Below are 55,564 nucleotides of genomic sequence, written 5' to 3'. Positions count from 1 at the left end.
TGTCCGCGTTGAAGATCGACTTCATGGCGAACCAGAAGATCAGGCCCACCACGAGGGAGGGCAGCAGTACGGCTACATACTCCATGGTCAGTGCCCCTCGGGCTTCAGGAGCGGGAACAGGATGGTCTCCCGAATCCCGGCGCCGGTGAAGAGCATCACGAGGCGGTCGATGCCCAAGCCGATGCCGCCCATGGGCGGCGCTCCGTACTCGAGGGCACGGAGGAAGTCCTCGTCCAGCTGCATGGCCTCGACATCACCGGCGGCGGCGTGGCGCGACTGCTCGGTGAGTCGTTCGCGCTGGATCACGGGGTCGATGAGCTCGGAGAAGGCGGTGCCGCGCTCCATGCCGCCGATGATGAGGTCCCAGGCCTCGATCAGGCGGCCGTCCTCGCGGTGGGGGCGGGCCAGCGGCTGCGCGGACGGCGGGTAGTCGTAGACGAAGGTCGGGTTCAGCAGCGTGGGCTCCACGATCTCGCCGAACAGTTCCACGGCGAGCTTCTCGGCGTCCCACTTGGGATCCACCTTGACCTCGTGCTTCGCCGCCACGGCGCGCAATTCTTCCAGCGGCGTTTCCGGGGTGATCTCCTGGCCCACGGCGTCGGAGAGCCCGGGGTACACGGCCAGCCAGGCCCAGTCGCCGTCGAGGTTGATCTCTCCGGCTTCGCTCTGCAGGGTGCGCCCGGCGCCCACGGCGTCCGCCGCGTCCAGGATCATCTCTTTGATCCGGTCCGCCATGACGAACTGGTCAGCCCAGGCCTCGTAGCATTCCAGCGTGGTGAATTCCGGGCTGTGGGTGGAGTCCACGCCCTCGTTGCGGAACACGCGGCCCATGTCGTAGACGCGGTCGATGCCGCCCACCACGGCGCGCTTGAGGTACAGCTCGGTGGCGATGCGGAGGGTCATCTTCTGGTCGAAGGCGTTCATGTGCGTCTCGAACGGGCGCGCCAGCGCGCCGCCGTGGACCAGCTGGAGGATGGGTGTTTCCACTTCCACGTAGCTGTGGCGGTGCAGGCTTTCGCGAATGGAGCGGGTGATCGCCGCGCGGGTGTAGACCATCTCGCGGGCTTCGTCACGCACCATGAGGTCCACGTAGCGCTGGCGGACGCGGGTTTCCTCGCTCAGCTCGGCGTGCAGCACCGGCAGCGGACGCAATGCCTTGGACGCCATGGACCAGGAGTCGGCCATGACGGACAGCTCGCCGCGGCGGGAGGAAATGACCTCGCCCTTGATGAAGACGTGGTCGCCAAGGTCCACCAGGGCCTTCCAGTCCGCGAGCGCCTCTTCGCCCACGTTGGCCAGGCTGAGCATGGCCTGCAGCCGGGTGCCCTTGCCGTCCACGCCGCCTTCCTGCAGCGTGGCGAAGCACAGCTTGCCGGTGTTCCGGACAAACACGATCCTGCCGGTCACGCCGACGACGTCCCCGGTGGTCTCGTCGGCTTCCAGGTGCGCGTACTTTTCACGGATTTCGGTGAGCGAATGCGTCCGCTCAACACCCACCGGATACGCCTCGGTACCGCGTTCGATCAGCTTGGCGCGCTTTTCCATGCGGATGCGCATCTGCTCGCTGGCGTCGAGCGGCTCTGGGGCATTCTTGGGGGCGGGGGTGTTTTGGGAAGTCACAAGCATCAAGTTTACCGGGACTTCGCCTGCGCGGCTTTCGGGCTCCACGGGCGCCCGCCCCACCCCTTCAAGAGCCCGCCAGGGGTGGGGCATAGACTCGGGCTGTGGAGACCTGGACTGTTCAGACGGACGACGACGGCGGCCAGCTTGAGGTGCATTCCTTCCGGCCCGCATTGCCCGCCACCGCCGGCGGGACCCCCGCCCCGGTGACCACCGCGGGTGGCGCCCGACCTGTGGCGGAGGCGCCCGGCGTCGTCGTTATCCACGGCACGCTGGTGACGGACGCACTGTACCGGCCGTTCGCCCGCAAACTCAGCCTCCTGCTCAGCCGGCCGGTGCACTGCTACAACCGCCGTGGGCGCGCGGGGTCCGCACCGCAGCCGGACGGGTATTCTGCGGCCACCGAGATCAGTGACCTGGCCGCCGTGATGCGCGCCACCGGATCCGAGGATGTGGTGGCCCACAGTTACGGCGGCTTCGTGGCCTTGCAGGCGGCCCGCAGCATTCCGGTCAGGCGGCTCATAACCTATGACGCAGCAGTCTCGCTCTCCGGCAATCTGAACCACCGCTGGCGTCCGGAGCTGGAAGTGGCCGTGACGGAAGGGCAGCTCAACCACGCATGGGCACATCTGGTCCAGGGGCTGGCGACGGCGGGGCCGGTGTCCTACCTGCCGCTGGGGGCGCTCCGGATGCTGAGCATCATGTCCGCCCGGACCCACGTCGGCGCCGAAATGAGGCAGCTCCTGCCCACCGCCGTCAAGGAAATGCGGGCCGTGCTCGACGCCGACGCCGAATTGGGCGATTTCACCGGTCTCACCACCCCCACGCTCATGCTCAGCGGCGGCTGGAGCCCGGGGTATTTCGCGGACACCGGCCGCCAGCTGGCCGCGGCCGTTCCGGCGATCGAGTTTGCGCTGGTCCCTGGTCAGCTCCACGAAGGCCCGATCCGCCCCGGAAAGCGCCTGGCCGTCCGTATGGCGCGCTTTCTCAACGGCACCGACGGCGGCGTCCACTCGCTGAGCCGGCGGCGACGGCGCGGGTCGCTGCCGCCCGGACTGGTGACCGACATCTCGGACTCCTTCCGAGCGTGACCCGGCTGTCAGCCGGGCCCCGCCTCCGATAGGCTCGGAGCATGACGAGCGAGATCATCAGCACACCTGACGGCGGCAAACTTGAGCTGTTCAGCACCGGCGCGGAGCTCGCGTCGGCCGGCTCCGGCGTCGTGGTCGTAACGGCCTCCATGGTGACTGCCGCCGACTACACCCGCTTCGCCCAAAAGCTGAGTGCGGCCCTCGGCCGTCCGGTCCACACCTTTAACCGCCGCGGCCGGGGGGGGTCGTCGGAGCAGCCGGGCGACTACACCCTGGACGTCGACATCCACGACCTCGATGCCGTCATGAAGCACACGTCCAGCACGGACGTTTTCGGCCACAGCTTCGGTGGCGCTGTGGCTCTCCACGCGGCCAGGCACCTCCCGGTGGAACGGCTCGCGGTCTACGACCCCGCAGTCTCGGTAAACCACAGCGTTAAGGCCGACTGGACCACCGAGTATGAGCGCGCGACTGCGGCGGGGGATGACGACCGCGCCCTCGCGGTCCTGCTGCGCGGGCTGGAGACCGGCGGCGCTTTCTCATCCCGGATGCCGCTGTCCATGCTGACCCTGGCCAACAAGTTCACGGCGGCCACCACCGTGGGCAAGCAGCAGCGCGAGATGATGCGCACCGGCGTCCGCGAGATCAAGGCGATCATCGCGGCCGACATGCCGGCCGAACCGTTCCTTGAACTGCCGCTGGAGACGCTCATCATCGTGGGCGAGAAGAGCCCGGCCTACTTCGGCGTGGCCTGCGGCCAGATCCACGACGTCCTGTCCGGCTCCAGCTACACCATCCTGCCGGGCTTCGGGCACGACGGCGTCAACCGCGCCCCGGACAAGCTCATCACGGAACTGAGTGACTTCTTCGCAGGCTGAGCCCGCCCGCCAGGTCCCCCTGAGGGGCTGAAGTGTCTGTCCGCGCTTAGTGAGGGGCGGCTGGTGCGCCTTCGGGTCCGGCCGTCTTGCGCATCATGGCGGAGAGGACGACGGCGGCTACGGCTATCACCGTGGCCGTCAGGAAGGCGGCGCTCATTCCGGCGACAAGGCCCGAGCCCGCCGAGACGACGGCGAAGATCGACACGAGCAGCGCGGTACCGGCGGCGCCGGCCACCTGCTGCAGGGTGCTCATGATGGCCGAACCATGCGAGTACAGGTGCGGCGGCAGAGGGTTAAGCCCGGTGGTGAAAGCCGGGGTGAACAGCAGCGCGAGACCAAGACTCAACCCGACGTGAAGGGTGACGATCCACAACACGGGAGTGCCGGCGTCGAGCATGGAAAACTGCCACAGCGCCAGCACCATGAGGGACGACCCTGTCACTGTCAGCGGCAGGGGGCCCACTTTGTCGAACAGGCGTCCGATGACCGGGCCGAGCAGGCCCATCGCCAGCCCGCCGGGCAGCAGCGCCAGGCCCGTCTCGAGGGACTTCAGGCCCCGGATCTCCTGCAGGTACAGCGGCAGCAGGATCACTGCACCGAACAGTGCCACCATGGCCACCACCATCAGCAGCACGGATACCGTGAACATGCGGAAGTTGAAGGCCCTCAGGTCAAGCAGGGGCGCCTTGGACTTCTGCAGCCGCAGCTGGCGCAGCACGAAGGCCACCAGCCCTGTGACGCCGACAACCAGTGCCGCCACGGCAAGCGTGCCCGGACCGTCGTCGCCGCCGTGGCCGCCGCCGATCTGGCTGAGACCGTAGACCAGCCCGCCGAAAGCCGGGATGGTCAGCACTACCGACAGGAAGTCGAGCCGGGATTTCTCCGTTTCGCCGACATTGGTCAGGAACTTGGCGCCGATCGCCAGCGCCGCCAGGGCAATGGGCAGCACGAAGACGAACATGAAGCGCCAGGAGAAGTGTTGCAGGATCAGGCCGGACACCGTGGGGCCCATGGCCGGGGCCACGGAGATGGCGATGCTGACATTGCCCATGACGGCACCGCGCTTGGCCAGCGGAACAAGGGTGAGGATGGTGGTCATGAGAAGGGGCAGCATGATGGCAGTGCCGCCGGCCTGGACGATCCTTGCCAGCAGCAGGACCCCGAAACCGGGTGCCAGAGCCGCCAGCGCGGTTCCGCCGGAGAAGAGTCCCATGGCCAGCAAAAAGACGGCCCGGGTGGACAGCCGCTGCAGGATGAACCCGGTAGTTGGAATGACGACGGCCATGGTCAGCATGAAGCCCGTTGACAGCCACTGCACCGTGGGCGCATCCACCTGAAGGTCCACCATGAGCCGCTGCAGGGCAACGTTCATGATGGTCTCGTTGAGGATCACCACGAAGGTGGCCACGAGCAGCGTGGCGATGACCGTCACCGACTCGCGGGACATCTTGTCGGCGGCTGGCTGCTGCTGCGGGGACCGGAGCCCGGCGGACTTCACGTTTCCGGACTTCTCCGGCCCCGGTTCACCGTGGGAATTTGACGTTACTTCAGTAGACATGGCGAGGCCTCAGTGAGTTCGGAAGGATGGCTGGCGATCGGCGCCGCTGCAGACTGCAACAGTCTAGTGACCCGAGGCATTCCCGTACATGGGCAGCGGTCCGACGCGGACGGCTGCGGGGCAGCCCGGGCAACCGCGGGCTGCCGGCCCGGGCCCCCAGCCCGGGGCGCCGGCCTACGAATTCAGCGGAAGGTTGTCGATCAGCCGGATGGCACCGACTTTCGCGGCAACGATGGCCAGGCCCTCGCCGCGGAACGGGGTCTCGCGGCAGTTCTCGGCGAGTGGCTCCAGCGTCCGGGGGTCCACCACTTCAAGGTAGTCCAGTTCCACCAACGGCTGGGACTCGATCAGGGCCTGCGCCGACTCCACTTCGAGGGGCTTGCGGGCGTCGGCCCGTTCCTCGATGAGCCGCAGCGCCCGCGACAAAACCAGGGCGGCATCGCGTTCTTCCGCCGAGAGGAACCGGTTGCGGCTGGACAGCGCCAGCCCGTCCGCGGAACGGATGGTGGGCACGGGAACGATCTCCACCGGGAAGTTCAGGTCCGCGACCATCTGCTTGACCAGGGCGAGCTGCTGGGCGTCCTTTTGGCCGAAGTAGGCGCGGTAGGCGGGGAGCCCTCCCCCGGCGCCGGTGACGAACGCACCTTCCCCGGGCAGCCCTGTGGCGGGGATTCCAAGGTGGAGGAGTTTGGCCACCACGGTGAGGGCGCCGTCGAAATGCCCCGGCCGTGACGCCCCCTCCCATTTCTCGCCGAGCGGGCCGGACGTGATCCGGATCATGGGCTGCCCGTCCGGGTACATCTCCTCCACCGAGGGGGCGAACACCAGGTCCACCCCCTGCGCCTCGAGCAGCGCCAGGTCCGCCTCGAGGGTCCGCGGATACCTTTCCAGGTCCACGGCCTCGCCGAACTGCAGCGGATTCACGAAAATGGAGGCCACCACCACGTCGTTCTGTTCGACGGCGGTGCGCGCCAGCCGGGCGTGGCCCTCGTGCAGGGCACCCATTGTGGGCACCAGCCCCTGGGAGGAGCCCTGTTTTTGGGTCAGGAGGTGACGGCTCTGGGCGCGGAGGGAGGCCGCCGTGGTAACGAGTCGGATTGCCATGTCAGTGTCCTCCCTTGGCCCCGGGGCCGTCTTCCTCTGTATTTTTCAGGGCGTCGTGGATGCCCTGCAGCTGGTCCTGCTTCAAGAGCCCCCTGCCTTCGGCCCGCCGCGCCGTTGCCCGCGCCATCGCGAGATACGTCGCGAGGATGTCGCCGCCGGCACCGCCGTCGTGCTCCCGGAGCGCCCGTGCGTGCGCCGCGACGGTCCCCGCGTCACCGCGGGCCACCGGCCCCGTCAACGCGGACTCGCCGGAGGCGAGGGCATTCTCAAGCGTAGCCCTCAGCAGCGGCCCGAGCATCCGTTCGGGAGCATCAACGCCCACTTCGCTGAGCAACTGGGACGCCTGCGCCACGAGGGTGACCAGGTGGTTCGAGCCGTGCGCCAGGGCAGCGTGGTAGATGACGCGGTCAGCCTCGGCGATCACCACCGGTTCCGCCCCCATTTCCACCACGAGGGCCTGGGCGATGGGCAGCATCACGGCGTCCGCCGTGACGCCGAACGTGCAGTCCAGAAGCCGGGTCAGGTCGAGGCTCATGCCGGTGAAGGTCATGGCAGGGTGCAGGGCCAGCGGCACGGCCCCGGCGGCGCGGACGGGGTGCAGGATCCCGACGCCGAAGCGGCCGGAGGTGTGGGCCACGAGCTGGCCGGGCTGCCAGGCGCCAAGCTTCGCCAGCCCCTCGACCAAGCCGCCGAGGGCGTCGTCCGGCACTGCGAGGAGCACCAGCTCAGAGCGTTCCACGATGTCCTGCACGTCCAGGACAGGAACGCCGGGAAGCAGCGTTTCCGCCCGTTCCCGGCTTGCGTCCGACACAGCGGAAACCCCGACGACGGCGTGCTCGGCCGCGCGCAGCGCCGCCCCGAGGACCGCGCCTACCTTGCCGGCGCCGATGATTCCAACGCCGAGGCGTCCGGGCTTAGCCACGTTGCGGGCCTTCCTGTTGCGGTGAGTGGGGGCGGGGCTGATCGAGCGGACTCCGCTGATCGAGATCCTGGGTTCCGTCGGGCGCAGCCAGCGTTGCAATGGGAGCCACCTGCGCGAGCCAGTGTTCGCTGGTCTGGCGCTTCCGCGCAGCCCGGGCGCGGGCGGCCTGGTGGTCGAAGAGTGCCTGGGCCTCGTCCACGCCCGCCTGGATCACGCGCGGGGTAACGGGACCGGCGGTGGTGTGCAGCACGAGGTCCGCCAGGCCGTAACGGCGGGCCAGCGGGCCCTGGTGCAGCGCCATCGACTGCGTGCGCTGGTGCGGCACCAGCACAAGCGTGCGCCACCAGCGCCCCGATCGCATCAGCAGTGCGGTGTCGGTGGCGGCGAAGCCGTTCCGTCGCCAGCCCAGCGGGGCGAGGAAGCGGCCGCGGCGCGGCGTGGTGACAAAACCGCCGTCGGAATCCAGGCCGGACAGCCCGGCCCGGAAAACGCGGAGGGGGTCGTCAGTTCCGGGGTCCGGCAGGACCAGGGCAAGCATGTTGAAGACGTCGCCGATCTTTCCCACGGGCAGCAGCGTGGTGCGGGACGCCGCCTCGCCATTGTTCCCGGCGGCCCCGTAGCCGGCAACGTTGACCTGCATCCGGTACCAGCCAAAGATGCGCCACAGCGGCGGCTGCGACACCTTCAGCGCCTGGATCCGCCCCGGCGGAAGAGTCTGCGCCTGCGTGTCCAGCAGTCCGTAGCGGAGCCGGATGCCGTCCGGGGAGATGGCAGCGGTGAAGTTGTAGCCTTTGTGGAACGCGCCCCAGTACGCGGCAAACAGGCCCAGGGCCGCGGGGATCAGATACAGGAAGAAAGCCCGGTTTTCCGTCAACGCGGACAGCAGCACGGATGCCGCGCCGCCCAGCACGATAACGACGCTCTGCTCGCTGAGGAGCAGGGATCCGATGAGGCGCGACGGCGGGACCTGCAGCACCCGGCGCTCCGGCGCCTCCGGCGCGGGCGCTTCGGGATGGTCGGGGTCCAGCCCCGCCCCCGAGGCACGGGCCAGGATGGTGGCGCGCAGCTGCCGGGCATCGTCAATGCGGAGGTAGGCAAGCCGCACCGCGGACTCACCGGCGTCAGCCACTTCGAACTTCAGCTCCGCGAGCCCGAAAATCCTCGCGAGCAGCGGCTGGACGATGTCGATCGCCTGGACCCGGTCCAGGCGCGCCTGCCGCTGCTGCCGGAACAGGAAGCCCGTGTTGACGCGGACGTAGCCTTCCGCCACCTGGTACCGGGTGAAGTACCAGGACATGATGAACCCCAGGACCGCCAGCAGCAGCACCAAAGCGCCGCCGCCGACGAGCCACGGGGCACGTCCGGCAATCTGGTCATCCACGAGGGGCTCGCCCCGGAGCATTCTCTCGAATGTGTCACGCCCGAAGAAGTAGCCGATGGCCGCCAGTGCAACCCAGCCCCGCACAAAGGGCGACGCCGGATGCACCCTCAGCCACTCGCCGTCGGGCGTTCCGGAAGAAAGCCCGTCCCCGCTCACAGTCCGGCCAGCCTGGCTTCACCGCGCGCCGAGAGCTGTTCGCGCAGGCGGGCCCCTTCTTCGGCGGGCAGCCCCGGAATCGATGCGTTGGTTCCGGCGGACGCTGTGTGAAGCTTGAGCGTGCACAGCCCCAGTCCGCGCTCCACCGGCCCCACGCTGATGTCCACATACTGCATCCGCCCGTACGGCACCACCATGACGCGCTGGAAGAAGATGCCACCGCGGATCAGAAGATCGTCGTCGCGCTCGGCGTAGCCGATGGCGCGGACCTGCCGCGGAATCAGGGTCAGACGCCACAGTGCCAGCACGAGCAGGAACGCCGGGACCGTAACGGCCAGCCACAACGGCGGCCACTTCCACCAGCCGAGCAGCACAAAGACCAGGGACAAGCTCAGCAGCCCGACGGCAATCAAGTTGCCCACGGCCCACTCCACCAGGCGGACAGTGACGTATTTGGGGGAAACCCGAAGCCAGGTGATCCCGGGCGGATCAATCGCCGCGGTAGGCATATTCGCCTTCCCCTTTGGCCTTGCCGGGACGTGGGTGGCCCGGCAGCCCTTTCGCAGCATCTTCGCCGTCTTCGGGCGGGATCCTGCAGAAACGCTCGACGACGAGCCCCACCACGATCATGACCAGTCCGCCGCCCCCCATGCCCAAGGCGAGCCCGGTGAGTTCCTGGCTGCTGCGCAGGCTCCAGATCCGCAGCTGCTCCACGAAGATCCCCGCGTGCCAGCCGAGCAGCACCGTGCCCGTGTAGGCGCAGGCCTGGGCCAGGACGAGCGTCCAGGCGGCCAGGATCGGGTTGAGCATTTTCTTCTTCTTGCCGTTCCGCCAGCGGAGCACGCGGATGCCCAGCACCAGCGTGAGGACCACGATCACGCCCATGGTCACCAGCCCCGTGGGCGGCAGCACCGGTGTGGCCATGCCGTACCGGCCGCTCAGGACGGCAGCGGACCAGCCGGCAATGGCCACGGCCAGGCCGACCACCGCGAGCAGCAGCGGATTCATGGGCTTCACTGTTATTCCACCGCCCCCGCCGTGGGCACTCCGTTGAAGTCGCCGAAACCGTCGAACGGTGTGAGGTCCGGGAAGTCGGCGGCCCTGGCTGCGAGCTCACCGATCCGCGTCCCGTTCAGGGTTGCCGCAGGGTCGATCAGGGACCATGGGTAGAGCACGAAGGCCCGCTCCGCCGCCCGGGGATGCGGCAGGGTCAGCTGCGGATCGGAGCTTTCCAGGTCGCCGTAAGCGATGATGTCGACGTCGAGCGTCCGCGGCCCCCAGCGCACCTCGCGGATCCGGTGGTGCTTGTTCTCGACCGACTGGCAGTGCCTGAGGAGCTCAAGGGGTTCGAGGGTGGTCTCCACGGTCATCACCATGTTGAGGAAATCCGGCTGGCCTTCAGGGCCGCCTACGGCTTTGGTCTGAACCACCGGCGAGACGGCGAGGAGCCGCACTTCCGGCCCGTCGACGAGGTCAGCGACGGCTTCAGACAGCGTGTCGTTGCGTTCGCCCAGGTTGCTGCCCAAGGCAAGCACCACCCTCGTGTACCGGGCGTTCATGTGCGCTCCCGGTAGACGGTTACGGCCACATCCCCGAACGGGACCTCGATGGGCGCCTTCGGCTTATGCACTGTGATCTCCACGGCCTCGATTTTGAATTCCTTCAGCAGGCCTTCTGCCATCCTGACGGCCAGGGCCTCGATGAGGTTCAGGGGTTCACCTGTGATCCAGTCCGTGATCCGCCCGGCCACTTCGCCATAATGGGCGGTGTCCCTGACGTCGTCTGATGCCGCAGCCCGGCTGAAGTCCAGGTGCAGCACGGCATCAACCACAAACGGCTGGCCCTCGCGGCGCTCAAAATCGAACACTCCGTGGTAGCCGGTGGCGGTGACGCCGCTCAGTGAGATCCTGTCCATCGTGGTCCTGCTCAGCCCTTCCTGGTCAGCGGCCGGGACTGGGTGTGGCCAGGCGGGACGCAACCTTGACAGCGTCCAGGCTTGGGCCGACGTCGTGCACCCGCACAGCCCAGGCTCCGCGGGCAGCGGTGACGGCCGTGATGGCGGCGGTAGCGGCGTCGCGCTCCTCCGGGAGCGCCGCCTTGCCGGCAACGGTCAGGAGGGTGCCCAGGAATCGCTTGCGCGAGACTCCCACGAGGATCTTGTGGCCCAGGGCTTCAAGCCGGTCGAGGTTCCTGAGCAGCTCCCAGTTCTGCTCGTCCGTCTTGGAGAAGCCGATGCCCGGGTCAATGATGATCTGCTCCGCAAGCACGCCGGCGGCATACAGCTTGTCCCGGACGCCGCTCAGCTCTGCGACGACGTCGTCCGCCACGTTTCCGTACTCCGTCAGGGAGGTCATGGTCTTGGCGTCGCCGCGGCGGTGGGTCAGGACGTACGGCGCCTTGCTCTTGGCCACCAGTTCGGCCATTCCCGGCTCGATCGTGAGGCCCGAGACATCATTGATGACCGCGGCTCCGGCCGCCAGGGCAGCTTCAGCCGTGGAGGTATGGGTGGTGTCGATGCTGACGAGCGCGCCGGCCTTGACCAGCGCCTCAATGACGGGCAGGACCCGCCGCTGCTCCTCTTCGGGGCTGACGTCCTCCGCGCCCGGACGCGTGGACTCGCCTCCGACGTCGATGATGTCGGCTCCCGCGTAAAACATCCGGAGGCCGGCGGCGATGGCGGCGTCCGCCGTCAGGTGCTTGCCGCCGTCGCTGAACGAATCCGGCGTGACATTGAGGATGCCCATCACGAGGGCGCGTCCGGTGGGCAGGTCTTCAAATTTAGCAGCCGGCCGCGGTTTGCGCAGGATGGGCAGCGGGGATGTTGCGGGTCCGGTTCCAGGTGCTGCAGCTAGGGAATCCATAGTCTGTTTATTACCTTCCGAGTATGAGGCTCATGGCTTCGGCACGGGTGGCCGGGTCATGAAGCTGCCCGCGGACCGCGCTTGTGACGGTTTTGGCCCCGGGCTTGCGGATGCCGCGCATGGACATGCACATGTGTTCGCATTCCACCACCACGATGGCTCCGCGCGGCTTGAGATATGTGACGAGCGCCTCGACGATCTGCGTGGTGAGCCGTTCCTGGACCTGCGGACGGCGGGCGAAAATGTCTACCAGCCGCGCCAGCTTGCTCAGGCCCGTCACCTTGCCGTCGTGCGACGGGATGTAGCCCACATGGGCCACACCGTGGAACGGCACGAGGTGGTGCTCGCAGGTTGAGTAGAACGGAATGTCCTTCACCAGCACCAGTTCCTCGTGGTCGAGGTCGAAGGTAGTGGACAGTACGGTTGCCGGATCCTGGTGCAGGCCTGCAAAGACCTCGGCGTAGGCCTTGGCAACCCGCTTGGGCGTATCCTGCAGCCCGCCGCGGTCCGGATCCTCGCCGATGGCCAGGAGAATTTCGCGCACCGCCGCTTCAATCCGGGGCCGGTCCACCCTGTAGTGGTGGCCGGATCCCCCCACCGCCGAGTGATCGGCGGAGGCGGCAAGGTCGTCGTCGTCGAAGTGAGTCACAGCAAGAGCTTAGCCGCGGTAGCCGTCCGAGCCGGCTTCCGTTACCCCGCCCTGGAAGGAGGCGTCTTCAGAAACACCCTGGGGATGAGGCGGCAGCGCGTCCAGCGGTTCTTCCAGCCGGGCTTCCTTGGCTTCTTCCTGGGCCTCGCGTTCAGCCTTCTCCAGCCGGGACTCCACCGGGCCGGCAGCCTGCACGGGCCGGGTTTCCTTTGACAGCCACACTTCGCGGAAATCGCGCTTGCGGATGTCGCGGAAGACGTGGGCGATCTCGGCCTGGTTCAGGGTTTCGCGTTCCAGCAGTTCCAGGGCCAGCCGGTCCAGGACGTCGCGGTTTTCGGTGAGGATGGCGTAGGCCTCGTCGTGGGCCTGGTCGATCAGGCGGCGGACTTCCTCATCCACGATGTAGGCGATCTGGTCCGAGTAGTTGCGCTCATGGCTGGCGTCGCGGCCCAGGAACGGCTCGCCGCCGCCCTGGCCCAGGCGGACAGCACCGACGCGTTCGCTCATGCCGTACTGCGTGACCATCTGGCGGGCCGTGCCGGTGGCCTTTTCGATGTCGTTCGAGGCGCCGGTGGAGGGATCGTGGAAGACGATCTCCTCGGCTACCCGGCCGCCCATGGCGTAGGCCATCTGGTCCAGCAGCTCGTTGCGGGTGATGGAATACTTGTCGTTCTCCGGGACCACCATGGTGTAGCCCAGTGCGCGGCCGCGGGGCAGGATGGTGATCTTGGTGACCGGTGCCGAGTTGCGCAATGCCGCGGCCACCAGGGCGTGGCCGCCTTCGTGGTAGGCCGTGATCTTGCGCTCGTGTTCCTTCATGACGCGGCTGCGCTTCTGCGGGCCGGCCATGACACGGTCGATCGCTTCGTCCAGGGCGCGGTCATCGATCAGGTTGGCGTTGGAGCGGGCGGTCAGCAGGGCCGCCTCGTTCAGCACGTTGGCGAGGTCCGCGCCGGTGTAGCCCGGGGTCTTCTTGGCCACGGCCTTGAGGTCAACGCCCTGTGCGATCGGCTTGCCCTTGGCGTGCACCTGGAGGATCTGGTCGCGGCCCACGAGGTCCGGGGCTTCAACTGAGATCTGCCGGTCGAAGCGGCCCGGGCGGAGCAGCGCCGGGTCCAGGACGTCCGGCCTGTTGGTGGCAGCGATTAGGATGACATTCGTCTTGACGTCGAAGCCGTCCATTTCAACCAGCAGCTGGTTGAGGGTCTGCTCGCGTTCGTCGTTGCCGCCGCCGATGCCGGCACCGCGGTGGCGCCCGACGGCGTCGATCTCGTCGACGAAGATGATGGCCGGCGAGTTGGCCTTGGCCTGCTCGAAGAGGTCACGGACGCGGGAAGCACCAACACCGACGAACATTTCAACGAAGTCCGAACCGGAGATGGAGAAGAACGGCACGCCGGCCTCACCCGCGACGGCGCGGGCCAGGAGGGTCTTGCCGGTGCCCGGAGGACCGTACAGCAGCACGCCCTTGGGGATCTTGGCGCCCACGGCCTGGAACTTGGCGGGTTCGGCAAGGAATTCTTTGATTTCCTGGAGCTCTTCAACGGCTTCATCGGCACCCGCGACGTCCGCGAAGGTCACCTGCGGCATGTCCTTGTTGACCATCTTGGCCTTGGACTTGCCGAACTGCATGACCTTGGAGCCGCCGCCCTGCATCCGGGACAGGAGGAACCAGAAAAGGACGCCGAGCAGCAGGACCGGGATCAGCAGCGAGAACAGTCCGGACAGCCAGTTGCTCTCTACCGGCTGGTCTGTGTAGCCCTTGGAGGGGTTGGAGTCGGTGACGGCCTTGACCACATCCGGGCCGCGGTCGTTGACAAAGAAGAACTGGACGTTCTTGCCCTTGTCCTGCCCGTCGATGACCAGGTTGTCCTTCAGGACCAGGTCCACGCGGTTTTCGCCGTCGAAGATCTTTGCCTGTTCGACCTTGCCGCTCTGCGCAAGCAGCTCGAGGCCGGGCTGGGTGTCGATCCGTGTGGCACCGCCCGGAGCCAACGTTGCAAAGGCCAGCAGGAGCATGCCGACCACAACGATGATCCAGATGCCCGGGCCCTTGAAGAAACTCTTAGCTTTCATCTGTTCGGGGGCAGGCCCCGTCCCTCCTGGTAGTGCTGCACGGCGCGTGGTCTGCGCGCGTGTGGTGCTGCGTCAGCTTCTAGCTATACACCGCCGGAGTAATTCACGCACGGTGTAGGACAAAAGTTCCCTGTGGGCGTAGCGGAAACGCGCAATGCGGAGGCCGCGTGGCAGCGTCCGTGCAGGTCAGGGGCGCAATCGGTGCTCTCGCATTTCTGCACCACTTTCCCACCGCGGCGGACCCGTGGCCGCGAATTGTCGCCGCCCGGAAGGGCGGCGTCACCAGGCTGGCGCACCTCAAAAGCGCAGGCTTCTCAAAAGGGCAGGCTTCACCCGGAGCCAGCCGCAGCATTTTCTGCACCTCTTTAACCGGGTCACGCCGCCGCCGGACCTGTGATTCCAAGGTCCGGCGGCGGCGTGGTGGCCCAAGAGGCGCTTACTCGTAAACGTGCGGCGCCAGGGTGCCCACGAAGTCCAGGTTGCGGTACTTTTCGGCGTAGTCCAGGCCATAGCCCACCACGAACTCGTTGGGGATGTCGTAGCCGACGTACTTGACGTCGATCTGAACCTTGGCCGCAGTGGGCTTGCGGAAGGCCGTGCAGATTTCCACCGAAGCGGTGCCGCGGGACTCCAGGTTGGTCTTCAGCCAGGAGAGGGTGAGGCCGGAGTCGATGATGTCCTCAACGATCAGCACGTCCTTGCCCATCAGGTCCGTGTCGAGGTCCTTCAGGATGCGCACCACACCGGAGGACTGCGTGCCAGAGCCGTAGGAGGAGACGGCCATCCAGTCCATCGAGATGTGGCTGTGCAGCGCACGCGCAAGGTCCGCCATGACCATGACCGCGCCCTTGAGCACCCCCACGATCAGGATTTCGCGCCCTTCATAGTCCTTGTCGATCTGCGCCGCCAGCTCGGTGATGCGCTGCTGGATCTGTTCCTTGGTGTAGAGAACGTGCTTGAGGTCTGCCTGGACGTCGGATGAATCCACCAATTGCTCCTGTGTAGATGCGGGTGCGACTATTTTCGGGCCGGAGTGTGAAGCCGGAATACAAGCTTCCCACAGCGGGCGCCCTCCCGGGGAACCCCTGCAGTCCCGCCCTTCTCCCGGCCGCGCTCCTCCGCCAGCAGCTGTGCCAGCGAAAGCCGGTACACGCTCACTCCCCCCGGCAGCTCCACGGGCCCCGCCGATCCCTTCCGCCGCAACAGCGCTTCCGCGGCCAGTAGCCGCTGGTAGCTGGGCTGTTGACCCCCGACGTCGGCCGCCGCCTTGGCGATCACCCGGAACCTTATGGCCGGCGCCAGTTCGTTGAGGGCCGCCTCGGAAAGGCTGATGTCCGGCCCGTCCCGCTCGGCGAGGGCCGTGAAGGTGTTGTTGGCCACCTCTTCCAGATAGTCCGCGTCGAGCTGGAGAATGGCGGCGGTGCGGGCCAGGGATTCCGCGACTCCGGGGCCGAGCTTTTCCTCCAGCAGCGGCAAGACCTCCACGCGGGTCCGCGAACGGGCAAAGGCGGGATCGGCGTTGCTGGGATCGTGCCACGGATCGAGTTCCTCGGCACGGCAGATTTCGAGGGTGTCCGCGCGCCGCAGTCCGAGGAAAGGCCGCAGCAGCTTCCCTCGGACGGGGCGCATTCCGGCCAGTGACCTGGTGCCCGAGCCGCGGGCGAGCCCCAGCAGTACCTGCTCGGCCTGGTCGTCGAGGGTGTGCCCCAGGAGTATGGCGGCCGCATCGCACTCCGTTGCAGCGGCTTCAAGGGCGGCATGCCGGGCGTCCCTCGCCGCAGCCTCGGGACCCATGCCGCTGGAGGCCACCTCAACGGCACGGACCACTACTGGGCTGAGGCCGAGTTCCGCCAGGGTCTCGGCGGTGCGGGCAGCCACATCCGCGGATCCGGGCTGCAGTTGATGGTCCACCACCACGGCGCCCACGGCCACCGGCTGCCCGTCGACGTGGCCGCGGCGGGCAAAATAGGCGGCCACGGCGGCGAGCGCCAGCGAATCGGGTCCGCCGCTGCACGCCACCAGGACCCGGTCCGGATAACCGGCCCGGGCCAGGGCGTCCTGCACCATTTTCCGCGCGGTGCCGACGACCGGCACCAGCCGGCCCGGCCGCCGTCGGCCGCCGGAAAGCGGGCGTCCGCTGGAAACTGGTGGTCCGCCTGAAAGCGGTGGTCCGCTGGAAACGCCCTGCACGGAGACTAGAGTCCCATCCTGTCGAGCCAGATCCTGGCGTCATGGATTTCCGGCTCGGTGGGCAGGTTCCCGGCAGATTCCCAGACCCGGTTGAAGCCCTCCATGCCGGCGACATCCACCACGGCTCTCACGAACTTGGCACCGTCGCTGTACTGGCGCATCTTGGCATCCAGTCCCAGGAGACTGCGGATGAACTTCTCGATGGCCCCACGGTCCTTGCCGCGGGCGTTGAACCGCTGCCGGATGGTCTTCACGGACGGGACGATGCTCGCATCGACGGCGTCCATCACCACGTTGGCGTGGCCTTCGAGCAGGCTCATCACGGCCGTGAGGTGGGACAGTGCCGCTTCTTCCTCAGGGTTCTGCAGGAGGTCAAGGATGGCGCCGCGGCCCGGTGTGGCGCCCGATGCCGTGCGGTCCTTCAGGGAGCGGGCGGCTGCGGAGGCCCGTTCCATAAGGGAGTCGACGTTGCCGAGGAGGTGGCCGCTGAGGGTGTCGATCTCGTTCAGCATGTGGTGCCGCAGCCACGGCGCCGCCGCGAACTGCACCCGGTGCGTCTGTTCGTGCAGGCAGACCCAGAGCCGGAAGTCCTCAGGCGCCACGTTGAGCTCGCGCTCCACGGAGATGATGTTCGGCGCCACGAGGAGCAGGCGGCCGCCCGATGGCGCCGTGGACCCTTCGGCGAGCGCGGCGAAGGGATCGTACTGGCCCAGGACCTTGCTGGAAAGAAACGCCAGCACCGCACCGAGCTGGCTGCCCGTGATGGCACCGCTGACGCTGGCCGCCCCGGGGCTGATGGTTCCCTTGCGGTTCTCCATCATCCGCTCGATGGCGGGCTTCAGCATGACGGCGAAGCTCTGGGTGTTGGCCTTGGCCCAGGACGCCCGGTCTACTACGAGCACATTGGAATCCCGGAGATCGCGGGCGGCCTCCAGGCCGGTGATGTGGTGTACGTGCGGCACGGACGCATCGGCCAGCTCGCGCAGCTGGTGAACGGCCTCGCCGATCTCGGCGGCCTTCAGGGGCGGGCCGGCGGGAGCCAGTCGGGCGGCCGCGGACGCGGCGAGCTCCCAGTTGATCAGGGCCGGGCCCGGGGCTGATGTCTGGCCTGCTGTTGACTCCATACGCTCCATCAGACCACACGCTCCCGGCTACGCGCCTTAAGTTCGCTGACCGGCGAACAGCCGTGCGCGTCAGGCCTGCCGCGGCCGGTTGCTGCCCTCAGCGCTTAGCGGCAGCCGCAGGCGGCTAGCACCGTGGCGGAGGCATCCAGCGCCGGCTTATTTCCGTCGGCGCCGGGTGTCAGGCCATTGCCGATGAACGAGAACACCAGGAGCCGCCCGTCGGCGTCCACTACGTACCCGCTCAGCGCAATGACCGTGTTCAGGGTTCCCGTTTTGGCCCGGACCAGCCCGGCGCCTTCAGCACTGGACTCGTCTATATACCTGTCGCCCAGCGTCCCCGTGAGGCCTGCCACCGGGAAGCCCGCCAGCGCTGCCCTGAGCCGGGTGTCCCGGCCCGACGTGATGGCGCGGACTACCTCAGCGAACTGCCGGGCGGAGACCTGGTTGTCCAGTGCCAGCCCGGAAACGTCCGCAACAGCCATGCCGCCGGTCGGGATTCCGAGGTCCGCGAGCTGCTTCAGCACGGCGGCCTTGGCCGCCTCGCTGCTTGCCGGCTGCCCGGCGGCCACCGCAGCCATCCGGCCCAGGGTCTCGGCCAGGTAGTTATCCGACGTCTGGAGCATGAGGTCCACCTGCTGGCTGACCGTCGCCGACTCCACTTCCCCCAGCACGGCGGCGTCCGCTGCCGGCTTCCCTTCAAGACGTCCGACGCCGGGCGCCACCTTCAGTCCGGCGGCGGCCCCGGCCGCTTTGAGCTCCGCTGCGAAGGCCTCGCCAGCGGCGATGGCGGAATCCTGCGGACGCGACCCGGTGACCACTGCCGGGTCGAAACGTGCCGAGTTCAGCGCCAGCGGGAAGAGCGGCGCCACCTCCCCGGCAGCGACGTCGTCCGGGCTCCAGGCCGGGCTGAGGGAAGGTCCGGTGAACAGGGAGTCGTCCACGAGCACCTCCACCGATCCCGCAAACCCGTCCCGGCGCAGCGACTCGGCAGTCAGTTTGGCGAGGGTGGCAAGGCCGGCGTGGCCGAGTACCTTGCCTTCGGCGGATTCGCCCGCGCCCAGCAGGACGTCCCCGCCGCCCACGAGCACCACCGCCCTTGACTTGGCGGCCGGACCGGCCTTGGCCCCGAATGCCGGCCCCGCGACGGCTTTCGTGCTGAACCGCGTCTCCGGACCGATCCCCCGCAGCGCCGCCACAGCGGTGAGCAGCTTCATGTTTGAGGCCGGGATCCTGTTGGCCGCGCCGCCCCGGTCGAACAACACCGTGCCCGTGGCCGCGTCCTGGACAATCCCCGTAAAGGTGCCGCCGCCGTCGGTCTTCAGGACGGGACCGAGCCTGGCCGCAACCTCCGCAGGTACCGGAACGGGCGCCGTGTTGCTGAGCGGCCCAATTCCCTGCGGGACGGACAGCCGGTCCGGCACAAGCTGCCAGGTGGGTATTGGCGCGGGGACCTCCGCGGACTGGTCCGGGCCGGTCAAGCCCTGCGCGATCAGCATCCCCGCAGGAAGGGCCAGGGCGGCCAGAAGGACCGTGAGCAGCAGCATTGGCCAAGCCCGATTAAGTGCACGGAGTGGTCGGGTGATCGATCGGCTGGACGGCGCACTGCGTCTTGCGCGGCCGGTTGCCGTGCCGTTGGTGCCCCTCATGCTGCTGGTCCTCAAAGTCCTGAAATTACCCCATTAGTTCCTGAAACCTGGGCCTCTCGCTATATCCTCAATAGTAGTCGGCGGCAATGACTGTCCTTCCAGCGTGCCGCGAACACCCAGCAATCGTCGAGGAGCATTCCATGAAGCATGACGTGACCATCGAGATCCCCAAGGGATCGCGCGTCAAGTACGAAGTCGACCATGAGACCGGCCGAGTCCGCCTGGACCGCGTCCTCTTTACCTCCATGCACTACCCCACCCACTACGGTTTCTTCGAGAACACCCTCGGCGAAGACGGCGACCCGCTGGACGCACTGGTGCTCCTGCAGGACTTCGATCTGCACCCGGGCGTCATCGTTGAAGCGCGCCCGATCGGCGTCTTCAACATGACCGACGACGGCGGCGGAGACGCCAAGGTCCTGTGCGTGCCGGCGGACCCCCGCTTCGACCACATCCAGGAAGTCAGCGATGTCAGCGAGTTCCTGATCAAGGAGATCGAGCACTTCTTCACCCGCTACAAGGACCTGGAGCCGGGCAAGTGGGTCAAGGCCGAGGGCTGGGCCGACCGCGCCGCCGCAGAGGCTGAGCTCGAGGCGTCCATCAAGCGCTACGTGCCTGCAGCGCACTGACGCTTTCTTGAAGGCTGCCCGACGGCGGCGGGGGTTCCCTGCGAACCGCACCCGCCGCCGTCGGTGTTTAACCGCAAGTTCCAGGCCGGCCGCGTCCAGCCGGGCGCTCCCGCAACAGCTGTGTCCGGGCCCAATTTCAGGAGTGGCCAGCTTGTCTCGCGGCTACCAACCGGTAGGCTGTTTTTCACCATGTTCACGCTGACTATCAACCAAACAGACAGCCGGCGCGACGGCGACCGGGTCCCGACGCTGCTCAAGGATCTGCGGCATATCCCGGCACGCCTGGACTTCGATCGCTCGGTAGAGGACGAGGTCCAAGGGATCCTGGACTGCCCTCATCAGACCGTGGAGGCAGCGCTGATCGCCCTGCGGTGCGGCAGTTGGTATGTGGGGGTCGGGGTAGGGCCTGTCAACGAGCCCCTGCCGAACCAGATTAAGGACGCTTCCGGGCACGGGCTCGTCTACGCGCGCCGGGCCGTGGACCGGCTCCGCAACGGCAAAGACCGGATACCGGTGGCCGTCGAAGGACCGCTGGCAGACCTTGCCGCAGAATGTGAAGCCGTCATGCGGCTACTGGGCCAGATCGTCCGGGACCGGAGCGACGCAGAATGGCGTGTCCTCGATCTGCTGACCCCCGGCGTCAGGGGCCAGCAGAAGGCGGTGGCCGCTGAGCTGGGCATCACGTCCCAGGCCGTCAGCAAGGCCGTTTCAAGGTCGCAGTGGAACGAGGAGCATGCCGCCCGCCCCGCCGCCGCGCGGCTGCTGTCCCTCATTCTCGAGGTCCGCTAGCGCCCCCGTGGCTGCCGTAAGGCTTCTTTGCGTTGCACTGGTTCTGCCGCGTTGAACCCGCTCGTGCCTCGTAGTGGAGCGCACACAATAAATTGGCTGGTCAAGCGGGTATGCGTTACCGCCGGCGCGCAAGCCGCAGATACGTCGCAATCAGGCGGGGGACGACGAGGTATACGGCGACGGGGACGACGACGAGCGTGACCGCGAGGGCCCGGAGCACAGGTGGCAATGGCCCGATCAACGGTGTGAGCGCCCACTGGCTGAGCGCGACGAGCGGGAAGATCGCGACCCACGTGATGACGGCCCGCTCGTGCACCGTCGGCGGTGCGGGTGCCCGGGTCGGGGTTGGTGCTGTGGCGTACATGGCGGGCTCCTTTCGGTCTGTATGCCCTTCCTGATGCCCTTCATATTAGGTTTCGAGGGCTGGCCGAGACATCGGGGCGGCTACTCAAGTGCCTACTCATTTGGGGGCTGGACACCCTTCCTTCGCCCCGCAGATACTGATGGCATGGCCAGGAGAACCCTCCCCACGGCACCCAAGACGCGGGTCCCCGGGCGTCTCCCGGCGTCTGGGAGCAGCTTCGTTGGTCGCACTGCCGAACTCGCCGCTGTCACCGACGCTCTCCTGTCGAGCCGCCTCGTGACGCTCGCCGGACCCGGTGGCGTCGGGAAGACACGCATAGCCCTCGCCGCGGTGCACGCCGCCGGCGACCGCTTTGGCCATCCGGTATTCGTCGACCTCACCCGTATCCCCGAGGGCGCCCCGGTGGCGCTCGCGGTAGCAGAGGCCATGGGACTTCGCGGCGTCAAGAGGGAGGGTGCCCTCGACGCGATCCTGTGGTGGCTCGACGGCGGAGAGCGGGTGCTCCTCGTGCTGGACAACACCGAGCATGTCCTTGAGGAGACGGCTGCGCTCGTGGCCGAGCTCCTCGAAGCGGCCGTGGAATGTACCGTCCTGGTCACGACCCGACAGCCCCTCCACGTCGCGGGCGAGCGTATCGTCCCGGTGGGGCCCATGCTCGACGACGATGCCGAGACTCTCTTCTGGGAGCGCGCGCTAGCGGTGCGACCGTCGCTTTCGTTCTCCATGGAGTCCCGCTCCGCGTCCCGGGAGCTGTGCGCGCGCCTGGACCGGCTGCCGCTGGCCGTTGAGTTGGCAGCCGCTCGCATGTCCGTCATGACGCCGGCGGAGATGCTGCCGCTGCTCGAGCGCCGCCTGCGTGCCCTTGGATCCGGATCTGCCACAGGGCCGGCCCGCCATCGCAGCCTGCGGGCCTGCATCGCTACAAGCGTGGACGCGCTGGGGGAGCGCGAGCGCGCTGCGTTCGAGGCATGCGCCGTCTTCGCGAGCCCGTTCGACGCACGGGCGGTGGCCGCCGTCGCGGGTGCGTCACTCGAGGACCTAGAAGACCTCGTCGCCCGATCCCTGCTCCAGCCATCCGTCGACAGTGCCGGCCACACGGTCTTCCGCCTTCTCGAGAGCCTGCGCGAGTTCGCTCGCGAGGGGCTCGACGCCGGACGGCTCGAGGGGGTGCAGAGGCGCCACCTAGCGTGGATCGCGGCAGAGTTCGGTACCGACCGGCCATTGAGCGTGATGGAGAGCTCACGCAACGGGCAAGCCGTCGATCGCCTGCCCGATCTCCGGGCGGCTCTCGACTTCGCGGTCGTCGCCGCACCTGCCGAAGGCCTTCGGCTCATGGGCGCGACGCGCGAGCTGTGGTTCCGCAATGCCCAGGACGAAGGGCTCTCCCGGGCCATCGGTCTTCTGGAACGTCATCCAATCGCTGATGAGGCGCGCGCCGAAGGGCTTGTAACCGCTTCCGTCTGCCACACGTCGCGGCAGGAGACCGAGGCCGGGAACCGGCTGGCTGCGGAGGCGCTCGCCATCCTCGAACGGGATTCGGCAGGGGCAGGATCCGCCTTCTTCTACCAGGCCATCGCCCGATGTCTTGCCAAAGACACCGAGGGTTCAGTGGAGTCGTGCCGGGCGGCTCTGGATGTCTATACGAAGCTCGGCGATGCGGCCGGACGGAGCAGGGCCGTCGGCATGCTGGGTATGGCGGCGGTGTGGGCCCGTCGCGACGAGGAGGCGATCGGCATCCTCCATGAGGCTGTGGACCTTGCCGTCGACGCGCGGGACCTCTGGGCCCAAGGTCAGATCCTCACCTACTTGGGCCTCGCCGAGTCGAATCTGGGCCGCACCGTGGTGGGCCGGGCCAGGCTTTTCGAAGGGGTGGACGCCTTCGCCCGAGTGGGGGACATTTCCTACCGCGGCGTCGCGCTCGCCCGCCTCGCGGCGCTGACTGTGACGCGGGACCCGACGACGGCGGTGCGGGCGGCCGCCGCGACCACGCGTCGGGAGGGGGCCGGGGGGAGGTTCCACGAGATCGCGCTTGCGGACCTCGCCCAAGTACAGTCGACCGCGGAGCTGCTGCTCGGACCGCACAGCTTCGCGGTCGCGTGGGAAGCCGGGGAGAAGCTCTCATTCGCGGAGGCCGCGGCGGAGCTCCGGGCCGTCGGCGGCGGGCTGCAGCCGGACATACTGACGCCCCGCGAACTCGAGATCGCCGAGCTTGTGCGCCGAGGTCTCGGCAACGTGTCGATCGCGGCGCAGCTCTCGCTCTCGGCGCGTACCGTCGAGAACCACGTCGCGCATGCCCTGACGAAGTTGGGACTGCACAGTCGCGCGGCCTTGGCTGTCTGGGCGGCGGAGCGCAGGAGGCCTGACTGAACCGGCGCAGCCATTTGCCGAACGTCGGTGCCAGTTGCTCGGTGGCAGCCGGCGTTACAGCAGACTGCGCAGAACGTGGGCGGCGCCGTCGTCGTAAACGGACTTGGTGACCTCATCCGCGGCGGCGGCCACTTCCTCGGGGGCCTGGCCCATGGCAACGCCGCGGCCCGCCCAGGTGAGCATCTCGATGTCATTGCGGCCGTCGCCGATGGCCACGGTGCATGAGGCGTCCACGCCAAGGCTGCTGCGGAGCTTTTCGAGGGCGCTGGCCTTTGTGACTCCGGCTGCAGCTATGTCCAGCCAGGCCGTCCAGCCAACCGAATAGGTCACGCCGGCGAGGCCGATGTGCTGGATGGCCTCGTTGAACTCTTCCGGGGTGTTCTCGGCGCTGAACACCACCACGCGGACCGCGGTGGCCTCAAGCATGGTCTGGAAGTCGGTGCCAATGGCCTCGACTCCGAAGCTGGCATCCTGGAACCGCTCAGTGGACAGGAAGTTGCCGTCCTCAACCTCCAGGGCGTATTTGGCCGAGGGGAGCCGCTTGCGGAGGGCGCGCAGCGCGGGGCCGGGGTCGAAGGTGGCCTTGTGGATGATCTCGTAGCCGTCTGTCAGCTCGGGATGCAGGCGCAGCGTGACGCCGCCGTTGCAGCAGACGGCGTAGCCGCGGTCGATGCCGATCTGCTCAATCACCGGAAGGGTGGCGTTGAGCGAACGGCCGGTGGCGATCATGACCTCATGGCCTGCTGCCACCACGGCCTGCGCGGCTTCGCGGACAGGGGCGGACATGTGGCCGTCGTGGTCAACGAGGGTGCCGTCCACGTCCAGCGCGATCATGAGTTTCTGCGGGGTTTCTCGCTGGTCTTCGATGCCAGCGGCTGAGGATTCAGTCATTGTAGTCATGCCTCCTAGTACAGCAGACACCCCTGACACCCGCTAGGACGCAGGCCACAGCACTGTGTGAACACCGGGTAAATATTCACAGCTTTTCCCCGGTGTGAGTGTTTACCCGGTGTCGCCGGCGGGGTTAGAGGACAGGCAGGACCTGGAGGCCGCCGAGGTACTTCTGCAGGGCCGCGGGCACGTTGACTGAGCCGTCCGGGTTCTGGTGGTGCTCCAGGATGGCCACTATCCAGCGGGTGGTGGCCAGCGTGCCGTTGAGCGTGGCGACAGCCCTGGTGCCCTTGGGGGCGCCGTCCTCGCTGAGCACGCGTTCGCGGATGTTCAGGCGGCGGGCCTGGAATGTCGTGCAGTTGGAGGTGGAGGTCAGCTCCCGGTAGTTGCCCTGGGTGGGGACCCAGGCTTCGCAGTCGAACTTGCGGGCCGCGGACATGCCGAGGTCGCCCGCGGCGGTGTCGATCACGCGGTACGGGAGCTCGCACTTGGCCAGCATCTCCTCTTCCCAGGCCAGCAGGCGCCCGTGTTCCGCGGCGGCCTCTTCAACGGTGGTGTAGATGAACATCTCCACTTTGTTGAACTGGTGCACGCGGATGATGCCGCGGGTGTCCTTGCCGTGCGATCCGGCCTCGCGGCGGTAGCAGGAGCTCTGGCCGGCGAAACGGATGGGACCCGCCGTGAGGTCCAGGATCTCGTCGGCATGGTACCCGGCCAGCGCCACCTCGGAGGTTCCCACCAGGTAAAGGTCGTCTTCGGCGAGACGGTAGATCTCGGCGTCGTGCTTCACATCAAAACCGGTGCCCTGCATGATCTCGGGACGCACCAATGTGGGCGTGATCATGGGGACAAAGCCGGCCTCGATGGCCTGGTCCATGGCCATCTGCAGCAGCGCCATCTCCAGCCTGGCGCCGACGCCCCGCAGGAAGTAGAACCGCGAGCCGGACACCTTGGCGCCCCGCTCCATGTCGATTGCGCCGATCAGCTCACCGATCTCCAGGTGGTCGCGCGGCTCGAAGTCGGGAAATTCGCGGGGTGCGCCGACGGTCCTGACCACAATGTAGTCGTCCTCGCCGCCTTCGGGCACGCCGTCTTCAATGAGGTTGGGAATGGTACGCAGCAGCTCTTCCTGCTTGGCCTGCGCGGCGTCGGCTTCGGCGGAGGCGGCCTTGACGGCACCGGCGAGCTCGCGGACCTCAGAGAGCAGTGCCTGCTTCTCCTCGCCCTTGGCCTGGGCCACCTTCTTGCCGAACACATTCTGTTCAGCGCGGAGGTTTTCGAAGCTGATCAGCGCGGCCCGGCGCGCGGCATCCGCGTCGATGATCGCGTCCACCACGGTTTCGTCCGCACCTCGGGCGCGCTGGCTGGCGCGGTACTTGTCCGGATTTTCGCTGAGGTCTTTTACGTCGATCACCAGACAAGAGTATCGAATATGCCGGGCTGCCCGGCGCGGACGCTGTTCCCGATTGCCGGGGGCTCCGATTGCGGACCCGTTGCTGGACGCCCCGCCGAACTGGGAGCGGTGCCTGGCGGGATAGTGTTGAAGCACCATGAGCGACTTGCTTCTCTACGTCCTGATCGCTGGGGCCCTGGCATTCGCCGTCTCCAGCTGGTGGGGCGTGCGCAGCCTCAAGGCCCTGCATGCGCGCAGCGCCGTGCGGGAAGACACCCATGCGCACGGCCTGGAACGCCAGCGTGTTGCCGTGGTTCTGAACCCCATCAAGGCCAAGTCGGCCGAGGCGCGCGCCGCCATCCAGCGCGCCTGCCTTGCGGCAGGCTGGGAGGCCCCACGGTTTTTTGAGACGACGGCGGATGACCCCGGCCACTCACAGGTGCAGGCAGCGCTCCACTACGGCGCCGATGTCGTCCTTGTGGGCGGCGGTGACGGCACCGTCCGCGTTGTGGCTGAGTCGCTCGCCCACACGGGTGTGGCGATGGGCCTGATCCCGCTCGGCACGGGAAACCTGCTGGCGCGCAATGTGGACGTGGACCTGTACGACCTATACGGCAACGTCCAGACGGCCCTCTTCGGCCATCAGCGGTACATCGATACGGCCCGGATGCACATCGAGAACTCGGCGACCGGCGCTTCGTCCAACCATGCATTCCTGGTTATCGCCGGCATCGGTATGGACGCCGAGGTGGTGGGTGATACGAATGCCGGGCTAAAGCGTGCCGTGGGCTGGCTGGCGTACACCGAGGCAGGCGTCCGGCACATGCCCGGACGCCGGAAGAAAGTGTCGATTTCGCTGGACGACCAGCCCGAACAGATGCGCAAGATCCGCAGCGTCCTCTTCGCCAACTGCGGACTCGTACCCGGCGGCATCGACCTGATCCCCCAGGCCATGATCGACGACGGAATGCTGGACGTCGTCGTGATGAGCCCGCGAAGCGCCGTGGGCTGGCTGGCGATGTACACGAAGATTCTGTTCAAGCACAAGCGGCACCTGCCCGTGATGAGCGTCTACCGCTCCGGGAAGGTGGTCATCAGATGCCCGGAGCCCATGCCCACACAACTGGACGGCGACACCTCCGGAGAAGCCACTAAAGTCACGGTTCAGGTGGATCCCGGATCCCTGCTGATCCGGGTCAGGGCCATGCCCGGCATTGGCACGGGCGGCAGCCAGGCCTAGGCGGACTTGGCGGTTCCAGCATGCTTGGCGGCCTCGGCGGCCTTGGCGGCTGCACGGGCCTCGGACTGCTCGCGGATCATGGCCTGTTCCTCTTCGAAGCGCAGGCGGTCCGCCCGGTCGGCGTCGTCCCCGTCCCAGTCCTGGTTTTCAGCGGTCGGCTTGGGATTGACGATCATTCCCTGGCCGTCGTTGTCGGCGCTGGCACTATCTGACATGACCCGCTCCCTTCGTTGGGGCCGCCCCCCTTGTTGATCAGGCAAGCATACGCACAGTCCTAGGGGCAGGGAAGTGCCGTCAGGGGCATTTGTCTACGCTGTGGGCGAAGCATTTACGGTCATTTCGGAGCCCAGCGAGTCCGCCGCGAGAATATCTCCGACCCACGCATGCGCAGCCTGGAATGCTTCGTCGGAAGTATGTGGCGCCACCACCGGGCTTTGCGCATCCGCGCGCCCGTAGGAGCCGAGGAACCTCGTGGCGGGGCTGATGCGGTGCAGCCCGGCAAGTGCGTCTGCGACCCGCGCGTCCGCCACATGGCCGTCGGCGTCGATGCTGAAGAAATAGTGGCCAAGGTACTGCCCGGTGGGCCGGGATTCGATCCGACTCAGGTTCACCCCGCGGGTGGCGAACTGGTCCAGGATCTCCATAAGGGCACCGGGACGGTCTTCAGGCAGCGGAACTACCACGGTGGTCTTATCCGCGCCGGTCCGGGCTGGAAGAACGCCGGGACGCCCTACGAGAACAAAGCGCGTCACAGCACCGGGGTTGTCGCCGATGTTCTCGGCCAGCACGTGGAGCCCCGGCTGTTCCGCGGCAACAATGGGAGCGCAGATGGCGGCATCGTAGTGGGCGTCATCCTCCAGGAGGCCCATCGCCGCGGCGGCAGTGGAAGAGCCCGGAATGTATTCAGCACCAGGGATATGCGCATCCATCCACAGCCTGCACTGGGCCCAGGCGTGGCCGTGGGTGGAGACGCGCCGGATCTGAGAAATGTCCGTGCCGGGCCTCGCCACGAGGACAAAGCTGATGGGAACAAGCGCCTCGCGGATGATCCGGAGTTCCTGTCCCGTGGCGATGGCATCGAGGGTGGCCGTAACGCCGCCCTCGACGGAGTTCTCGATAGGGACCATTGCAGCGTCAGCAGATCCGTCGCGCACCTTGTCCAGCGCGGTGTTCACGTTGGACGACGGAACCCGGATGGCGTCTGCCGCGTCCGGGACCTGCATCAGCGCCGCCTCCGTGAACGTGCCCTCGGGGCCAAGGAAGGTATAGGTGGGACGTGAGGCAGACATCAGTATTCCTTACGAGTTATATAGGGGAAGGGCAGCGGTGGCCGAGCGGGTCAGAGAACCACGGGCTTGAGCCCATTGTCCGAGACCAGCTGCTTGCCGGACTCGAGCCACTGGTCCATGCCGCCTGCGACATTGAGGGCCGAGTAGCCTTGGCCGACCAGCCACTGGGCGGCCCGGAATGACCGTCCGCCAGTGCGGCAGATGACGTAGAGGTCCTGGTCCGGGTCCAGGTCATCGATGCGGCCGGGCAGCTGGTCCAGGGGGATGTGCACCGCGCCTTCGGCGTGGCCGGCCACCCACTCGTAGTCTTCGCGCACATCTAGAATGGTGGCGTCCGCGGGAACCTCGTTGACGGTGACGGTATCGAAGTCGCTCATGGGAGTCCTCTCCTCGGCTGCAAGCTCTCAGCACCAGCGTATCGCCAGCGGGCAGCCCCGCGGCCCACGGGCGGCACGTTACGCTTCTTGGATCATGCAAAGGACAACAGCCCTGCCAGCCGGCACTCCCGCGGCCCGCGACGTGTCCGGCGACAGGGCGTTGCCCGCGCCCGGGAGGATGCGCCGCCTTGAGTGAGATCCACGACCTCTCAGCGGTGCTGCTCAGGGACGAACTGCGGTCCGGGGAGCTCTCCGCGCGAGAGGCAACAGCCCACTTCCTCCGGCGGATCGAGGCCGCGAATCCCCGGCTGGGCGCGTTCATCACGGTCACCGCGGACATGGCCCTGGCCGATGCCGCCGCGGCCGATGAGCTGCAAGCCCGCCTTCCCCGCGAGCAGCTGCCCCCGCTCCATGGTGTTCCGCTGGCGTTCAAGGACCTGACCGACGTGGCCGGCGTGGTCACAACGCACGGCAGCGCAGCCCTGGACCGCCGCCCGGCTCCCGTCGACGGCGCCCTCGCCGCGGCACTAAAGGGTGCCGGGGCCATCTCACTTGGCAAGACGCAGGTTCCGGAATTCGGGCTGACGGCCTACAGCGAGAACCTCATCGCCCCGCCGTCGCGCAATCCGCACGCGCTGAGCCGCAGCTCGGGCGGTTCATCCGGCGGAAGTGCCGCCGCGGTGGCAGCCAAACTGCTGCCGTTCGCGCCGGGGTCCGACGGCGGCGGGTCTGTCAGGATTCCTGCTGCCGCGTGCGGCTTAGTGGGACTCAAACCCGGCCGCGGACTGGTTCCGGCGGGGGAAAGCAGCGGCGATCCCGCCGGGCTGGTGGTTTCAGGACCGCTGGCGCGCTCCGCCGCGGACGCGGCGCTCATGCTCGACGCGCTGGCTGCGGAGGGTCCTGAGGGCAGTGCGGTGAACGCGGCACCGGGCGGCGCCCGCTACCTGGAAGCCGTCAAGGCCGCACCGCCCAAGCTGCGGATCGGTGTGAGCCTGGACAGCCCGTGGTCCGCCATCTTCCCGTTCACCCCGGAACCCGAAGCGCTCGATGCCCTGGCAGCTGGCGCCCGGCTGCTGACAGACGCCGGGCACGACGTCGTCGAGACCGCCATCCGCTACGACAACCGTTATCCGGACGCCTTCACCACGGCCTGGACGGCCGGCGTCGGAGCGGCCCGGATAGCACCGCAGCGCGAGGCTTTGCTGGCCCCGCTCACGCGAACCTTCCGGCGCCGGGCACAGCAGCGCAGCGCAGCGAAACTGAACGAATCCCTCGCCTTCCTGCGCCAGTTCCAACGGGACACCCTGGCGCAGTACGCCGAATGGGACCTGATCCTGACGCCGTCACTCGCCCAAACGCCGCGGCCGGTGGGCTGGTTCACGGGCTCGGCCCACGGGGACGGCCACTGGCCGGCGTCGGAATGGGCGGGCGACGCCGACGGCGACTACCGGAAGCAGTGCGAATTCGCCCCGTGGTCCTCCATGGTGAACGTCTGCGGCCTGCCCGCCGTCAGCATCCCGGTGCACTGGACCGGCGGTGGCAGCGCGGACGCGGGACTTCCCATGGGCATTCAGCTGATCGGCCCGATGGGATCCGAAGCGCTGCTCCTGCAGGTCGCGGCCCAGCTGGGGTATTAGGCGCAGCTGGGGCATGAGGCGCAGCTGGCGTAACGGCGGGCGACTGGTCCGGCCGCTGACAGATTGACGGGTTGCTTCCCGTTCCCCGGGCCGCTCCTCAGATGGTGCTGTACGAGTTGGTGGCTGCGACGCTGAACAGGAGCGCGAGGCTGATAATGGCCAGCACCGTGAGGGCCAGGCCGACGTATCCCATCACCAGACCGGCTAGGGCGAGACCGCGTCCCGACGGTTCACGCCGCAGGGCCATGTGCCCCAGGATGACCGCCGCAATCTGCGGCAGGATGACGAACCCAAAACCGACGAAGACTGCGATGCCGCAGCACAGGCTGGCGATGCTCAGCGTTTTCGGTTCAGCCGGCATCCCGTAGTGGGGCTGGCCGTAGGGGCCGGCGTACTGCTGGCCATAGGGGCTACCCTGGTTGCCGTAGGGGCTCCCCGGCTGGGCGTAGGGGCGGCCGTACGGGCCGCCGTCGTAGCCTGACCCGCCCCGTCCCTGGCCGAATTCCTGGCCATAGAGCGGCGGCGTGTACAGCGGGGGCGCCGGAATGTCCGAACCCTGCGGCGGAATATACGACGGCGGCTGGTAGCCATCCGGCGTTGGGTCGCCGCCCGTTCCGTTGGGGCGCTGCTCTGTCATGGGGATCCCCTCTGAAAGTGTCCTAAGCAAAACAGTACAGCCGCCCCGGGCAATGGCACGGGCAACCCGTCAATCACCATCGGTGACTTTAGCGGGGCAAAATCTCCCAGACGACCCAAAGGGGCGGCAGAAGGAGTGCTGATAAGAGAAAGCCTGCAATCAACGCCCCTCCCATGTACCGCGCCACACGGGTGCCGGGGGAACGGCGCCGCCCCGGCTGAGGAAAGCCGTTCCGGACGCCGGAGTGCCGGCCAGCCTGCCCCCGGCCAGCGGGATACTGGACCCGGGAGGAGGGGATTGCGTGGTGAGGGACAACCGGAGGACATCGGCCGCTCGGACCAGGGGCAGCCGGGCGTGATGCCTGGGATATCGCAGTGGCGGATGATCCAACAGTTGGAGGCTGTGTAGTCGCTTGCCGGGGAGCCGGCGCCCTCAACCCTTCCTGGACCATGGCGCGGGCAGGCCGCGCCATGGTGCCCGGCCCCTCCGGGACCTGCGGCTGCGTGAGGAGCTGGCCGAGCTGGGCATACAGTCCGATCACGGACTCCGAGTCAAGCACCCGGGGTAATGCTGCCACCGCCGCCACCAGCCGGTCGGTCCCATGCACTTCCACCCCGCAGGCGGTATTTCCGGAAACTTCGTGCTGCGCCGCCATGCAGACCATGGAGCGCACGAACCTGCGCCGGTTCGCCGGAAGAAGGGCGGCCACGGCAGCGGCCTGCCCCAGCGCCACTTCTATAACAGGGTGCCGGGCATAGCCGTTCTGCCGCAGCACTCCGTCCCGGACCTCAACGTGGCCATTCCAGCTCTTGGAGCTGATGACCACCACCCCGCCGGGCCCCACCAGTACGTGATCCAGCCTGGCCAAGGGGCGGCCGGGCCAGTGGACATCGTGCAGGAGAAACCAGCCGTGGGGCAGCAGCAGGCCGAGCGTGCCTGCCACCAGCTGCTGGTAGCCGGCAGCGGCGTGCTCCGCCCGGTCAAGGTCGCGTTTCAGCCGCGCAATCCGTTCCGGCGACAACCGCGACTGTTCGAATGCCCCATCTGCAGCCCCCATTGCCCACACCCCCATTCATTACCATTCAGAGCGTCACTGTTCGGATCGTCGACCCGTTGAGGCACAGCCAATCGGGGACCCGTTCCGTGACGTGCTCCTTTTGCACGCCGCCCGTTATCTTTTCCGGCCGGCGGCAGCGACCGCCGTCGTCATTCTTTTTTGAAGGTAGCAGCCGCATAAACAGCCGGTATATAGGTACTTTTGGCGGTGAGTACTCAGTTTTTCCATGTCGATTTCCAACTAGCCGCACTATTTCCTGAAATTCGGCGTCATAGGGACCGGATTACGGACAACTCGTGTTGCGTTCCGGCCACGTCTGGCATGCTGGTCCCATGGCTAGCCGCGCGGGTACAGTTGCCCAATCCCAAGACCTTGTTGACCTGACCGCTCTTCTCGATGCGTACTACGACGTCACGCCTGACCTGGGTGATCCCGGGCAGCGTGTGGCGTTCGGAACCTCCGGGCACCGCGGGTCCAGCCTGAAGGCGTCCTTTAATGAGGCTCACATCGTGGCCATCACCCAGGCCATCGTGGAATACCGGGCAGGGCAGGGCATCACCGGTCCGCTCTTCCTGGCCAAAGACACCCACGGGCTCAGCGAACCGGCGCAGAATTCCGCCCTGGAAGTTCTTGCCGCCAACGGCGTGAAGGTCCTCATCGACGCCCGCCACGGCTACACCCCCACCCCGGCCCTGAGCCACGCCATCCTGACCTACAACAGGAACGCCCCGGCCGGCGCTCCGCAGGCGGACGGCATTGTGGTCACGCCCAGCCACAACCCGCCCGGTGACGGCGGCTTCAAATACAACCCTCCGCATGGCGGACCTGCGGACACCGACGCCACCGGCTGGATCGCCAACCGGGCCAATGAACTGCTGGAGAACGGTCTTCGCGGCGTGAAGCGGATTCCGGTGGCTGAAGCTCTCGAGGCCGAGACCACGGGCAAGTTCGACTTCCTCAGCAGCTACGTTGACGATCTTCCGTCGGTCCTGGACCTGAACGCCATCCGCGAGGCCGGCGTCCGGATCGGTGCGGACCCCATGGGTGGCGCCTCCGTGGACTACTGGGGCGAGATCGGCGAACGGCACCACCTGAACCTCACCGTGGTCAACCCCACCGTGGACCCGCAGTGGGCCTTCATGACGCTGGACTGGGACGAGAAGATCCGCATGGACTGCTCCTCGCCGTCCGCCATGGCCTCGCTCATCAACCGGATGTCCGAAGGGGCGAACTACGACGTCGCCACCGGAAACGACGCCGACGCGGACCGCCACGGCATCGTGACACCCGATGGCGGGCTGATGAACCCGAACCACTACCTCGCCGTCGCGATCGACTACCTCTACCGCCACCGCACAGGCTGGAACCCGGAGTCCGTGATCGGGAAGACACTCGTGTCGTCCTCCATCATCGACCGCGTCGCCGGAAGCCTGGGCCGCAAGCTGGTCGAGGTGCCGGTGGGCTTCAAATGGTTCGTGCCGGGCCTGCTGTCCGGCGAAGGCGCGTTCGGCGGCGAGGAATCTGCCGGCGCTTCGTTCAACAAGATGGACGGCAGCGTCTGGACCACGGACAAGGACGGCATCCTGCTGGCCCTGCTCGCTTCGGAGATCACCGCGGTCACCGGGAAGTCCCCGTCGGAGCTCTACAAGGGCCTCACCGACCAGTTTGGTGCACCCGTGTACGCCCGCATCGACGCCGCTGCAACGCGGGAACAGAAGGCGGCGCTCGGGAAGCTGTCGTCGTCGGATGTCACGGCCACCGACCTGGCCGGCGAGACGATCACCGCGAAACTGACGGAGGCGCCGGGCAACGGAGCTTCCATCGGTGGCCTGAAGGTGGTCACGGAGAACGCCTGGTTCGCCGCCCGCCCCTCCGGCACCGAGGACGTGTACAAGATCTACGCTGAGTCCTTCAAGGGCGCCGACCACCTGAAGCAGGTCCAGGCGGAAGCCAAGGCCCTGGTGGACGGGGTTATTTCCTAAGCTCCCACAGCTTGAGGATGCGCCGGATGGTGCGGTCACCATCCGGCGCCATGTCCACGAGTGCAATGTGGTCAAGCACGACGGCGTCGCCCGGGTTCACGCGTTGCTCACCGTGGTGGGACACATGCGGGCGGAAGAGCCGCCGGGTGTGGTGCGGGCTCGCGACACGGCCGGAAAGCTGCTCCACCGCCTGCACCAGGGATTCGTGCAACGCCTGCAGCGCGGGGTCATCCTTAACCAGGCTGACGGGTACGGAGCCTTGATGCCCGAAGTGGTGGTCCCCGCCGATGGACAGCACTGAGCCCAGCGCCTGCTTGGCCGGCACCTCGGCGAGCGACGCGAACCGGGCCGTGCCGCCGTCGTCCGTAACATTGAAACGCACCAGCGTGATGTGCAGCGGCCAGTCGGTGCGCAGGAACTCCTGCCCCTCCGAGGCCGGCTCAATGAACGCCACCATGATGAGGTTCCGCATACCCCAAGTGTGCCACCGGGGATGCTCTCAACCAGGGAACAGGACTAAACTTGGGGTAGGCCCGGATGCATGCCTTGCAGCTCTAAGCTGCAGAAATACTGCCCCGATTGCCTCCGGAATGTCCCCCATGTTGCCGGAGGCAATCGCGCGTCCTGAGGCTGTCCGCCTGGTCGCTTCGAAGCCTGGACCGGGCGAAGGCTTGGACCAGGCGAAGGCTCGCACCGGGCGAAAGCTTGCGCGGGCGAAGCCTTGACGGGCGGATCAGACGGTGCGGACGACGTGCTCGTAGGCGAACTTGGGCTTGGCCTCGCCCCAGGCGTCAGCTCCGGGCCGGCCGATGTTGACCACGAGGAAGCTCTTCTGGTCACCGGCGGGGAAGAACTCGGCGTCGATCGCGGTGAAGTCCGCGCCCGTCATGGGGCCTGCGGCGAAGCCGAGGGAACGCACGGCGAGGATGAAGTAGCCCGCCTGCAGGTGCGCGTTGTTGTTGCCTGTGGACGTTGCGAGGTCCGGGGACGCGTCGTACATGGCCTTGGGGGCGTTGTACCCCGGAAGGAAATTGTCCCACTGCTCCTGCCACGAGGTGTCGTAGCTGAGGACCGCAACGAGCGGCGCGGAGGCCGTCTTGGCGCGGTTCCCGGCGGAGAGGAAGTCCACGAGCTTGGCGCGGGCCTCGTCCGAGCGCACGTACGTGACGCGCAGTGGCTGGGAGTTAAACGCGGTGGGACCAAACTTGGTCAGTTCATAGATGGCGCGGGCCTGCTGCTCGGTGACCTCACCGGTGAAGGCGTTGGCCGTGCGGGCTTCAGCGAAAATCGCGTCCACGGCTGCGGAATCGATCACGGCTTCTTCATGGGCGATTGTCATTCAGTTCCCTTTAGCTTTGCCGCCGTCCCTGCTGGGCGTGGCGGTGCACTCCTGCTTTCCATGGTTACAACCGTGCCGGGAGCAGCCCTCTTCCCGTGACGGCCGGTTACGGGACGTGAGCTTGGGCACATCCGCCCGCTGGAACCCTCTTGGCGCCCGGGCCTGGCGCGGTATTGTTGCACCGGAAGATCCCAGCCCCCAACCCGCGGGCTATCCCTCTGAAAGGCCCCCGGCAATGAGCATGCTCGGAACCAAATGGAAGCTGCACGGCAACGGAAAAGCGGTCCGCCCAGGCGAAGTGGTCGCCCCCGGGGAACGGCTCACCTGGCCAATCACCATCGGCGTGGGCATGCAGCATGTGGTGGCCATGTTCGGCGCCACGTTCCTGGTGCCCATCATCACCGGAATGCCCCCGGCCACAACCCTGTTCTTTTCCGGCATCGGCACGCTCCTGTTCCTGGTGATCACCCGGGGCCGCGTGCCCAGCTACCTCGGCTCCAGCTTCGCTTTTATCGCACCCATCATGGCCTCCCAGCAGCAGTACGGCGTCCCCGGCGCCCTGGGCGGGGTGGTGCTGGCGGGAGCCGGGCTTGCCGTGATCGGTGCCATCGTGCAGAAGTTCGGTGCGGGCTGGATCAACAGGCTTATGCCGCCGATCGTCACCGGCGCCATCGTGGCGCTGATCGGCCTCAACCTGGCGCCCGCGGCCAAGAACAACTTCGACCTAGCCCCCGTGACCGCGCTGATCACGCTCGTGACAATCATCCTGGTGAGCGTCCTGTTCCGCGGGATCGTCGGCCGGCTTAGCATTCTCGTGGGCGTGGTGGTGGGCTACCTCGCGGCCATGGTCCGCGGCGAGGTGGACTACTCCAAGATGGACGCCGCGGCCTGGGTCGGCCTGCCCCATTTCCAGACGCCGGAGTTCCACCTGGGCGTCGTGGGCCTCTTCGTTCCGGTGGTGCTGGTGCTGGTGGCCGAGAACATCGGGCACGTAAAGTCCGTGTCCGCCATGACCGGGCAGAACCTGGATGGCGTCTCCGGCCGCGCACTGATGGCCGACGGAGCGGCCACCGTACTGGCAGGCTTCGGCGGCGGATCGGGTACCACCACCTATGCCGAGAACATCGGCGTCATGGCGGCCACCAAGGTCTACTCCACCGCGGCGTACTGGGTGGCGGGTATCTTCGCGATCCTCCTGAGCTTCTCGCCCAAGTTCGGCGAGCTGATCGCCACGGTTCCGCCGGGTGTGCTGGGCGGCGCCGCCACCATGCTCTACGGCATGATCGGCATCCTGGGCGTGAAGATCTGGGTCCAGAACAAGGTCAACTTCTCCAACCCGGTGAACCTGACCACCGCCGCCGTCGCGCTCATCATCGGCATCGCCGATTACACGTGGACCATCGGGGACCTCAAGTTCACCGGCATTGCGCTGGGCTCCGCCGCGGCTCTGGTGATCTACCACGGCATGAAGGCCATCGCGAAGGCCCGGGGCACCGCGGCCGAACCGGAGACCGAGGGGCCGTCCGGACTTCCCCCGGCCGCGAAGGCAGCCATCAACGCGGCGGCGAAGCGGTCACCGAAGAAGCGCTAGGCCCCGGGCCTGTCTTCTCACGGGCGCATGTGCCACGCCCGAGGAATGTCCGGAGCATATTTGCACCGTTTTGAGCCCGCAGGCCACTTGGCGCCCCTGAAAATCAGGGGCGCCAAGTGTTTTCCGCCGGCAAGGTGGTGCAGGAGTGCGGCGCCGGCACCTGAAGAACTGGGCTGCTACCCGGCGTCGAACGTCTCGTCATCGTCGTTCGGGGACTTTTCCTTCGGCAGATCGTTGCCGCTGCCGTCCGGCAGGCCGGCGGCGTCCTGGTCCGGCTCCGAAGAGAACTGGTCTGAGCCCTGGGCGTCCGCGTTGCCCTCATCGATCTCGGCGTCCGCTGACGGTACCGCTTCGTCTCCTGCACGCGCGTCGGCTGTTTCAGCCCCGGCGCTCGGCGAGGCATCGGCGTCTCGGGGAATCGGGGACTCACCGGGGACGGTATCGAAGCCGGCTCCGCTGGCATCACCCTCGGCATGGAGCTGCTCGTCTGTCCCGCCGAAGCGGCCGGCACCGGGTTCACCCGCGCTGTCCTGATCTTCTTCGGCAAAGTGGCTGAGGTTCGGCGTACCTGTGCCGAAGGTCTCGCCGTCCGGGCTGTTCTGGTTCAGGCCTGCTGCGTCAAAATCCTCCTCCTCGCGGGGCTGGGCAAACTGCTTTCCGCCCACCTCCTGCTCAACGGTGGGCGTGCCGTAGCCTCCCGCTTCCTCTTCAGGGGCGGCGTGCTGGTTGTCCTGGCTCATGTGTTCCTCCTGATTGGCTGGAAATTGCTGGAAAACGTGGTCTCCGTGCGGCCCAGGGCCCGGCTCACAGCCCCTTGCCGCCGGTGACGGGCAGAACTGCCCCGGAGATGTACGAGCCGGCGTCGGACGCCAGCAGGACATAGGCCGGGGCGAGTTCCGCGGGCTGGCCGGCGCGCTGCAGCGGCGTGTCCTGGCCGAACTTGGGCAGTTTGTCAGGCCATTCCGTGGCCGGAATAAGCGGAGTCCAGATGGGGCCCGGCGCCACGGCGTTCACGCGGACACCCTTAGGCCCGAGCTCCTGGGCCAGGGCCTTGGTAAAGGCAACCTGGGCCGCCTTGGTCATGGCATAGTCGATCAGTCCCGGTGAGGGGTTGAACGCCTGGATGGAAGCGGTGGTGATGATCGACGCACCCACGGTCAGGTGCGGCACGGCGGCACGGGCGGTCCACAGCAGTGAGTAGAGATTGGTTTGAAAGACGCGGTCGAACTCTTCGGTGGGAAGCGATTCGAAGCTGTCCCGGTTCTTCTGGTAGGCGGCGTTGAGCACCACCACATCCAGCCTGCCGAACTCCGCTACTGCGTCGTCCACGATCTTCGTGCTGAACTCTTCACTCCGGCCGTCGCCGGCGAGAAGCAGCGCCCGCCTGCCGGCCTTGCGGATCCATTCCGCCGTGTCCTGGGCGTCCTCTTCCTCCTCGGGAAGATAGGAAATGGCGACATCCGCACCCTCGCGGGCGAAGGCAATAGCCACCGCCTTGCCGATGCCGGAGTCGCCACCGGTGATGAGCGCGGCTTTGCCCCGCAGCTTGTCGCTGCCCTCGTAGCTCAGCTCGCCATGGTCCGGCTGCGGATCCATCGGGGCGGTGAGTCCCGGCTGCTTCTGTTCCTGCTCGGGAAAGGGTCCCGAGTGGTAGGTACCACGGGGATCCCTGGGCTGGTCAGTCTGCTTTGCTGAGTCACTCATAGTCCACCTACTAACGGTCAGGGTTCTAACGGGCAGGGTCATGCGGGACTGGCCATTGAGGCGGCTTCACGGTTCGCTTTCCACGGCTCCCTCCGTGGGCCATTGGGCGTCCGACTCTTCGAACCTAACGCAGGTTTGAGGACCAAGTCCACATCCTGATAGAAATTAGTCAGCAAACTTAGCAGTTGTTGAATTCGGTCCGGCTTGAGCCTACGTTGGGAGCAGGCGGGCCCGCCTGAGGCCAGATGGAGGTCGATGCATGAGTGATCCGGACGCCCCAGCAGGCAGCGGCAGGAATGAGACCCGCGAGGAACAGCTCGACCGCAACTGGATGGAGCTGTTGCAGGAGCTGCGGGTGCTGCAGACGGGCGTGCAGATCCTTGCCGGCTTCCTGCTGACCCTGCCTTTTCAGCAGCGGTTCAAGGAACTCGACGACTTCCAGATCGGCCTCTATCTGGTGAATGTGGCGCTTGCCGCCCTGACCACCGCCTTCATCCTCCTGCCGGTCAGCGTGCACCGGCGGCTGTTCCGCCACCGGCTCAAAGAGACTCTGGTGTCCAGTGCGGACAACATCACCAAGATCGCACTGGGCGGCGTGGCATGCCTCAGCGTCGGGACTGCGGCGCTGGTCTTCGACGTCACGGCCGGGCGCACCGCCGGACTCACCGCAGGGCTGGTACTGCTCGCGGTGCTGGCCGTCCTTCTCGTTTATGTCCCCCTGCATCTTCACCGGCAAGCCCGGAGATAGCAGGCCCGGAAGCCGGACAGAAACTGCCGGCTCCGCTCCAGTGAGGGCGGGGCATCAATCAAAAGAGCACGGAGGAACAATGCGTAAATGGGCCAAGGAACACGGGCTGCTGCTGGCAAACGTGGGGCTCTTCCTGGCGTTCTTTGGCGGCATGATCCTCACCGGCGCCAGCAACTACAGCGAAGACCAGCTCGCTCACGGGCAGCCGGCCGTCACCGTCGCGGAATATCTGGGCACCGGCGCTTTTGTGGAAGCCACGTTTGAAAACTGGGAGTCCGAATTCCTGCAGATGGGCATGTACGTCATCCTCACCGTGTTCCTTTTCCAGAAGGGCTCCTCGGAATCCAAACCCATGGGAAAGGACGCGCCGCAGGACGAGGATCCCCGCAATGCCACCATCAAGGACGCCACCCCGTGGCCCGTGAAGCGCGGCGGAGTGGTGCTGAAGCTTTATGAACACTCCCTTTCGATCATGTTCCTGCTGCTGTTCCTGGCCTCGTTCGTGCTGCACGGCATTGGTGGCGCCGACGATTACAACAGCGAGCAGGAGAGCCACGGCCAGCCGACAGTAAGCGTCTTGGGCTACTTCGCCACGAGCCGGTTCTGGTTCGAGTCTTTCCAGAACTGGCAAAGCGAGTTTCTCGCCGTGGCGGTGCTGGTGGGAACATCGGTCTACCTGCGCGAGAAGGGGTCCCCCGAATCCAAACCCGTCGCCGAACCGCACTACGAAACCGGCGCCTGAGCGCACCTGTCCAGCAAGGTCCGGCCTAGGGGCGAAGCATGCGGTGTTAAGCGCCTTCGAGCACCTGGGAAGTGGCCCACGCAAGGTATTTTGCGGCATTGGCGACGGCGTCTTCCGGGCTTGAGGCGACGTCCAGCAGCTGCGCCGCGGCCACCACGCCGTGTTCGGCCAGGTCCTCCGGCGTGACCAGGATCCGCCCCGCCACCACGATCACCGGGATGCCCCGTTCCCGGGCGGCGTCCGCGAGCGCGATGGGTGCCTTTCCGGTGAGGGACTGGGAGTCCATGGAACCTTCGCCGGTGATGACGAGGTCGGCGTCCTTGAGCTGCTCGGCCAGCCCGGTCAGCCCGGCGACGAGGGCGAAGCCGCCTTCGAGGGTGGCGTGCGTGAAGGCCAGGAACGACGCCGGGAAGCCGCCCGCCGCTCCGGATCCCGGGACGTTGACGTCCCGGCCCGTGGCCTCCCTGAGGATGGACGCCCAGTTGCGCAGGCCGGCGTCGAGCTTTTCGGCGGCGTCCTCATCAGCACCCTTCTGCGCGCCGAAGACGTGTGCCGCGCCGTCGGCGCCGTACAGCGGATTCTGAACGTCGACGGCGATCCGGAAGTTTACGGCGGTCAGGCGGGGATCGAGGCCCGAGACATCCAGGGCTGCCACTTCCGCGAGCGATCCGCCGCCCAGCGGCACCACGTTTCCGGCCGTGTCCAGGGGCTTGAGCCCCAGCGCACGCAGGGCGCCGCTGCCGCCGTCGGACATGGCCGAACCGCCAACGCCCAGCACGATCTCCGTGGCGCCGGCGTCCAGGGCCGCGGCAATCAGCTGGCCGCAGCCATAACTGTGGGCGCGGAGGGAGTTCTCCGGCGTCGGCTCCATGTGGGCCAGGCCGGAAGCCTGGGCAGTCTCGATCACAGCCGTGGCTCCGCCGAAAGCATCCTTCCGCAGCGCCCACGCCGCGCCGATTGGGGCGAGAATGGGCCCGACGACGGCGTTGAGCCGCTCTTCGTACCCGGCGGCAACGGCAGCTTCGAGCGTCCCTTCGCCGCCGTCGGCCACCGGAAACTGGTTGGCTACGGCGTCGGGATAGACGCGGCGGGCGCCTTCGGCGATGGCGGCGGCGGCTTCGATGGCGGTGAGGGAACCCTTGAACTTGTCCGGGGCGATGAGGATGCGCATGGCACCATCCTGCCAGCAAGGCTCAGGAACGCGCGCTTGCCGGTTCCGTCATGCCGGCTCCCTGAACCACTGATTGGCCGGAGCACGCGCCCGCCATCAGGCGCGTGCTTCCTCCTGGCCGGCGTATGTGTCCAGGAGTTCACGGGCGCCGCTTCCGTCCGGCCCTTCGGCGGAGAGGGCGGACCGCATGCCGTCCAGCTTCTCGGCGCCTGCGGGGAAAGGAGGCAGGAGCGGGACGTCCGGATCCGTCAGGACCTCGATCACCACGGGGCGGTCCGCCGCAAAGGCGCGGTCCCAGGCGCTGGCCAGTTGCCCCGGGGAATCGACCCGGATCCCCATCAAACCCAGCAGTTCCGCGTAGCCGGCATACGGAAAATCCGGGATCTCCTGACTGTCCGGGAACCGCGGCTCGGACTCTGTTTCCCGCTGCTCCCACGTGACTTCGGCGAGGTCGCGGTTATTGAAGACACAGACCACAAAGCGCGGATCAGCCCATTGCCGCCAGCGGTGTGCGACGGTCACCAGTTCTGCAATCCCCGCCATCTGCATGGCGCCGTCGCCCGACAGCGCCACCACCGGCCGCTCCGGCCGGGCAAGCTTGGCCGCGATGCCGTACGGAATGGAGCAGCCCATGCTGGCAAGAGTCCCGGACAGGTGCGCCGGCACTCCCGGCGGAAGGGTCAGCTGGCGGGCGTACCAATAAACGCAACTGCCGACGTCGACACTCACCTGGGCGTTGGCCGGGAGCCGGCCGTTGAGCTCTCGCACCACGAGTTCCGGGTTGACCGGCTTCGCCGGCACGCGGGAGCGCTCCTCCTGTAGCGCATGCCAGCTGTGAACCTGCTCCTCCACACCCGCGCGCCACTGTTTGCGGGCCTCGCTGGCCGCCCCCTCGCCGCTTTCGCCGGCGGCTCCGTTTCCGAGGCGTGCGGTGAGTTCCCGCAGGGTTTCCGCAGCGTCCCCCACGAGGCCCACCTCCACCGGGTAGCGGTTGCCCACTTTCCGGCCGTCGATGTCGATCTGCACGGCCCGGGCGGCGCCCGGTTTGGGATAGAACTCGGTCCAGGGATCGTTCGAACCGATGATCAGCAGGGTGTCGCAGTGTCCCATCAGGTGGGCGCTGGCCGTGGAACCAAGGTGTCCCATGGTGCCCGCGGCAAAGGGCAGGGTCTCGTCGACGTAGGGCTTACCCAGCAGGCTGGTGGTGACGCCTGCGCCGAGCTTTTCCGCGATGGCCACTACCTCGGCCTGGGCATGCTTCGCGCCCTGGCCCACCAAGAGTGCCACCTTGCGGCCGGTGTCCAGCACCTCGACGGCCTTCACGAGGTCGTCCTCGCGCGGCAGTACCCGCGCGGGCCGCCATTCCGGTGCGGTCACGATGATGCCGTGCTCCTGCTCGAGTTCCGGCGCCGGGGCCTTCTGAATGTCATGCGGGACGATCACGACGCACGGCGTCCGCGTCTCAAGCGCCGTGCGGAAGGCGCGGTCCAGGACCATGGGAAGCTGCTCCGGGGTGCTCACCATCTGCGCAAACTGTGCCGCCACGTCCTTGAACAGGGTCAGGAGGTCGATTTCCTGCATGTACGCAGATCCCAGCACGCTGCGGCTCTGCTGCCCGATAATCGCCACGACCGGGACGCCGTCCAGCTTGGCGTCGTAAAGGCCGTTCAGGAGATGCACCGCACCAGGTCCCTGCGTGGACGTCACAACGCCCACGCCGCCGGTGTACTTGGCGTGGCCAACAGCCATGAATGCGGCAGTCTCCTCGTGCCGGGCCTGGACGAACTGGACGCCGCCCGACTTGCCGCCGTCGCCGGCGCGGCGGAGGGCACCCATGAAGCCGTTGATGCCGTCGCCGCTGTATCCGAAGACCCTGTCCACGCCCCAGGCTTTGAGGCGTTCCACCATTACGTCAGCAACCAGCCGATCAGCCATCGAAGACTCCCCTGCTCAAGATGTGAAAGATACCGGGCTTGACCTGCCCTCGGAGTATGGACTCTGGACTACTCCTCGTGCCCCTGGTCCCCGCTCATCTGGTCCTCCGCCGGCGGCGTCTCACCCGGCGGCACGCCTCCGCCGGGCTCAAGTCCGGTGATGTTTCCATTCAGCGGGTCAGGGTTGGGCGAAGCGGCCGGGTCTTCCCGTTCGGTTCCATGCTCCTTTTCGCCGGCCGCATCGGCGGAGCCGGGCTGGTCCGGGTTGGCGGGGTCGTTTTCGGGGTGATAGCTGCTCATGTTCCTGCGGTCCTCCGTGGTTAGGGTCGTATGCAAATACAACGGACTTTGGTGACGGTGGAGCTCGGCCCTCCGGGGCCCCGGGGGCACTGGACTAATTGTAAGCATGCTGATGATTCTGGACCAGTCAGATGCCGAGAAGTCCACCCAGGAGGGTCCGTCTAGGACCAGGCGCCCCGGCTCACCAGAACTTCCCTCAGCAGGTCGGCGCGGTCGGAGACGATGCCGTCCACGCCGAGGTCCAGGAGCCTGTGCATCTCGGCCGGCTCGTTGATGGTCCACACGTGGACGTACAGCCCCAGGTCGTGGGCGCGGCGGACAAAGCCGGGGGTCACCACCTGAACAGCACGGTAGCGGACCGGCACCTGCAGGGCATCGACGTCGCGCAGCACACGGCCCACGACCGCCCGCGCCAGCGCACCCACACCGGGCACGGCCAGCAGCGGCGAGAGCGCCACGAAGGCGGCATTGGCCGCCGTCCCCGCGGAGGAGGCAGTGCGGCGGCTGAGCAGCCGCAGTACCGCCCGGCGTCGGCGGTCCGAAAAGCTGGCGATGAGGACACGGTCGTGCAGGGCGTGCCGCTCGATGGCGGCCGCGAGGCTGCGGACTGAGTTCCAGTCCTTGACGTCGAGATTGAACCGGGCGTCGGGGAAGGCGGCCACGAGTTCATCGAACGTTGGCACCGGTTCCAGGCCCCCGATCCTGGCCCGTGCAACCTCGGCGGCGGTCAGCTCTGCGATCCGTCCGGCGCCGTCCGTGATCCGGTCCAGTGCCGCGTCGTGAAAGAGGAGCAGCACGCCGTCGGATGTCGTGTGCACGTCCGTTTCCAGGTACCGGTAGCCGATCCCGACGGCGGCGCGGAACGCTGCCATGGAGTTCTCCAGGCCCTCGCGGGAGAAGCCACGGTGCGCCATGGCGACGGGCGCGCCTCCGGCGGCACCGGCGCCACGGCCCGAAGGGGAGAAAAAGGGCAGAGCCACGGTCGTTTTACGGCAGCCTGACGCCGAGTTCGGCGAGCTTTTCCTCGAGAATCTGGGCCACGCCGTCGTCGTCAAAGTGCGGTGCCTGCTGCCCGGCGGCGCGGATCGCCTCCGGATGGCCGCTGGCCATCGCGTAACCGTGGCCGGCCCAGCGGAGCATTTCGATGTCGTTGGGCATGTCACCGAAGGCCACCACGTCCGCGGCGTCGATTCCCCGCGACGCAGCGTATTCAGCCAGCGTCACGGCCTTGTTAATGCCCGGGACCGACAGCTCCAGCATGGCGACGGTGGGTGCCGAGTGCGTGACGGTGGCTAGATTACCGACTGCTGGAGTCACCTCCGCGAGGAAGTCATCCGCGGTGCCTTCGCGGACGATGGCGAGAAACTTCACGACGGCGTCATCCGCCGTGAGCGTCTCGGCCAGCGGAGCGGGGGTGAACTCGGAAAGAAGCTCACTGGAGCCGTTCTCGATGAAGCCCGGTTCCAGGTGGAAGCCGGTGAGGGTCTCGGCGGCAAACAGGGCTGCGGGACGAAGTGTCTTGATGATCCGGCGGGCCTCGAAAACGTCCGCGAGGGCCATGGTCCGGGCGGATACCAGCTGGCCCGCCTCGAGGTCCCACACCACCGCGCCGTTCGAACAGATCACCGTGCCGGTGTGCCCCAGCTGCTCTTCGAGCGGGTGCAGCCAGCGCGGCGGGCGGCCCGTGACAAAGACAAGTTCGACGCCGGCCTCCCGGCAGGCGTGGAATGCCCGGACCGTGCGGCCACTGATCTTTCCGTCGTGCCCAAGGATCGTTCCGTCTATGTCACTTGCTACCAACCGCATCCTGCCAGTCTACGTGGGCACGGTCAGACGCCGTCCCCCGCGGCCGCCGGGGCCGAGTCCTGCCGCGTGGCCGGTGTCTTGGCGGCCGGGGCCTTGGCTGCCGGGGTCCGCTCGGCCTCGTTTTCACGCCCGGTCTGGCTTTCGGCAGCCAGGGCCTGCGTTGCCGCCCAGCTCGCCAGGAGCCGCAGGGCGTCCGCGGAGGGAGAACCGGGCTCGGGCGGATAGATAAACAGTGAGAGTCCGGTGTCCGCGGAGAGGTCCATCGCCTCGAACATCAGGTGCAGCTCGCCGACGACGGGGTGGTGGAAGTGCTTGAATCCGGTGGTGTGGCGGCGCACGTTGTGCGCGGCCCAGCGGGTGCGGAACTCGCCGCTGCGGGTTGAGAGCTCGCCCACGAGGTCGCTCAGTCCCCGGTCGAATGGGTCGCGGCCGGCCTCGGCGCGCAGGATGGCCACCATGTTGTTGGCCGCCAGCTCCCAGTCGGGGAAGAAACGGCGGGAGCGTTCCTCCTCCAGGAAGATGAACCGGGCGTAATTGGCCGGCCGCCCTGGGCTGACGTACATCTCGGAGTGCAGCGCATAGCCCAGCCGGTTGGCGGCCAGGATGTCCATGCGCCCGTTGCGCACGAACGCCGGGGCGTCGGTGATCGAATCGAGGGCGAACTGGACGCTCGGCCGGACGCGCTGCTGGGCGGGACGACGCCGCGGCTGTGTGGTGTTGGCAGCCCGGGCCAGGTCGAACAGGTGCGACCGTTCGGCGTCGTCGAGCTGAAGTGCCCTGGCCAACGCCTCAAGCACGCTCTCCGACACGCCGCCGAGGCTTCCGCGCTCCAGCCGGGTGTAGTACTCGACGCTCACGCCCGCAAGCGTCGCCACTTCCCCTCGGCGGAGTCCGGGCACCCGCCGTTTACCGCCGTAGACCGGCAGTCCAGCCTGTTCCGGGCTGATTTTGGCGCGTCGGGAGGCGAGGAAGTCACGGATCTCGTTGCGGTTATCCATAGCCTCAAGGCTAGGAGTTTGCGGGGCCCGGAGGGAGTCCCTGCCAGTACCTGTATCAGCAGTGACTCCCTCATCCGAACCAAACAGGGTTGTATGGATGGTGCCCCGCCCCGCTCGCGGCCGACAAGGTCCGCCGGGTGATCCCCTCTGGCGGGGCATTGCCAACCGATCCTGAAACAGGAGACACATGCTTACCGCCAACGCTTACGCCGCCCCGTCCGCTGACGGGGAACTCGTTCCCACCACCATCGAGCGCCGGGACGTCGGCGCCCACGATGTCCTGATCGAGATCAAGTACGCCGGCATCTGCCACTCAGACATCCACACCGTCCGGGGCGACTGGGGACCCCAGCAGTACCCGCTGGTCCCCGGCCACGAAATCGCCGGCATCGTCACCGAGATCGGCGCCGAGGTCACCCGGCACCAGGTGGGCGACCGCGTCGGCGTCGGCTGCATGGTCAACTCCTGCATGGAGTGCGCCAACTGCCTCAAGGGCGAGGAGCAGTACTGCCTCGCCGGCATGACAGGCACCTACGGCGCCGTGGACCGCGACGGAACCATCACCCAGGGCGGCTACTCCACCCACGTCGTAGTGGCCGAAGATTTCGTGGTCACCATCCCTGAGGGCATCGAACTCGACGTCGCCGCTCCCCTGCTGTGCGCCGGCATCACCACCTACTCGCCGCTGCGCCACTGGGGCGCCGGCCCCGGCAAGAAGGTCGCGATTGTCGGCCTCGGCGGGCTCGGCCACATGGCCGTCAAGCTCGCCCACGCCATGGGCGCCGACGTCACTGTTCTCTCCCAGTCCCTGAAGAAGCAGGAAGACGGCCTGCGCCTGGGTGCGGACGCCTACTTCGCCACGAGCGATCCCGGCACGTTCGAACGGCTCGCGGGCACCTTCGACCTGATCATCAACACGGTCAGCGCGAAGATCGATATCAGCTCCTATCTGCAGCTGCTGACCCTCGACGGCGCCCTGGTCAACGTGGGCGCACCGGCGGAACCGCTCCCGGTGAACGTGTTCTCACTCATCATGGGGCGCCGGTCCTTCGCAGGCTCCGCCATCGGCGGCATCCGCGAAACCCAGGAAATGCTCGACTTCTGCGCCGAACACCAGCTCGGCGCGGAGATCGAGGTCATCCCGGCCAGCAAGATCAACGACGCCTACGAACGCGTCCTGGTCTCCGACGTCCGGTACCGCTTCGTCATAGACACCGCCACCCTCAGCTAAGCGTTGCCACAGGGGCATTGGCACTGAACGACTACTGAGAAAGTGAAGACAATGACAGACACTAAGGAACCTTCCGGCGCGGAGAAGTTGTTTGGCGATTTCGCGCCCGCACTGGTGGGCTTCACGGACGATGTCCTGTTCGGCCAGGTCTGGGAGCGACCGGAGCTGACCCCGAAGGAGCGCAGCCTTGTAACGGTCGCGAGTCTCATCACGAGCGGCAGCACTGAGCAGCTGGCCCACCACCTGGGCAGGGCCAAGGACAATGGCGCCAGCGAGCAGGAGCTCATCGAGGTGATCACCCACCTGGCCTTTTACGCTGGATGGCCGAAGGCGATGTCCGCCATGGCGGTCGCGAAGGACCTCTTCCGAGCCAGCTAGTTCCACCATTGACTCCGCAGCCCCGTCCGGGGCTGCGGAGGGTGGAAGGGACAAAAGCCGCACCGATTCCGGGCTTTTTCAGGGCACATTCAGGCCGCCCGGCGAGTCCTTTCCCATCGGGTCATTTCAGGCACATAGTTATCCCATGAGCGACCAGCGACGACGCGTCCAGCCTAAGGTGCTGCTGTTCCTTGTAACGCTGGGGGTCCTTATGTCCGTCCTGGCAGGCGTCTTCGTCTGGGTACAGGGCCACCCTGGCAACCGGGCGGCCGCCCCGGCCATTCCTCCGGCAACGTCCGCATCCCCCACCGCCGCTCCCTCGCCAAAGGCGACGCCTTCGGCTCCCGCGGTCCCCGTCGACAAGCTCCGGGGGCGGGGCGTCAACATCCTGCTGCTGGGCAGCGACACCCGGGAGCCGAATGCGAAGGCGGCCGCCGCGAGGGTCGCCACGGACCAGCGGGCGGACGCGATCATCATGGTTCACATCACCGCGGACCGCAGGCATGCCTACGGGATCTCCGTCATGCGGGACACCTGGGCTGCCATTCCGGGCCACGGCTTCTCCAAAATCAATGACGGCCTGGCTTTGGGAGGCGTACCCCTTATGACGCAGACCGTCGAGTCACTCTTCCGGGTGCACATCGACCACACTGTCCTGATCGACTTCGGACGGTTCACGGGGTTGGTGGACGCCTTGGGCGGGGTTGAAGTGGACGTCAGGACGCCGTTCACTTCAACCCACGACAGCGGCCACGTGTTCAGGCCCGGCAAGCAGACCCTCACCGGTGCCCAGGCACTTGAGTTTGTCCGCGAGCGCTACGCATTCGCTGACGGCGACTACCAGCGGGTGCGGGACCAACAAACCTTCGTGAAGGCGCTGATCGCAAAGCTCCTCAGCCCGAAAACGCTGACGAACCCGGAGACGCTCCGTAAGGTGGTCAGCTCCGTCTCCTCGTTTTTCGCCGTCAATGCCGGCCTGGACGCGCCAGCCGTGGCGGGACTGGCGTACAGCCTGCGGAATATCCGGCTGCAGGACAGCGTGTTTTTTGCCCTTCCCACGGCGGGTGTCGGCACGTCCGACGACGGACGGTCAATAGTTCTGCAGGACCCGGCAGCCATCACCAAGATCAGGACGGCCCTTGCCGGGGACCGCGTGGCCCAGTACATCAAGGATTCGGGGATCCAACCCGCCCGCTGAAGCCTGGCGCCGCCTCCGGACGTACCGCCTACAGCCCTGGCGCCTCTCCAAGCTCCGCCCGCAGGTGCGAAAGCCGCCCGTAAGCACTGTCCCGGTAGGCCAGCAGCGCGTCCCGGTCATCCGGATCGATGCCCAGGAAACCGAGGCCGCTTTTGAGGCCAAGGTTTCCATCCTTGACCATCACGGCTAGCGCTTCCGGAGCCGCAAACCGATCACCGTAGGCCCTTTCCAAAGTACGGAACGATGATTCGTAGACGTCCAGTCCCGCCATGTCCCCGATCGCAAAGGGCCCGAACAAAGCCAGGCGGAACCCAAAGGTGTTTCTGACTACTGTGTCGATCTGCTCAGGTGTAGCGGCACCATCGTCAACAATCTGAACCGCTTCCTTGTACAGCGCGAACTGGAGCCGGTTGGCGACGAATCCCGGCGTGTCAGCCACCTTTGCCGGTGTCTTACCCACGCCGCGGATGAGCTCCTCGGCGAGGTCCAGGACAACGGGGTCTGTGTCCGGGCCGGGTATGAGTTCGACACCGGGGATAAACGGGGCGGGATTCATCCAGTGGACGCCGAGGAACCGCTCCGGACCGGCCACCGACAGGGCCAGTTCTCCGATGGGGATGGCTGAGGTGTTCGTGCCGATGACAGCGCCGGCCGGAGCAGCCGTCGAGATCCGGCGAAGGATATTGGCTTTTAGCCCTGGGTCTTCTGGAACCGCCTCGGCGATGAAGTCCGCCGCCGCCACCGCTTCCTCAATGCTGCCCGCAGCGGCAAGGTTTCCCGCAATGACCTCGGCCGCCCCCTCCGGGAACAGTCCGTGGGCCTCGAACCCGCGGGCTTGTTCGACTAGCCTGACGCGCGCCCGTTCGGCGGTCTCGCCGTCGACGTCGCCCAGTGCGACTTCGTAGCCGTGCAAAGCCAGTACCTGCGCGATTCCGCCGCCCATGTAGCCTGAGCCGACGACGGCCGTGGTTGTAAAGGTGTCAACGATTGTCATGAACATGCTCCTAGGAAAGGTCGGGCGCGCAGGACCGAAGGGCCGGGCACGGTTAGCGGATCGTGTAACCGCCGTCGACGGCCAGCGTGTGGCCCGTGATCAGCGAGGCGGCGTCACTGAGCAGAAACGCGATCGCCCCCGCGATGTCTTCCGGTTCACCGAACCGTCCCATCGGGATTCTGGACAGCAGCTCCGCAGCCCATTCAGGTCTGCTGAGGGTCGATGCTGTCAGTTCCGTGCGCACGAAGGTCGGTGCGACGGCGTTGACCCGGATTCCGGCCGGGGCCCATTCCAGAGCCAGGATCTTGGTGAGATGGATCAGGCCGGCCTTGCTGGTCCCGTAGGCTGCCCGTTCCTCGATTCCGACGATTCCCGCCTGGGACGCGACGTTGACGACGGCGCCCGGCGTTCCCCGGTCCATCCAGTGCTGCGCGATGGCCGTGGTCAGGAAGAAGCTGCCCTTGAGATTGGTGTCAAAAACGGTATCCCAGTCGTCGGCTGTCAGTTCCAGCGCCGGCTTGGGTACATTGACGCCTGCGTTGTTGACCAGCAGATCAATACCTCCGCTGTCATGCATCAGGGTGGCAGCGAATCGACGCAGGTCCTTGGTCCGGGTCACGTCGATGGGAAGGGAGGGCGTTCCGTACCGTTCGCTGATCTGGCGGGCACTTGAGGCGTCACGGCTGGTTCCATACACGGTGGCACCGCACTCGGCAAGGCCATCGGCGATGGCCTTGCCGAGTCCGCGGGATGCCCCCGTGACCAGTGCATTCTTGCCGTCCAGGCGGAAATTCAGCACCCTGGCCCTTAGCTTTCGAAGGTGTGGTCCGACCAGGGCAGGGACGTGCCGCGGTACTTCGCCGCCCTGACGTCGCCCGAACGGGCGTGGCCCTCGAACCGTTCCACCCTGGATGCGCGGCCGCAGAGCTCACCGAAGAAGGCGCTGGACTCGGTGTTGGTCACTTCCTGGTACGTGACGGTGCGCAGGTACTTGCCCACCCAGAGGCCGCCGGTATACCGGGCGGCGCCGCGGGTAGGAAGCACATGGTTGGTGCCGATGACCTTGTCCCCATAGGACACGCAGGTCCCTTCGCCGAGGAAGAGTGCGCCGTAGTCGTGCATCTTGTCAAGGGCTTCGCGCGGGTTCTGCGTGAGGATCTGAACGTGCTCGTAGGCGTACTCGTCGGCCAGGACGTACGCTTCGTTAAGATTTTCAACGACGTGGACTGCGCCCCAGTCGCGCCATGCGGCCGCGGCGTAATCGCGGGTGGGCATGTCCACGAGGATGGTGTCGATGTGCTCGATGACTTTGCGGCCCAGCTCCCCGCTGGTAGTGATCAGGACGGCGGGCGAGTCTGGCCCGTGCTCGGCCTGGGACAGGAGGTCGACGGCGACGATGAACGGGTCCGCGTGTTCGTCGGCAACGATGAGGACCTCGGTGGGCCCGGCGAAGAGGTCGATGCCGACCTCACCGAAGAGCTGGCGCTTGGCTTCGGCGACGAAGGCGTTGCCGGGGCCGGCCAGCATGTTGACCGGCTTGATGGTTTCGGTGCCGATGGCCAGCGCGGCGACCGCCTGGATGCCGCCCAAAAGGTAGATCTCGTCGGCACCGGCCAGATACATGGCCGCGACGGTGGCGTCCGGCACCTCGCCCTGGATCAGCGGGGTGCACGCCGCGACGCGCTCCACGCCGGCGACCTTGGCAGTAATGATGGTCATGTGGGCGCTGGCCAGCAGCGGGTACTTTCCGCCGGGTATGTACGCGCCGGCAGCCTGGACCGGTACGTTCTTCTGCCCGAGGAACACTCCGGGCAGGGTTTCGATTTCGAAGTCGGACAGGGACGCAAGCTGCTTCTGCGCCATGACCCGGACCTGTTCCTGGACGAACTTGATGTCCTCAATGGTCTGCTCCGGAACGCGGGCCATGATCTCGTCAAGCTGATCCTGGCTCAGGAGAAACGATTCGGGCGCGTACTTGTCGAACTTCTCCGAATACTCGCGGACGGCTGCGTCGCCGCGTTCGCGGATATCTGCGATGACGCCCTCCACGGTCGCCCGGACCTCGGGCGTACTTCCCCGGGCCACGCTGTTCCGGGCAGGCTCTTTCAGCATCGTTGACTCCACGGCCGAACTGATTTCATTTGTAACCGTCATCAGGCTTACCTTCCATCTTCATTGATGGGCGACTGCTGGAGCGCCCCGATCCAAGCCATCCGGCCTGCATGATGAACGAGTGTATACGTATACATTTTTCGACACAAGGGCTTGTAGTGATGAATTGAATACGTATACACTCCTTTTCACGAGGCAGCCGGTGTGGCTGCGCTCACAGTCCGGTCGAAGACAAAGGAGTCTCTGAATGAGCACCCCCGCGACAACAGCAACCCCAGCGCCACCCGCCATTGATCCAAAGATGCGCCGCAAGGCCCTCGTCTCCTCCGTGCTGGGCAGCTGCATCGAGTGGTACGACTTCTACGTCTACGGCGTCGCCGCTGCCATCATCCTCAACTCGCAGTTTTTTCCGCAGGCGAGTCCGTTCGTCGGTATCCTGCTCTCCTTCAGCACCTACGCTATTGGCTTCGCGGCGCGCCCCATCGGAGGCGTCATCTTTGCCCACTTCGGCGACCGCCTGGGCCGGAAGAAAATGCTCATGATGACGCTCGGTCTGATGGGCGGCGGCACCTTCCTCATCGGCTGCCTGCCCAACTTCGCCACGATCGGCATCGCCGCCCCGATCCTGCTGGTCCTCCTGCGGATCGTGCAGGGCATCGGCGTCGGCGGCGAATGGGGCGGCGCCGCGCTGATGGCCACCGAGTTCGCCCCGGCCGAGCGGCGCGGGTTCTTCGGCTCCTGGCCGCAGATCGGCGTGCCGGCAGGGACACTGCTGGCCAACGGCGCCTTCTACATCATGGGCTACCTGATCTCACCGGAGGCTTTTGTGGCCTGGGGATGGCGCATCCCGTTCCTCGTCTCGATCCTGCTGGTGGCGCTCTCCTTCTACATCCGCAGCAAGGTGGACGAATCCCCGGCGTTCGAAGAAATCAAGCGCAAGGGTGAGATCGAGAAGATGCCGGTGGTCAAAGTCATCAAGACGCGCCCGCTGACCATCCTCAAAGTCATCATGATGCGGTTTGCCGAGAACGCGAACTACTACATCTACACGACGTTCCTGCTCGCCTACGGCCCCGCAGTGCTGCTGGAAAAGAACAGCATCCTGCTGGCCACCATGATCATGGCAGGCCTGGGCATCTTCTCCATCCCGTTCTGGGGCTGGGTATCCGACCGCTGGGGACGCCGCTACACCGTGATCGCCGGAGCAACCACCATGCTCCTGATGGCCTTCCCCTTCTTCTGGACCGTGCAGACAGGTGACTTCCTGATGCTCGTGCTCGTGCTCATCTTGACCTGCAACGTCGGCCGCGACCTCTGCTATTCCGTGGAACCGGCCTACTTCACCGAACTCTTTGAACCCAAACTGCGCTATTCCGGAGCCTCAGTCGGTCCGCAGGTCGCGGCTGTCTTCGCCGGAGGCTTCGCACCGCTGATCGCCACGGCACTCATCGGTCCTGAGTTCGACCGGTACTGGCTCGTTGCCCTTTACATGGTGGTCACGTCGATCATCACCATTGTAGGAGCGCTGTGGTCGCCTGAGACGGCGCCCCGGGTCCGGTTCCGCCGTGGCCTTAGCGCCGAATACGACCCGACAACCGGCCGGTAATACCCCGCCACTGCAAAGGCAGGCGGCTGCCTCCAAAGGCAGTCGCCTGCAGGTGCAGGTCCGAAACTTTGGCTACTCTGAAACAACGGAGAGCGGGAATCCTCTGCGCACCTGCGGCGTAAACAAGATGAAAGGAGGGCGACGCAATGGTTACCAGCCGTGATGTGGCAGAACTGGCCGGCGTCTCACAGGCCACCGTGTCCAGAGTCATGTCCTCCTCCGCGAAGCTTTCGCCTGCCACGAAGGCGCGCGTTCAGGCAGCCATGGAAACCTTGGGCTACGTACCTCATGCCGGCGCCCAGGCCATGAAGACCAGGAAAACGAACACCATCGGAGTGGTGGTTGCCGACCTCACGAACCCCTTCTACCCGGAGGTTCTTGACGAGCTGAGCCGCGAGCTCGACTCAGCGGGCTTCCGCGTCGTTATCTGGAACGCGGGCGGCGGCAGTCACCACGACGCGTTGAAGGCCATCCGGGAACATGCCGTCGACGGAGTCATTTTCACGACCGCCACGGAAGACTCGCTGGAACTGCAGGCTGCCATAGAAAAGAACAGCCCCATCGTCCTGATCAACCGCGTCGTGGAAGGCCTGGAATGTGACCAGGTCACCAGCAGCAACACTGACGGCGGCGCCGCCGTCGCCGATTATCTGGTGGCCAACGGCAAAACCAAGGTCGCGTTCATCGGTGGCGCTGAAAACGCAAGCACCTCCCGCGAGCGCGGCCTGGGGTTCCTCGGCAGAATGGCGGAGCGGGGGCACACCGTTCCGGAACATTTCCGTTTCCAGGGCGGCTTTTCCCACGACATCAGCGCCCAGGTCATGAACAGGCTGCTCTCACGCGCGGACCGTCCACAGGCTGTTTTCTGCGCCAACGACCTGATGGCCTTTGGCGCCCTCGATGCCCTGCGCGCCAACCAGATCCAGCCCCAGGATTGCTGGGTGATCGGCTACGATGACGTCGACATGGCCGCCTGGGACTCCTTCAGCCTGACCACCGTCCGGCAGCCCAGCCGCGAGATGGCCCGTGTCGGGGCGCGGATGCTGCTGGAACGCATCCACAGTCCGGGCCAGCCGGCCCGGCGGGTCAACTTCCCGTGCGACCTGATCGTCCGCGGAAGCACCAAGGCCACCAGCGGCTCCTGACCGCCGGCGCTTCCGTGAGCTGACCTGGCCGGGCTTTGGGAGCCTGGCGCCGCCTCCGGACGTAAACTGGTGGTGGCAAAGGAGCGAACGGCAATGGATGGCGAAGCTCGTGATTCCGGGCTGGTACACCCCGCAACGTACATCGGCGGGCGGAACATCAGCGGTTGCCCCGTGGCCGCCGTCAGGAGCCGGTGGTCGCCGTGACCGCGGTGTCGACGCGGCGCCTCCTGATCGGGCTCCTCGTCTTCCTGGCCTTGCTCCTCGGTTACGTTCCGGCTGCACCTCCTGCGCAGGCAGTATCGCTGAGGGGCCATGACATCTCCTGGCCCCAGTGCCCGACGGCGGTCGGCGGCTTTGGCCTGCCTCTCCCGCCCGCGTCATCCCAGTTCGTCGTGGTGGGCCTGACGAAGGGTCTCCCCTTCACCGAAAACCCGTGCCTTGCCAGCCAGGTGGGCTTCGTGAGGACCAGCGGCAAGCCCGCCCAGGCGTACACCATGGCGGCTTTCCCCACCGCGGCGCAGCTCACAACGTACCGGTCGCAGGGGCCGTGGTCTGCCGCCACCCGGGCCGGCCAGCTGTCCAACGTGGGCTACGCCGAAGCACGTTTCGCAGTGGCCAGCCTTACCCGGACAGGATTCACGCCGCGGGTGGTCTGGATC

54 protein-coding genes and 1 pseudogene (1 of these 55 cut by a window edge) are annotated in these 55,564 nt (G+C 66.9%); 17 read left to right on the top strand and 38 right to left on the bottom strand.

Going from position 1 to position 55,564, the window contains the following annotated elements; all coding sequences use genetic code 11:
* Together LQ144_RS07130 and lysS are read right to left on the bottom strand one after the other, a co-directional pair.
* On the bottom strand, window positions 1-85 hold the beginning of the coding sequence (locus LQ144_RS07130) for a hypothetical protein (RefSeq protein WP_230117909.1). It extends 182 nt beyond the left edge of the window; only the first 85 of its 267 coding nucleotides appear in the window; its start codon is at window positions 83-85; its stop codon lies off the left edge, out of view.
* Between the two features lie 2 nt (window positions 86-87).
* Window positions 88-1,626 (bottom strand): lysine--tRNA ligase, encoded by a 1,539-nt coding sequence (gene lysS / locus LQ144_RS07125; protein ID WP_230117877.1) that lies wholly within the window; start codon window positions 1,624-1,626, stop codon window positions 88-90.
* Between the two features lie 98 nt (window positions 1,627-1,724).
* On the opposite strand from lysS, the gene LQ144_RS07120 reads away from it, so the two are divergent.
* Both LQ144_RS07120 and LQ144_RS07115 read left to right on the top strand, forming a co-directional pair.
* Window positions 1,725-2,711, top strand: coding sequence for an alpha/beta hydrolase (locus LQ144_RS07120; protein WP_230117876.1), 987 nt, complete (start codon window positions 1,725-1,727; stop codon window positions 2,709-2,711).
* A 41-nt stretch (window positions 2,712-2,752) separates the two neighbouring features.
* Window positions 2,753-3,589, top strand: a complete 837-nt coding sequence (locus LQ144_RS07115) for an alpha/beta hydrolase (RefSeq protein WP_230117875.1) — start codon at window positions 2,753-2,755, stop codon at window positions 3,587-3,589.
* Between the two features lie 46 nt (window positions 3,590-3,635).
* Here LQ144_RS07115 and LQ144_RS07110 read toward each other — a convergent pair whose 3' ends face one another.
* From LQ144_RS07110 to dacB, 15 genes are all read right to left on the bottom strand, one after another.
* Window positions 3,636-5,147 (bottom strand): MDR family MFS transporter, encoded by a 1,512-nt coding sequence (locus LQ144_RS07110; RefSeq protein ID WP_230117874.1) that lies wholly within the window; start codon window positions 5,145-5,147, stop codon window positions 3,636-3,638.
* 174 nt (window positions 5,148-5,321) lie between these two features.
* Window positions 5,322-6,251, bottom strand: coding sequence for a pantoate--beta-alanine ligase (locus LQ144_RS07105; RefSeq protein ID WP_230117873.1), 930 nt, complete (start codon window positions 6,249-6,251; stop codon window positions 5,322-5,324).
* Window position 6,252: 1 nt separating this feature from the next.
* Window positions 6,253-7,173 carry a DUF2520 domain-containing protein gene (locus LQ144_RS07100; protein ID WP_230117872.1) on the bottom strand — a complete coding sequence of 307 codons (921 nt, stop codon included), beginning with the start codon at window positions 7,171-7,173 and terminating at the stop codon, window positions 6,253-6,255.
* Window positions 7,166-8,710 carry a PH domain-containing protein gene (locus tag LQ144_RS07095; RefSeq protein WP_230117871.1) on the bottom strand — a complete coding sequence of 515 codons (1,545 nt, stop codon included), beginning with the start codon at window positions 8,708-8,710 and terminating at the stop codon, window positions 7,166-7,168. The genes LQ144_RS07100 and LQ144_RS07095 overlap by 8 nt, the downstream gene beginning before the upstream one ends.
* A complete protein-coding gene (locus tag LQ144_RS07090) occupies window positions 8,707-9,219 on the bottom strand; it encodes a PH domain-containing protein (protein ID WP_230117870.1) in 513 nt (170 codons plus the stop codon). Before LQ144_RS07090 ends, LQ144_RS07095 begins: the two co-directional genes overlap by 4 nt.
* Entirely contained in the window at window positions 9,200-9,727 is a 528-nt protein-coding gene (locus tag LQ144_RS07085) for a DUF3180 domain-containing protein (protein ID WP_230117869.1), read from the bottom strand. The genes LQ144_RS07090 and LQ144_RS07085 overlap by 20 nt, the downstream gene beginning before the upstream one ends.
* Window positions 9,728-9,729: 2 nt before the next feature.
* The gene (gene folK, locus LQ144_RS07080) at window positions 9,730-10,269 is read right to left on the bottom strand and encodes a 2-amino-4-hydroxy-6-hydroxymethyldihydropteridine diphosphokinase (RefSeq protein ID WP_230117868.1); all 540 of its coding nucleotides are present in this window, start codon (window positions 10,267-10,269) and stop codon (window positions 9,730-9,732) included.
* The gene (gene folB, locus LQ144_RS07075) at window positions 10,266-10,625 is read right to left on the bottom strand and encodes a dihydroneopterin aldolase (protein ID WP_230117867.1); all 360 of its coding nucleotides are present in this window, start codon (window positions 10,623-10,625) and stop codon (window positions 10,266-10,268) included. Before folB ends, folK begins: the two co-directional genes overlap by 4 nt.
* A gap of 25 nt (window positions 10,626-10,650) precedes the next feature.
* Window positions 10,651-11,571 carry a dihydropteroate synthase gene (gene folP, locus LQ144_RS07070; protein WP_230117866.1) on the bottom strand — a complete coding sequence of 307 codons (921 nt, stop codon included), beginning with the start codon at window positions 11,569-11,571 and terminating at the stop codon, window positions 10,651-10,653.
* A gap of 10 nt (window positions 11,572-11,581) precedes the next feature.
* A complete protein-coding gene (gene folE, locus LQ144_RS07065; protein WP_230117865.1) occupies window positions 11,582-12,220 on the bottom strand; it encodes a GTP cyclohydrolase I FolE in 639 nt (212 codons plus the stop codon).
* 9 nt (window positions 12,221-12,229) lie between these two features.
* Entirely contained in the window at window positions 12,230-14,296 is a 2,067-nt protein-coding gene (gene ftsH, locus LQ144_RS07060) for an ATP-dependent zinc metalloprotease FtsH (protein ID WP_230117864.1), read from the bottom strand.
* Between the two features lie 436 nt (window positions 14,297-14,732).
* Window positions 14,733-15,284 (bottom strand): hypoxanthine phosphoribosyltransferase, encoded by a 552-nt coding sequence (gene hpt / locus LQ144_RS07055; protein WP_078027431.1) that lies wholly within the window; start codon window positions 15,282-15,284, stop codon window positions 14,733-14,735.
* 29 nt (window positions 15,285-15,313) lie between these two features.
* A complete protein-coding gene (gene tilS / locus LQ144_RS07050; protein ID WP_230117863.1) occupies window positions 15,314-16,363 on the bottom strand; it encodes a tRNA lysidine(34) synthetase TilS in 1,050 nt (349 codons plus the stop codon).
* A 128-nt stretch (window positions 16,364-16,491) separates the two neighbouring features.
* A complete protein-coding gene (locus LQ144_RS07045) occupies window positions 16,492-17,610 on the bottom strand; it encodes a zinc-dependent metalloprotease (protein ID WP_230117862.1) in 1,119 nt (372 codons plus the stop codon).
* Between the two features lie 104 nt (window positions 17,611-17,714).
* Window positions 17,715-19,106, bottom strand: coding sequence for a D-alanyl-D-alanine carboxypeptidase/D-alanyl-D-alanine-endopeptidase (dacB, locus tag LQ144_RS07040; protein ID WP_230117907.1), 1,392 nt, complete (start codon window positions 19,104-19,106; stop codon window positions 17,715-17,717).
* A gap of 290 nt (window positions 19,107-19,396) precedes the next feature.
* On the opposite strand from dacB, the gene LQ144_RS07035 reads away from it, so the two are divergent.
* Window positions 19,397-19,885 carry an inorganic diphosphatase gene (locus tag LQ144_RS07035; protein ID WP_230117861.1) on the top strand — a complete coding sequence of 163 codons (489 nt, stop codon included), beginning with the start codon at window positions 19,397-19,399 and terminating at the stop codon, window positions 19,883-19,885.
* A 189-nt stretch (window positions 19,886-20,074) separates the two neighbouring features.
* Window positions 20,075-20,674, top strand: a complete 600-nt coding sequence (locus LQ144_RS07030; RefSeq protein ID WP_230117860.1) for a hypothetical protein — start codon at window positions 20,075-20,077, stop codon at window positions 20,672-20,674.
* Between the two features lie 115 nt (window positions 20,675-20,789).
* Here the strand turns inward: LQ144_RS07030 and LQ144_RS07025 are convergent, their stop codons facing one another.
* Complete coding sequence (locus LQ144_RS07025; RefSeq protein ID WP_230117859.1) at window positions 20,790-21,038, bottom strand: hypothetical protein; 249 nt, start codon at window positions 21,036-21,038, stop codon at window positions 20,790-20,792.
* A 33-nt stretch (window positions 21,039-21,071) separates the two neighbouring features.
* On the opposite strand from LQ144_RS07025, the gene LQ144_RS07020 reads away from it, so the two are divergent.
* Window positions 21,072-23,405, top strand: coding sequence for a LuxR C-terminal-related transcriptional regulator (locus LQ144_RS07020; protein ID WP_230117858.1), 2,334 nt, complete (start codon window positions 21,072-21,074; stop codon window positions 23,403-23,405).
* A gap of 54 nt (window positions 23,406-23,459) precedes the next feature.
* Here LQ144_RS07020 and LQ144_RS07015 read toward each other — a convergent pair whose 3' ends face one another.
* On the bottom strand, window positions 23,460-24,305 hold the full coding sequence (locus LQ144_RS07015) for an HAD family hydrolase (protein WP_230117857.1): 846 nt from the start codon (window positions 24,303-24,305) through the stop codon (window positions 23,460-23,462).
* A gap of 124 nt (window positions 24,306-24,429) precedes the next feature.
* Window positions 24,430-25,710: a serine--tRNA ligase gene (serS, locus tag LQ144_RS07010; RefSeq protein WP_230117856.1), complete on the bottom strand. Its 1,281-nt coding sequence runs from the start codon at window positions 25,708-25,710 to the stop codon at window positions 24,430-24,432.
* 136 nt (window positions 25,711-25,846) lie between these two features.
* Between serS and LQ144_RS07005 the strand changes: the two genes are divergently transcribed.
* Window positions 25,847-26,929, top strand: a complete 1,083-nt coding sequence (locus LQ144_RS07005; RefSeq protein WP_230117855.1) for a diacylglycerol kinase family protein — start codon at window positions 25,847-25,849, stop codon at window positions 26,927-26,929.
* Here LQ144_RS07005 and LQ144_RS07000 read toward each other — a convergent pair.
* The 3 genes from LQ144_RS07000 to LQ144_RS06990 all read right to left on the bottom strand — a co-directional run bounded on the left by LQ144_RS07000 (window position 26,926) and on the right by LQ144_RS06990 (window position 28,595).
* A complete protein-coding gene (locus LQ144_RS07000) occupies window positions 26,926-27,144 on the bottom strand; it encodes a hypothetical protein (RefSeq protein ID WP_230117854.1) in 219 nt (72 codons plus the stop codon). The two genes, LQ144_RS07005 and LQ144_RS07000, sit on opposite strands and share 4 nt — an antisense overlap.
* A gap of 93 nt (window positions 27,145-27,237) precedes the next feature.
* Window positions 27,238-28,218, bottom strand: coding sequence for a prephenate dehydratase (pheA, locus tag LQ144_RS06995; protein ID WP_230117853.1), 981 nt, complete (start codon window positions 28,216-28,218; stop codon window positions 27,238-27,240).
* Between the two features lie 50 nt (window positions 28,219-28,268).
* A complete protein-coding gene (locus tag LQ144_RS06990; protein WP_230117852.1) occupies window positions 28,269-28,595 on the bottom strand; it encodes a rhodanese-like domain-containing protein in 327 nt (108 codons plus the stop codon).
* Window positions 28,596-28,783: 188 nt separating this feature from the next.
* Between LQ144_RS06990 and LQ144_RS06985 the strand changes: the two genes are divergently transcribed.
* A complete protein-coding gene (locus LQ144_RS06985) occupies window positions 28,784-30,232 on the top strand; it encodes an amidase (RefSeq protein WP_230117851.1) in 1,449 nt (482 codons plus the stop codon).
* Window positions 30,233-30,329: 97 nt separating this feature from the next.
* Here LQ144_RS06985 and LQ144_RS06980 read toward each other — a convergent pair whose 3' ends face one another.
* Both LQ144_RS06980 and LQ144_RS06975 read right to left on the bottom strand, forming a co-directional pair.
* Window positions 30,330-30,869: a DUF4190 domain-containing protein gene (locus LQ144_RS06980; RefSeq protein WP_230117850.1), complete on the bottom strand. Its 540-nt coding sequence runs from the start codon at window positions 30,867-30,869 to the stop codon at window positions 30,330-30,332.
* Window positions 30,870-30,957: 88 nt separating this feature from the next.
* On the bottom strand, window positions 30,958-31,926 hold the full coding sequence (locus LQ144_RS06975; protein ID WP_230117849.1) for an NERD domain-containing protein: 969 nt from the start codon (window positions 31,924-31,926) through the stop codon (window positions 30,958-30,960).
* Window positions 31,927-32,258: 332 nt separating this feature from the next.
* Between LQ144_RS06975 and pgm the strand changes: the two genes are divergently transcribed.
* Window positions 32,259-33,908 carry a phosphoglucomutase (alpha-D-glucose-1,6-bisphosphate-dependent) gene (pgm, locus tag LQ144_RS06970; protein WP_230117848.1) on the top strand — a complete coding sequence of 550 codons (1,650 nt, stop codon included), beginning with the start codon at window positions 32,259-32,261 and terminating at the stop codon, window positions 33,906-33,908.
* On the opposite strand, the gene LQ144_RS06965 is transcribed toward pgm, so the two are convergent.
* Both LQ144_RS06965 and LQ144_RS06960 read right to left on the bottom strand, forming a co-directional pair.
* Entirely contained in the window at window positions 33,898-34,380 is a 483-nt protein-coding gene (locus LQ144_RS06965) for a 2'-5' RNA ligase family protein (protein ID WP_230117847.1), read from the bottom strand. The two genes, pgm and LQ144_RS06965, sit on opposite strands and share 11 nt — an antisense overlap.
* 261 nt (window positions 34,381-34,641) lie before the next feature.
* On the bottom strand, window positions 34,642-35,247 hold the full coding sequence (locus tag LQ144_RS06960) for a malonic semialdehyde reductase (RefSeq protein ID WP_230117846.1): 606 nt from the start codon (window positions 35,245-35,247) through the stop codon (window positions 34,642-34,644).
* A 235-nt stretch (window positions 35,248-35,482) separates the two neighbouring features.
* On the opposite strand from LQ144_RS06960, the gene LQ144_RS06955 reads away from it, so the two are divergent.
* A complete protein-coding gene (locus tag LQ144_RS06955; protein ID WP_230117845.1) occupies window positions 35,483-36,838 on the top strand; it encodes a solute carrier family 23 protein in 1,356 nt (451 codons plus the stop codon).
* A gap of 176 nt (window positions 36,839-37,014) precedes the next feature.
* Here the strand turns inward: LQ144_RS06955 and LQ144_RS06950 are convergent, their stop codons facing one another.
* Entirely contained in the window at window positions 37,015-37,578 is a 564-nt protein-coding gene (locus LQ144_RS06950; RefSeq protein ID WP_230117844.1) for a hypothetical protein, read from the bottom strand.
* 64 nt (window positions 37,579-37,642) lie between these two features.
* Window positions 37,643-38,542, bottom strand: a complete 900-nt coding sequence (locus LQ144_RS06945) for an SDR family oxidoreductase (RefSeq protein ID WP_230117843.1) — start codon at window positions 38,540-38,542, stop codon at window positions 37,643-37,645.
* Window positions 38,543-38,801: 259 nt separating this feature from the next.
* Between LQ144_RS06945 and LQ144_RS06940 the strand changes: the two genes are divergently transcribed.
* Together LQ144_RS06940 and LQ144_RS06935 are read left to right on the top strand one after the other, a co-directional pair.
* Complete coding sequence (locus tag LQ144_RS06940; protein ID WP_230117842.1) at window positions 38,802-39,290, top strand: DUF6328 family protein; 489 nt, start codon at window positions 38,802-38,804, stop codon at window positions 39,288-39,290.
* A 79-nt stretch (window positions 39,291-39,369) separates the two neighbouring features.
* Window positions 39,370-40,032, top strand: coding sequence for a DUF6766 family protein (locus tag LQ144_RS06935; RefSeq protein ID WP_230117841.1), 663 nt, complete (start codon window positions 39,370-39,372; stop codon window positions 40,030-40,032).
* 46 nt (window positions 40,033-40,078) lie between these two features.
* On the opposite strand, the gene LQ144_RS06930 is transcribed toward LQ144_RS06935, so the two are convergent.
* The 6 genes from LQ144_RS06930 to LQ144_RS06905 all read right to left on the bottom strand — a co-directional run bounded on the left by LQ144_RS06930 (window position 40,079) and on the right by LQ144_RS06905 (window position 46,241).
* Window positions 40,079-41,203, bottom strand: a complete 1,125-nt coding sequence (locus tag LQ144_RS06930) for a glycerate kinase (protein ID WP_230117840.1) — start codon at window positions 41,201-41,203, stop codon at window positions 40,079-40,081.
* Between the two features lie 96 nt (window positions 41,204-41,299).
* Complete coding sequence (locus tag LQ144_RS06925; RefSeq protein ID WP_230117839.1) at window positions 41,300-43,138, bottom strand: thiamine pyrophosphate-requiring protein; 1,839 nt, start codon at window positions 43,136-43,138, stop codon at window positions 41,300-41,302.
* Between the two features lie 68 nt (window positions 43,139-43,206).
* A complete protein-coding gene (locus LQ144_RS06920; protein ID WP_230117838.1) occupies window positions 43,207-43,437 on the bottom strand; it encodes a DUF6480 family protein in 231 nt (76 codons plus the stop codon).
* A 161-nt stretch (window positions 43,438-43,598) separates the two neighbouring features.
* Entirely contained in the window at window positions 43,599-44,351 is a 753-nt protein-coding gene (locus LQ144_RS06915; RefSeq protein ID WP_230117906.1) for a glycerophosphodiester phosphodiesterase, read from the bottom strand.
* 73 nt (window positions 44,352-44,424) lie between these two features.
* Window positions 44,425-45,243: an HAD family hydrolase gene (locus LQ144_RS06910; protein ID WP_230117837.1), complete on the bottom strand. Its 819-nt coding sequence runs from the start codon at window positions 45,241-45,243 to the stop codon at window positions 44,425-44,427.
* Window positions 45,244-45,266: 23 nt separating this feature from the next.
* Window positions 45,267-46,241: a helix-turn-helix transcriptional regulator gene (locus tag LQ144_RS06905; protein WP_230117836.1), complete on the bottom strand. Its 975-nt coding sequence runs from the start codon at window positions 46,239-46,241 to the stop codon at window positions 45,267-45,269.
* A gap of 187 nt (window positions 46,242-46,428) precedes the next feature.
* Here LQ144_RS06905 and LQ144_RS06900 point away from each other — a divergent pair, with 187 nt between their 5' ends.
* The 3 genes from LQ144_RS06900 (at window position 46,429) to LQ144_RS06890 (ending at window position 49,048) form a co-directional block, all read left to right on the top strand.
* Entirely contained in the window at window positions 46,429-47,472 is a 1,044-nt protein-coding gene (locus LQ144_RS06900) for an NAD(P)-dependent alcohol dehydrogenase (RefSeq protein ID WP_230117835.1), read from the top strand.
* Between the two features lie 51 nt (window positions 47,473-47,523).
* Window positions 47,524-47,850: a carboxymuconolactone decarboxylase family protein gene (locus LQ144_RS06895; protein ID WP_230117834.1), complete on the top strand. Its 327-nt coding sequence runs from the start codon at window positions 47,524-47,526 to the stop codon at window positions 47,848-47,850.
* A gap of 145 nt (window positions 47,851-47,995) precedes the next feature.
* Entirely contained in the window at window positions 47,996-49,048 is a 1,053-nt protein-coding gene (locus tag LQ144_RS06890; protein ID WP_230117833.1) for an LCP family protein, read from the top strand.
* A 28-nt stretch (window positions 49,049-49,076) separates the two neighbouring features.
* Here LQ144_RS06890 and LQ144_RS06885 read toward each other — a convergent pair whose 3' ends face one another.
* The 3 genes from LQ144_RS06885 to hisD are packed head-to-tail and all read right to left on the bottom strand — an operon-like array spanning window position 49,077 to window position 52,196.
* Window positions 49,077-50,042, bottom strand: coding sequence for a 3-hydroxyacyl-CoA dehydrogenase family protein (locus LQ144_RS06885; protein ID WP_230117832.1), 966 nt, complete (start codon window positions 50,040-50,042; stop codon window positions 49,077-49,079).
* A 52-nt stretch (window positions 50,043-50,094) separates the two neighbouring features.
* Window positions 50,095-50,841: an SDR family oxidoreductase gene (locus LQ144_RS06880; RefSeq protein ID WP_230117831.1), complete on the bottom strand. Its 747-nt coding sequence runs from the start codon at window positions 50,839-50,841 to the stop codon at window positions 50,095-50,097.
* 8 nt (window positions 50,842-50,849) lie between these two features.
* Window positions 50,850-52,196 carry a histidinol dehydrogenase gene (hisD, locus tag LQ144_RS06875; RefSeq protein ID WP_230117830.1) on the bottom strand — a complete coding sequence of 449 codons (1,347 nt, stop codon included), beginning with the start codon at window positions 52,194-52,196 and terminating at the stop codon, window positions 50,850-50,852.
* Between the two features lie 205 nt (window positions 52,197-52,401).
* On the opposite strand from hisD, the gene LQ144_RS06870 reads away from it, so the two are divergent.
* The 3 genes and pseudogenes from LQ144_RS06870 to LQ144_RS06860 all read left to right on the top strand — a co-directional run.
* Window positions 52,402-53,760 carry an MFS transporter gene (locus LQ144_RS06870; protein WP_230117829.1) on the top strand — a complete coding sequence of 453 codons (1,359 nt, stop codon included), beginning with the start codon at window positions 52,402-52,404 and terminating at the stop codon, window positions 53,758-53,760.
* A gap of 146 nt (window positions 53,761-53,906) precedes the next feature.
* Complete coding sequence (locus tag LQ144_RS06865; RefSeq protein ID WP_230117828.1) at window positions 53,907-54,905, top strand: LacI family DNA-binding transcriptional regulator; 999 nt, start codon at window positions 53,907-53,909, stop codon at window positions 54,903-54,905.
* Window positions 54,906-55,105: 200 nt separating this feature from the next.
* A pseudogene (locus LQ144_RS06860) lies at window positions 55,106-55,564 on the top strand (hypothetical protein); the annotation flags it as partial.

Origin of the sequence: Arthrobacter sp. Bi83 (genome assembly GCF_918698095.1) — a bacterium.
GTDB lineage: Bacteria > Actinomycetota > Actinomycetes > Actinomycetales > Micrococcaceae > Arthrobacter.
The sequence above is the reverse complement of the archived record's forward strand: the minus strand, read 5'-3'. Positions and strand labels throughout refer to the sequence as shown.

Excerpts from the sequence above, each read along its gene's own strand:
- lysS (WP_230117877.1), bottom strand. The coding sequence starts at position 1,626 with ATGCTTGTGACTTCCCAAAACACCCCCGCCCCCAAGAATGCCCCAGAG.
- LQ144_RS07115 (WP_230117875.1), top strand. The coding sequence starts at position 2,753 with ATGACGAGCGAGATCATCAGCACACCTGACGGCGGCAAACTTGAGCTG.
- LQ144_RS07110 (WP_230117874.1), bottom strand. The coding sequence starts at position 5,147 with ATGTCTACTGAAGTAACGTCAAATTCCCACGGTGAACCGGGGCCGGAG.
- LQ144_RS07105 (WP_230117873.1), bottom strand. The coding sequence starts at position 6,251 with ATGGCAATCCGACTCGTTACCACGGCGGCCTCCCTCCGCGCCCAGAGC.
- LQ144_RS07090 (WP_230117870.1), bottom strand. The coding sequence starts at position 9,219 with ATGCCTACCGCGGCGATTGATCCGCCCGGGATCACCTGGCTTCGGGTT.
- folK (WP_230117868.1), bottom strand. The coding sequence starts at position 10,269 with ATGAACGCCCGGTACACGAGGGTGGTGCTTGCCTTGGGCAGCAACCTG.
- folB (WP_230117867.1), bottom strand. The coding sequence starts at position 10,625 with ATGGACAGGATCTCACTGAGCGGCGTCACCGCCACCGGCTACCACGGA.
- folP (WP_230117866.1), bottom strand. The coding sequence starts at position 11,571 with ATGGATTCCCTAGCTGCAGCACCTGGAACCGGACCCGCAACATCCCCG.
- ftsH (WP_230117864.1), bottom strand. The coding sequence starts at position 14,296 with ATGAAAGCTAAGAGTTTCTTCAAGGGCCCGGGCATCTGGATCATCGTT.
- tilS (WP_230117863.1), bottom strand. The coding sequence starts at position 16,363 with ATGGTGCAGGACGCCCTGGCCCGGGCCGGTTATCCGGACCGGGTCCTG.
- LQ144_RS07045 (WP_230117862.1), bottom strand. The coding sequence starts at position 17,610 with ATGGAGTCAACAGCAGGCCAGACATCAGCCCCGGGCCCGGCCCTGATC.
- dacB (WP_230117907.1), bottom strand. The coding sequence starts at position 19,106 with ATGCTGATCGCGCAGGGCTTGACCGGCCCGGACCAGTCCGCGGAGGTC.
- LQ144_RS07035 (WP_230117861.1), top strand. The coding sequence starts at position 19,397 with ATGAAGCATGACGTGACCATCGAGATCCCCAAGGGATCGCGCGTCAAG.
- LQ144_RS07030 (WP_230117860.1), top strand. The coding sequence starts at position 20,075 with ATGTTCACGCTGACTATCAACCAAACAGACAGCCGGCGCGACGGCGAC.
- LQ144_RS07025 (WP_230117859.1), bottom strand. The coding sequence starts at position 21,038 with ATGTACGCCACAGCACCAACCCCGACCCGGGCACCCGCACCGCCGACG.
- LQ144_RS07020 (WP_230117858.1), top strand. The coding sequence starts at position 21,072 with ATGCCCTTCATATTAGGTTTCGAGGGCTGGCCGAGACATCGGGGCGGC.
- LQ144_RS07015 (WP_230117857.1), bottom strand. The coding sequence starts at position 24,305 with ATGACTACAATGACTGAATCCTCAGCCGCTGGCATCGAAGACCAGCGA.
- LQ144_RS07005 (WP_230117855.1), top strand. The coding sequence starts at position 25,847 with ATGAGCGACTTGCTTCTCTACGTCCTGATCGCTGGGGCCCTGGCATTC.
- LQ144_RS07000 (WP_230117854.1), bottom strand. The coding sequence starts at position 27,144 with ATGTCAGATAGTGCCAGCGCCGACAACGACGGCCAGGGAATGATCGTC.
- pheA (WP_230117853.1), bottom strand. The coding sequence starts at position 28,218 with ATGTCTGCCTCACGTCCCACCTATACCTTCCTTGGCCCCGAGGGCACG.
- LQ144_RS06990 (WP_230117852.1), bottom strand. The coding sequence starts at position 28,595 with ATGAGCGACTTCGATACCGTCACCGTCAACGAGGTTCCCGCGGACGCC.
- LQ144_RS06980 (WP_230117850.1), bottom strand. The coding sequence starts at position 30,869 with ATGACAGAGCAGCGCCCCAACGGAACGGGCGGCGACCCAACGCCGGAT.
- LQ144_RS06975 (WP_230117849.1), bottom strand. The coding sequence starts at position 31,926 with ATGGGGGCTGCAGATGGGGCATTCGAACAGTCGCGGTTGTCGCCGGAA.
- pgm (WP_230117848.1), top strand. The coding sequence starts at position 32,259 with ATGGCTAGCCGCGCGGGTACAGTTGCCCAATCCCAAGACCTTGTTGAC.
- LQ144_RS06965 (WP_230117847.1), bottom strand. The coding sequence starts at position 34,380 with ATGCGGAACCTCATCATGGTGGCGTTCATTGAGCCGGCCTCGGAGGGG.
- LQ144_RS06960 (WP_230117846.1), bottom strand. The coding sequence starts at position 35,247 with ATGACAATCGCCCATGAAGAAGCCGTGATCGATTCCGCAGCCGTGGAC.
- LQ144_RS06955 (WP_230117845.1), top strand. The coding sequence starts at position 35,483 with ATGAGCATGCTCGGAACCAAATGGAAGCTGCACGGCAACGGAAAAGCG.
- LQ144_RS06950 (WP_230117844.1), bottom strand. The coding sequence starts at position 37,578 with ATGAGCCAGGACAACCAGCACGCCGCCCCTGAAGAGGAAGCGGGAGGC.
- LQ144_RS06945 (WP_230117843.1), bottom strand. The coding sequence starts at position 38,542 with ATGAGTGACTCAGCAAAGCAGACTGACCAGCCCAGGGATCCCCGTGGT.
- LQ144_RS06940 (WP_230117842.1), top strand. The coding sequence starts at position 38,802 with ATGAGTGATCCGGACGCCCCAGCAGGCAGCGGCAGGAATGAGACCCGC.
- LQ144_RS06935 (WP_230117841.1), top strand. The coding sequence starts at position 39,370 with ATGCGTAAATGGGCCAAGGAACACGGGCTGCTGCTGGCAAACGTGGGG.
- LQ144_RS06930 (WP_230117840.1), bottom strand. The coding sequence starts at position 41,203 with ATGCGCATCCTCATCGCCCCGGACAAGTTCAAGGGTTCCCTCACCGCC.
- LQ144_RS06925 (WP_230117839.1), bottom strand. The coding sequence starts at position 43,138 with ATGGCTGATCGGCTGGTTGCTGACGTAATGGTGGAACGCCTCAAAGCC.
- LQ144_RS06920 (WP_230117838.1), bottom strand. The coding sequence starts at position 43,437 with ATGAGCAGCTATCACCCCGAAAACGACCCCGCCAACCCGGACCAGCCC.
- LQ144_RS06915 (WP_230117906.1), bottom strand. The coding sequence starts at position 44,351 with ATGGCGCACCGTGGCTTCTCCCGCGAGGGCCTGGAGAACTCCATGGCA.
- LQ144_RS06910 (WP_230117837.1), bottom strand. The coding sequence starts at position 45,243 with ATGCGGTTGGTAGCAAGTGACATAGACGGAACGATCCTTGGGCACGAC.
- LQ144_RS06905 (WP_230117836.1), bottom strand. The coding sequence starts at position 46,241 with ATGGATAACCGCAACGAGATCCGTGACTTCCTCGCCTCCCGACGCGCC.
- LQ144_RS06900 (WP_230117835.1), top strand. The coding sequence starts at position 46,429 with ATGCTTACCGCCAACGCTTACGCCGCCCCGTCCGCTGACGGGGAACTC.
- LQ144_RS06895 (WP_230117834.1), top strand. The coding sequence starts at position 47,524 with ATGACAGACACTAAGGAACCTTCCGGCGCGGAGAAGTTGTTTGGCGAT.
- LQ144_RS06890 (WP_230117833.1), top strand. The coding sequence starts at position 47,996 with ATGAGCGACCAGCGACGACGCGTCCAGCCTAAGGTGCTGCTGTTCCTT.
- LQ144_RS06885 (WP_230117832.1), bottom strand. The coding sequence starts at position 50,042 with ATGACAATCGTTGACACCTTTACAACCACGGCCGTCGTCGGCTCAGGC.
- hisD (WP_230117830.1), bottom strand. The coding sequence starts at position 52,196 with ATGACGGTTACAAATGAAATCAGTTCGGCCGTGGAGTCAACGATGCTG.
- LQ144_RS06870 (WP_230117829.1), top strand. The coding sequence starts at position 52,402 with ATGAGCACCCCCGCGACAACAGCAACCCCAGCGCCACCCGCCATTGAT.
- LQ144_RS06865 (WP_230117828.1), top strand. The coding sequence starts at position 53,907 with ATGGTTACCAGCCGTGATGTGGCAGAACTGGCCGGCGTCTCACAGGCC.